Here is a 57,671-nt window from a genome sequence, read left to right on the forward strand (position 1 = left end):
ATGCAGGCGCCCGCAGAGTTGGCGCATGAGGCCGTTTCGATCGATGGCACCCGGTCCTTGGTCGCGTACCTCTATCAAGACGTTGCTGCCGTCACAGTCCCACGCGATCCGCAGTCGAGGGAGCGTCGGTTGTGCACCGAATGCAAGGACGACCGTCCGTACCATTGCTCGTGCTGCGTGCGCGATTTCACCTGGGAGCGGCCGCCCGTCCGCGGGGGCTCTACGTAGTCGACATCAACGTCGCGGTGGCGTAGGAGCGGGCGCAACTCCCCTTGAAGGCGAGCGAAGGCTGTTGTTACCGCTTCTTCGGACAGTGCACGGTTCGCCGCTCCGGCAGATTGCAGTGCGATCAACGCGGCTACGGCAGTTTCGCTCGCGGTGATGCGTGATCGCCTGTCATCAAGGTCGTTCGATCGTAGGGTTCCTAGGATCGACGACAGTGTCGCCTCATGAAGTTCCGTCAATTCTGCGATCGTGCGGGCACGCTCACTCGACGCCGCACGCGACTCCGCGAGATAATCGGGGCTGGCCTGCACGACCTGTTGCCGAATCGAGGTTGCGACAATCCCGAAGATCGCGGCGATCTCGGCAAGAGTCACCCCGTCTGGTGGGGAAAGTTTCGGGACGAGAACCAGTAACGTGTCGACCTGGTCACGCACCGCCAGGATTCGACGACTGGTGCCGGCGAGTTCGGCAGTGCCGTCGAAGACACCACCGAACGCCAACGTCTGCTTGATGACGTCCAGTTCGTCGATAGTCACCCGTCCGACAATCTCCGGCGTGCCAGCGACCTTGCGGGGACGACCAGCGCATTCGCGAGTAAAAATTATCAGTGCGTGATGCGGGCACAGCCGGGACAGGTAGCGGGAGAACCGGGTCGCGATATCCGGCAGGGACCCGGACATCACCTTCCGCATCTCCGTCCAGGCCTCAATCTGTGGCCCGGCTCCACCCTCAGCGATTATCACCCCGACATAATAATTCCAATGCCGGTGAAATAGATACTAGCCAAACGATCAACCCGAACTAGCCGAACGGGGAGGTGCCAGACGTCCATGGGGCGTGAAACGAAGTGCGGCGCACCAAGATCACCTCACACATGAAGGCTCTTCTCTGCCCGACCCAGCCTAGTGAGGCGCACGCACCCGCCTGAACGGCACGTCGCGATCACGATATCGGCGAGCCTCGCCCATGAACGGCACCCTCGACCGAAATGCCGCCGCGGCAGACTTGCCGGCCGAGGCGAGCCGAGCCGAGTCGAGTCCACCACAGTTCGGCTGTCGTTATGCACGAGCACTACCCCACACGGCTGCGAATGCGATTCACCTCAGAGCCCGATACGCCGCAACCCCAGCCACACGATCTCGTGATGCGGTCATTATCACAACTCACAACTTCATTACCGATGTATAATTTCCACTGATAGTGAAAATTTAGGAGGGTGATTGCGTGACGAAAACTCAAACGACTGCTCCATCTGTCGCAGCTGCAACCGGGACGGGCACCGCCCTCTTCGGCATCGTCCTCATCGCCGTCAATATGCGCACCTCCACCGCAGGAGTCGGCCCCACCCTTCCGAGCATCATCAACGAACTGAACTGGTCCGCTGCGTTGTCTTCGGGTCTCGTCGTCATCCCGCTGTTGTGCTACGCAGTACTCTCGCCGCTGGCACCTGCCATTTCCCGAGTCTTCGGGATCAACCGGACAGTGCTGATGAGCCTGGCGGTAGTAGCGGCCGGGATCGCGCTCCGCTCCCTTCCAGGACCTATCTGGATCTGGGTAGGAACGGGCTTGCTGGGCGCCGGCATCGGCGTGCTGAATGTGGTGGCGCCCGCCCTTATCAAGCGAGACTTCGCTAACCGCGTCGGCCCCGTTACTGCGACGTACTCCGCGGTCCAGGGCGGTGCGGCGGCACTCGCCACCGCAGCCGTAGCCGTAATCATCGGCATCAGCAGCGACCTCTGGCGGCTCGCGCTGGCGTCCTCCGTCCTTTTTGCGATCGGAGGGTGCATCTTCTGGGGCTCCGCGTCTTTGGCACCGAACACGTCCCACCGAGGAAACCACTAGCAGCGCAGCGCCGCACCGGAGCCCGACGCCGGCCGTGGCGTCGCCCACTGGCCTGGCACCTTGCAGTCTTCATGAGCATGCAAGCGACGGTGTTCTATGTGCTGATCACGTGGCTCCCCACGATCGAGCAGGAGCACGGCATCACCGCGCTTCATGCGAGCCTGCATCAGTCATACCTTCAGGGCGCAAGCCTGATCGCGACGGTGTTCGGTGCCAGCCTGCTTCTACGCGGTCCAGGCCAACGAGCGATTGTCGTCGTTGCCACCGCCGTCATGGCTATCGGCATCATCGGAATACTCACGCTGCCGACTCTCGCCGCGGTGTGGGCGGCTCTTGTCGGCGCAGGCGGGGGCTTGACCCTTGTCACCGCGCTGACGCTGTTCAGCCTGCGCACGACGCATCCCGCCGAAACAGCAGCTGTATCAGCGATGGCACAAGCCGTCGGATATCTCGTTGCTGCCGCGGGACCGGTCTTGCTCGGTCTATTACGGGACATGACCGACAGTTGGGGTCCGGTACTGATGATCTTGCTCGGCCTCTTGATAATTCAGGCGATATCCGGCCTCCGGGCTGCAAAACCCGGGCACGTCTGGGACTGACACCAGCAGACGTTGTCCCGGTACGGACACAGAGCAAATCCCCGGCGCCTCCTCACCGAGGTCACCTGTTCAGATCCGGATGAGCTCGGATCAGCCATTCTTGCGTGACCGCCGCAGGGAACCTTGGCCGCCGCGCGACTCTTCGTGCAGTACGGCAGTAAACTATCCACAAGGAGTCGGTCATCATGTCTACAAAGGTGTTTCCCGAACGTCAGACGTTCCGCAAGATCCGCGTCGCCGGTGTCCAGGCCGAGTCGGTGTTCCTCAATCTGGACGCGACGACGAAGAAGTCGATCGAGTTGATCGAGCAGGCCGGCGCCCGCGGCGCCGATCTGATCGGCTTCCCCGAGGCCTACATCCCGACCTTCCCGAACTGGTACGAGACGATCGGTGAGGGCCCGAAGGCACGCGGGTTCGACAAGGAACTGTTCAAGCACTCGGTCGAGGTCGACGGTGAGCACATGCACGCGATCGCCGAGGCGTGCGGGCGCGCGAACGTCAACGCCGTCGTCGGAATCAACGAACGCTACAACGGCACCACCGGAACGATGTGGAACACCCAGGTCCACATCACCCGGGACGGCAAGATCGCCGGCAAACACCAGAAGTACGTGCCCACCACCGGTGAACGGTTCGTGCACCGCCCCGGCACCACCGGGTTCGTCAACGCGTTCAAGACTGACTTCGGTGCCGTCTCCGGCCTGATCTGCGGGGAGAACTCCAACCCGCTCGGCCAGTACGCAGCCGCACTGTCCTACCCGGTCGTGCACGTCGCCTCGTGGCCGTACTACTTCCACCCCTACTTCCCGATGCACCACGCGATCACCACCGCCGGCGCGGGCTGCGCCTACACCCTCAAGTCGTTCGTGGTGGCCGCGGTCTCACGAATCCCCGAGGGCTACATCGAGGCCGTCGCCGAGACCGACGAGCAGCGTCAGTTCCTCACCGAGCAGCGGGCACTGAAGAAGGGCGCCCTGGTCTTCGACCCCTGCGGAAACGTGATCGCCGACGGCTCCGGATCCGACGACGAACTGCTCTTCGCCGACATCGACCTCGAAGACGTCATCGTCCCCAAACTCATCCTCGACTTCGCCGGCCACTACAACCGCCCCGAAATCTTCTCCCCCCTCTTCAAACAGCAGCCCGACTGAATTTCGGCCCTGCCACGTGCGATCCCTGCCCAATGAGCAACAACGCGGTCATAGACGGGAAATGTTCAGCCAGACCGCCTTCGCAGGACTGTCACCCGTGTTCTTCATAAGGTGCCGAACCTGCGTCGAATACTGAACGGCATCGCCAGGCGCCAACGGGAACTCTCGCCCATCGATTTCCACGGAGATACTCCCAGACAAGTTGATGCCGTACTCCACACCATGATGAGTGGTGGGGGCGCTGGCACTCGCGGTACCGGGTTCGAAGTCGTACACGTAGAACTCGAGCCGCATGTCTGGATCCGTGATCGCAAGGGTTCGACAGGCACCACCGCTGGTGAGATCACGACGTTGATCTTCGTGTTTCACTACTGGATCGCCGGGGCCCGCGGCCTGGAACAGCGCCGTAATACTCACATCGAGTGCCTGCGCGATCGAATGAATGGTCGCGACGCTCACTCCTGTTTGCCCGCGCTCGACAGTCGAGATCATCGAGGCACTCAGCCCCGTCGCCGCCGCGAGATCTTGAAGTGTCAGATTGTGGAGCCTGCGGTAGTGACGGACCCGCTGTCCTACGCTGAGGAGCACCTCATCGAGCGAATCGTCCGCTGCGCCCGGCTCCACAGCTGGATCATCCATGATCGGCTCCAAATCGGTGGCCATATGCCTCTCCGCTCCTCGTGACGCCCCGGATGGAGCAGGTGTCGACTGTCGCTATCAAGTATTGCACTGCAGGTGCAGGAATGACGGTGCGAGTGCAAAAGGGGACCTGTTGTGCCGATGATTACTCAAGCGTCAGGAGCCGGAACGAGATGGCCGAATGGCGAGCGATGGTGGATCCTGACGTGAATGCTCCGGTTGCACGCACTCGTCGAGCCCTACCCACTCGGAAATCCCATCGGCGAACCGCTGACGCTTCCAGATCGGCACCTCGCACTTGATGCGTTCGACCAGGTCCGCACACGCTTCGAAGGCCTCGGCCCGGTGCGGCGCGGCAACAGCAGCCACCAGAGCGAGCTCACCGACACCGAGCGCGCCCACTCGGTGCACCACTGCCACCGGAAATCCGTGCACTGCGGACACACGCTCGCAGCACCGCCGAAGGTACGTTTCCGCGTCGGGATGTGCTTGATACTCGAGCAAGTCGACGTCTCGGCCGCCGTCGTGGTTGCGCACGACACCGCTGAACAGTACGACGGCCCCGGCCTCGGGACCGGACACCGCGGCGGCCACGGCACCGGAGTCGAGCGGCTCGACAGAGATCCGTGCCAGCAATGTACCCATCAGTCTCTCCTTCACATGGCGACAGCAGTGGTGGAGAACTGGTTGCGCACCACTTGCCAGCCTTTCCGTGACACTCGGGTTGTGAACCGAGCATCTCAATCACGGGCGTCCAACAGATGATCCTCCTCTGCCCCCGGAGAGCGACATGCGCAGGATGCAGGCCACGTCATCGGGGCCACAGCAGTCTCATCTGATGCGCACCGACACCAACTGCCGCTCATTCCACCTTCTTTCGACATCAATCGCACTCGATCCACGCTCGCGGCCGGGTCGACTGCCTTAACCATGTCATGCAGCGTCAGCCCTGCGACTGCGACTGCGGTGAGAGCCTCCATCTCAACGCCCGTAGGGCCCTTAGTCTTTGCCGTCGCCTCGATCTCTACAGTGCGGTCGGTGAACGCGAACTCGATCTTCACCGTAGACAGGGCAAGTTGATGACATAGGGGGATCAGTTCCCAGGTGCGCTTGGCCGCGGTGATGCCTGCGATGCGCGCCGTGGAGAGCACGTCGGCTTTCGGCATCTTTTCAGCACGTACCAGAGCGACCACCTCGGCGGTGGTCCGCAGCTCGGCGGCGGCCCGTGCACTGCGATAGGTGTTTGCCTTGTCGGAGACGTCGACCATGCGTGCCCGGCCATTCGTGTCGACGTGACTCAGGGCGGGGAAGTCCGCTGCGAGCGGAACGTTGCGGAGTGGGTTCACAGCTGGAGGTGCTTTCACGAGTGATTTGAACGGAAATTGTGTCAGCGGCCGGTGCTCTCCGACGAGATCCTTTTGAAGGCTTCGACCGCGGAACGGTATCACTCGCGTGATCAGCAACGCGGACAATCACTCGTACGTCACGCACAGCGCCTACTCCTCAGACCTTCGCGATCCCACTGCCATATGATGGTTCGGGCACTGTGTTGCGAACACCCGTAGCGGCAGACGACTAACCGCTGTCCGCGAACGCCATCCGCCGCTGTCAGCGGTGCGGCTACCTGCCCGCTCCTTGCGGTGACGACGCATCCTGGGCACTGACGAACCAATGGAGGACATCGGCTATGACCGCGGTGAATGTCGGAATCCCAGGGGTACGATCCGAGGCTGCCACGGGTATCTCGGACCGCCCCGACACTCCGGACCTGCTGGACAGGTTCGGGCGTATCGCGCGTGACCTCCGTGTGTCGATCACCGAGAAATGCTCACTACGCTGCACCTATTGCATGCCAGAAGAGGGTCTGCCTCCGATCCCGCGCGAGCAACTTCTCACCGCCGCGGAGATAGTTCGCCTCGTCGCCATTGCGGTACACCGACTCGGGATCCGGGAGGTCCGATTCACCGGTGGCGAACCGCTAATGCGCCGCGACCTCGAGGACATCATTGCTGGTTGTTCTCACGCAGCGCCGGGAATACCGCTGGCAATGACAACCAACGCGGTAGGACTCGCCCATCGTGCCCAGGCACTCGCAGATGCTGGCTTGACTCGGATCAATATCTCGCTCGATTCAGTCAGTCGCGAGCAGTTCGCTCAGCTGACCAGGCGCGACCAACTCGCTTCGGTCCTAGACGGGATTCGTGCGGCCAAGGCGGCCGGGCTCACACCTGTGAAGGTCAACGCCGTACTGATGCCGCAGACCCTCGACGGAGCAGCGGATCTTTTGGCATGGTGCCTCGACGAAGGCGTCGAGCTGCGTTTCATCGAGCAAATGCCGCTCGATGCCGACCACGAATGGGCTCGATCTCGTATGGTCTCAGCAGAGCAATTGCTCACCGTGCTTTCGGCTCGGTTCAGGCTGACCGAGACCGATCGCGAGGACCAGTCCGCGCCTGCCGAACGGTGGGCGGTCAACGATGGACCGGCAACTGTCGGAATCATCGCGTCTGTGACGCGATCGTTCTGTTCGGACTGCGATCGCACGCGCTTGACCTCGGAAGGCACCGTGCGCGCGTGTCTGTTCAGTGATCAAGAAACAGATCTGCGTACGGCTATCCGCGGTGGCGCGAACGACGAGGAACTCGTGGCGTTATGGCGTGGAACGATGTGGAACAAGTGGGCGGGACACCGAATAACGAAGGCGGACTTCACCCCGCCGCAACGCAGCATGGGAGCCATCGGTGGATAACAGTTCGTCGGGGATCGAGGTTCGGTACTTCGCCGCAGCGATGGATGCGGCTGGAATAGCAATCGAGACCGTCGATCTCCCCCACTCTGCGACCCTGAGTGTACTCAAGGCCCTATTGGTCGATCGGCACGGCGCTGCGATGGCCCGTGTGCTGTCGGTGGCTGCCTTCATTGTCGACTCCGAACTCACCCGAGACCTAGACAGAGCAGTCGGCCCCAGAATCGACGTGTTGCCCCCATTCGCCGGCGGCTGACACCAGGGAGCGGAATACTCACAGCGACATCAGCTTCCAATTCTGTGCCCGGTGATGGCTATGGTGGCCCGTGGCCTTCGTTTGCGATCTATTCTCGTCGCCGCCTCACAGCGTGGGCAGCCCAGTCACAGGACGCTCGCGTAGTTGGGTGCGCTGTCACCGAAGGAGGTGGCCGCGCACAGTCTTGGCTGCAAATTTCCTCACTTTGCGCACTGGCCGATCGATTAGTGCGGACTGCCCGGCGGAGGAGGTGACCTTGTGCCCCCCGCCGGGCAGCCTTACTTAGGCGCTACCGCAATAATCGAGGAGGATCATGACCGTCACCGTCGAGGAGACCCGCACACGGTTCAATGATGGACGCCGCATTGTGCTCGACGAGAACGAGCGACTGCTCAATTCCGTTGACTCCGTGCAGTGGGACCGAACCGGAGAGTTGATCACGTCCGCACGTTCGGTGTTCGTCATCGGGAACGGCCGAAGTGGACTCGCCATTCAGATGGCTGCGATGCGTTTGATGCATCTTGGCCTGCGGGTTCATGTCGCCGGCGAGGTCACCGCCCCTGCCGTCGGATCCGGCGACGTCCTGATCGCCGTGTCGGGGTCCGGGACCACCGCGTCGGTGATCGGGGCCGCCGATACCGCCAGGAAGGTCGGCGCCTCCGTCGTCGCGGTTACCACCGCCGCCGAGTCGCCGCTCGCGCAGCGGGCCGACGAAATCCTCGTGCTCCCGGCGGCCGACAAGCAGGACCACAGCGCCGCCATCACCGCGCAGTACGCGGGCAGCCTGTTCGAGCAGTCCGTGATCCTCGCCTTCGACGCCCTCTTCCAGGCGCTGTGGAGCAGCGAAGACCAGACCGCCGAACGGCTGTGGGAGCGCCACGCCAACATCGGCTGAGCATCCCTGATCCCAAACCCCCCAAGAAGATAACCAGGAGAAACACATGACGAAGCTGCAGGTTGCAGTCGATCTGCTCACCACCGCCGACGCGCTGGCGCTGACCAACAAGGTGGCCCCGTACGTCGACATCATCGAGCTGGGCACGCCGCTGATCAAGAGCGCCGGCCTCAGTGCCATCAGCGCGATCAAGGCGGCGCACCCGGACAAAGAGGTCTTCGCCGACCTCAAGACCGCCGACGCCGGCTTCCTCGAGGCCGACCTCGCCTTCTCCGCCGGTGCCGACCTGGTCACCGTCCTCGGCGCCGCCGGTGACGCCACCATCAAGGGTGCCGTCGAGGCCGGTCAGAAGCACGGCAAGAAGGTCGTCGCCGACCTGATCGGTGTCGAGAACCGTGTCGAGCGGGCCCGTGAGATCGCCAAGCTCGGTGTCGCGTTCGTCGAGATCCACGCCGGACTCGACGAGCAGGCCCAGCCCGGCTACTCGATCCAGACCCTGCTCGACGACGGCAAGATCGCCGGTGTCCCGTTCTCGGTCGCCGGTGGCGTGAAGGTCGACACCATCAAGGCCGTGCGTGATGCAGGTGCGGACGTCGCCGTCGCCGGTGGCGCCATCTACAGCGCCGCCGACCCTGCCGCTGCAGCGAAGGCCCTCAAGGACGCACTCGCCAAGTAGGCGATTGGTAAAGGCCCTGGACAGTCTCCCCTGTCCAGGGCCTTCTTGCGCGATGGCACCATTCGTGAGCGGAGTCGAGGCCGGCCAGGGCCATGTCGTCGTCAAGACAAGGGGGTTCGGCCGTTGCCCTCCCGGCCGAACCCCCTTCGTGATGCGTGAACTACAGCGACCGCCACGTCCTTTGCGACTCGGTGAGGATCCGGTCCGCAGATGCCGGTCCTGCCGATCCTGCCGGGTATACATCCGGGCGACCGTTGTCGGCCCAGTACTGCAGCAACGGATCGATGACGCGCCAGGAGTATTCGACTTCCTCACGCCGGGGAAAGAGAGTGGCGTCCCCGCGAAATACATCACAGATCAGCCGCTCGTACGCTTCGGGGGCTTGGTCGAACACAGAGCGGAAGTCCATGCCTAGGCTGACCGGTTGGATGTCCATGCCCCCACCGGGGCGCTTGGCGCCGATGTGCAATTCGATCCCATCATCAGGTTGCACTCGAAAAACGAGAACGTTGGAGACCGCAGTGGTACGGACGGCAGCAGAACCATGCGACGGCGGCGCAAAGGTGACAGCAATCTCAGTGGCTTTCCGTGCCAAACGTTTTCCGGTGCGGATGTAGAACGGCACCCCCGCCCACCGGCGGGTGCCGATACCGACGGTCAAGGCAGCAAAGGTCTCAGTCGTCGACTCGAGCGGAAACCCTGCCTCCCCGGTCAGCCCGACGACAGGGTGACCGTTCGCCATCCCGGGGCCGTACTGTCCGCGAGCTGAGGTCTGCGCCAGTGGACCGAGGAGTTCGGCAGCGGAAAGAATTTTGATCTTCTCCGCGGCGATACTATCGGCGTCAAACGCCACCGGTTCTTCCATCGCGACCAACGCCAAGAGTTGCAGCAAGTGGTTTTGGATGACGTCTCTCGCGGCCCCAACTCCGTCGTAGTAGCCGGCGCGGCCGGCCACACCGACAGTCTCGGCCATGGTGATCTGCACGTGGTCGATGTGCCGGTTGTTCCACAGCGGTTCGAACATCCCGTTCGCGAATCGCAAAGCAAGGATGTTCTGAACCGTCTCTTTCCCCAGGTAATGGTCGATCCGGTAGATCGATGACGGTGGAAACACTTGTTCCAGGACCTGCCCAAGCTCGCGGGAACTGGACAGATCGTGGCCGAATGGCTTCTCCACCACTACCCGCCGCCATCCGCGTTGAGGTCGGTTCAGTCCGATCTCGGCGAGCTGATTGCAGACCGTGGCGAAGGCCGAGGGTGGAACCGAAAGATAGAACACGTAGTTACCGACTTTGCCGCGACGATGGTCGAGGTCAACGAGCACCGCGGCTAACCGTGCGAAGGCATCGAGGTCATCGAAACTTCCCTCCACCAACGACAAACGTGCAATCAACCCTTCCCAAATCACCGGGTCGAACGGGGTCCGGGCATGCTCGATTACCGATTCGCGCAATCGAATTTTGATGTTCGTGGCATCCCGCGCGAATCCGACAAGGTCGAAGTCCGGGGGTAGCTGGCCACAGTACGCAAGATCGTAGATCGCGGGGATCAACTTTTTGCGGGACAGATCACCGGTGATACCGAAAATGACAAGCGACGCGGGTTCTACAACCCTCCCCGCCTCACCCACCAGCACCGACCCGCCGGCCCGGCTGCTATTCGCGCCGACCAGTGGGGACATCTCCTGCACATCAGACACGGTCACTTTGCTGCACTCCGTTTTTCGCGTCGCTCCTGTCGCATTCAGACAATGCGTCAGATACCAGTGTCAAAGGGACTCGGCGGTAATGCACTTGGTCAGCCGGCTAGTAGCAGCTCTCCACCCGGTCAGGTGAAGTCGACGCCTTCCCGCAGTAGACATAGACCAGAAAAGAAGATCGGTGTCGAGAGTGGAACGGTGACGATGAAGCTGGGATTGGTCGGACTCGGTCGTATGGGATCGAATATGCGTGAGCGGCTACGGGACCGAGGGCACGATGCGGTGGGCTATGACCCGAATCCTGAGGTCAGCGACGTGGCCAGCCTGGAGGCACTGGTCGAGGTATTGCCCGCTCCCCGTGCGGTATGGGTGATGGTCCCCGCCGGTCAGCCGACCAGAGAGGTGATCGGGCAGCTCTCCCACCTTCTCTCGCCTGGAGATCTCGTCGTGGACGGCGGGAACTCTCGGTTCACCGACGACCACGTTCATGCAGCTCTGCTCGCCGAGCACGGCATCCACTACGTCGACTGCGGCGTCTCCGGTGGTGTCTGGGGACGACAGAACGGGTATGCCCTCATGGCCGGTGGCGACGAGACCGACATCACTCGCCTACTTCCAGTCTTCGATGCACTGCGGCCGGACGGTGAGCGGGCTGACTCATTCGTGCATGCCGGTGGGGTCGGTGCCGGGCACTACGCGAAGATGGTGCACAACGGCATCGAGTACGGACTTATGCAGGCGTACGCAGAAGGCTACGAACTGCTCGCCGCCGAGGAGTCGATCCAGGATGTGCCCGCCGTGCTGCGGGCTTGGTCGCAGGGGACGGTCGTCCGCTCCTGGTTGCTCGACCTGCTGGTCCAGGCGCTGTCCGAGGATCCTGCCTTGTCTTCAATTTCTGGTTACACCGAGGATTCCGGTGAGGGCCGATGGACCGTCGAGGAAGCGATTGCACACGCCGTGCCGGCCCCAGTGATCTCTGCCGCACTGTTCGCGCGATTCGCCTCCCGCCAGGACGACTCACCGGCGATGAAGGCGGTCTCCGCGCTGCGTCAGCAATTCGGCGGGCACGCCATTCGCCGCGCCGCACCGGCCGGGATCGCGTGAGTGATGACCACATCCGTCCACTCGGACATCACTACACGACTGGAGTGGCTGAATCTCCAAGCTCACTTCCCTGACGTTGCGACAGGGCACCTGCGGGGATACTTCGATGGCGATCCGGCGCGTGGCGGTGACCTGACCGTCACTGCCGGGGACCTGTTCATCGACTACAGTCTCAACCGCATCGATCGACGTACCCTGCGGTTGTTGACCGAGCTGGCCAGCGCGGTTGGCATCGAGGAGTACCGCGACCGCATGCTGGACGGGGCGCCCGTCAACACCACCGAGAACCGGGCGGTACTGCACACTGCCCTTCGTCTACCCCCCGAGATGGAACTTCTGGTGGACGGGCGCAGTGTCGTCCCCGACGTCCACCGGGTGCTTGGACGGATGGGCGATTTCACCGATCGGCTACGCAACGGCCAGTGGCGTGGCGCAACCGGGCAGCGGATCACGACGGTTGTCAATATAGGAATCGGTGGCTCAGACCTGGGACCGCGGATGGCATGTCAAGCACTGCGGAACTTCACCCACCCCGATATTCGCGTGAAGTTCGTATCCAATGTCGATCCAGCAGATCTACTAGGCACACTCGACGGCATCGACCCAGCGACGACTCTCTTCATCGTCGCGTCGAAAACCTTCACCACCATCGAGACACTTACCAACGCCACCGCAGCACGATCCTGGATCACGGCTCAACTCGGTGACCAGGCAGTTCCCCAGCACTTCGTCGCCGTGTCCACCAATGCGGTCGAAGTAGCCAAGTTCGGAATCGACCCGACCAACATGTTCGAATTCTGGGACTGGGTCGGTGGACGGTACTCCATCAGCTCGGCTATCGGGCTGCCGGTCATGGTCGCGATTGGGCGCGAGGCATTCGGTGAGTTCCTCTCGGGCATGCACACAATCGACCGGCACTTCGCCGAGGCGCCACTAGAAGCAAATGCCCCCGTTATACTCGGGCTACTCGGCTTCTGGTATTCAAACTTTTTCGGAGCCGAAACACGAGCGGTGTTGCCCTACGCGAATGATCTCGCTCGATTCCCTGCATACCTTCAGCAACTTGCCATGGAATCCAACGGCAAAGCCGTGCAGACCAATGGAGAACCGGTCGATACCAGCACCAGCGCTATCTGGTGGGGGGAACCCGGAACCAACGGCCAACATGCCTTCTACCAGTTGCTCCACCAGGGCACCCGGCTGGTACCGACCGACTTCATCGGATTCGCCGAACCCGCCGAGGACCTCCTGACTATCGACGGCGACGGCAGCATGCACGACATTCTTATCAGCAACTTACTTGCTCAACGCAGGGTTCTTGCCTTCGGACGCACATCCGACGAGATCACAGCTCACGGCGTCCCCACAGACTTGGTGCCACACAAGGTCATGCCAGGGAACCGGCCCTCGACCACCATCCTGGCGCCGAAACTCACGCCCAACACACTCGGGCAGATGATCGCCCTGTACGAGCACCAGGTATTTACCGAAGGAGCACTGACCAACATAAATTCGTTCGACCAATGGGGGGTCGAACTCGGCAAGGAGCAGGCCTTGCAACTGCACAGCGTCGTCAGCGGTCGCACAAGTGCGGCAGGGCTGGACAGCTCCACGGCTTCGATTGTCGAGTGGTACCAGTCAACCCGGCCGGACAAGAGTTAGAACCCTCACAGGTTGTTCACCCCTTTTTTATGGGTCGGCTCTCCTCTCCAAAGTTTCACTGTCATGAATCCATCCTGAAAGGTCACCACATGAAGTTCCTTGTCACCGGCACGTTCGTTCCGGAAGCAGATCACGAGACGCATATGGATGCCGAAAGAAGGCGCGTACGCGAACTGAAAGAGCAGGGCGTTCTGGAGCAGGCATTTCGCCGGGCCGATCGAACGGGCGCCTACTTGATCGTCGACGCTCCCAGCATTACCGACGTTGAAAAGGCGATCGCCACACTTCCATTCGTCGAGACAGGAATCATGGAGGCGGACATCGAAGAAATCGAGTCCTTGGACTTCATCTGGGCATCCTGAGCCAGGACAAAATAGACGAGCGATTGCCCGGCCTGGCTCCTGGGCCTCGCCGCACCGAGCACCCAGCTCGTGCGGCGGGGCCGAGGCTCAGCGCTGATTCGTTGTCGCCCCTGCACGCCACATTGTAGGCGATTCCACACAGCCGTCCTTTCGGTGGATCTCGATGGCGGACCATTATCATCCTCAGGTGTCAGAGGTTCGAATCTCTGCTCGCGTCGGATGAGCGTAACCTGCAATTCGTGTTCGAGATTGTGGATGGCCTCGGACAGCTCCGGCTGGGACACGTAGCGGGCGCTCGCGGCGCGGGCGAAGTGACGTTTCGCGAGCGAACACGACGAAGTATTTCGCACTGGCGGAACAGCATTCCCTATTCGATCATGCCCCGCACCGACGCGAGTCCCCGATGGTCGATCACGCAGCCGCCGCCGGCAGCCTGACCGTTTCCGTGCCCGTGTCCGTGTCCTGTGTGCGCACAGCACCACGTCCTACCGACGAGTGCAACGAATGTCCTCTGGCACATCACAAGCTACAACTCCCGCGGAGGTTGCGGCAGCTTCGTCGGCCGTCAACAGTCACAGGCCCCGGTGTCCTTGCGCGTGGATCCTTACCAGGTATGCACCGAGAACAGCCACCAGGGAGGTCATGACCGCCACGACGAAGGAGGAATCATTTTGTGCGACACCGATGACAACCCCGCATACGCAAGCGATCGCGATATAGAACGTGAATGCTCGCAGATGCGCTGTGAATCGGCCTTTATCCCTCGCTGACAAGACTCCACCATCTGCTACTGAGTTGACAGAAAATACTTTGCGTCCAACCCGGGTTTCGACCCGTAGCGCCGCGAGTAGACCATGCGTTCACACCAACGCATGGTATCTAATCCTTAGATTCGGCGTGATCATTCCAGCGTAAACACGGGCAACCGCGGCCTTAAAGAGGGCGAACCAATCTCCATCGGCGAAGCGAACGGTCCGGTGAGGATGGGCCCGCCACTACAGACGGTGCAGGCGATTCCGACGGCCATGGTCGGTTTCGCAAGGCCGAGCTTTCTCAGCCCCTTCCTGACCGGGATCGCCGCCGCATCACTCGTCATCGCTGCAGTGGCAATTCCATGATTAGTATCACCCCGCCGCGCGATCTTGAGCTCCAGCCCGAACTCACCTCACTATCCTGGGAACGCACATCCTTCGGACTCCTCGCCAACGCGGCGATCATCCTTCTCAGACCCCAAGAACCCTTGGCACTCAACAGCATCGCGCCGGCCTGCATCGCATCGCAGCAGCAGTGACCATCGCCACGCTCGGACGGCGCCCGCAGCCGCCACACAGGCGCCGCGCCAACGGAAATCACCATCACACTGTTTTGCTCACTGGGATCTCCGTGGCCGTCCTTATCACGGTCCGGGGCAGCGTATAGAGCGAGTTGGGCTCGAACCTGCTGTTTCCTCCGCCCGCAACTCGACGGACGGTGATCCGTCCGCTGTCCGGCCTGGTGTGCGGAGACCACCAGCGTTCGCATGGAACGGATGCATCTGCGAGTTGGACGTGTGCGACCTCGGACAGCGGCGGCCGGGTGACCGCCGCGCAGATATGGCTCGTCTTCAGCGCATCCCGACACCTCTAGGACGCCTTTTGCCCTCTGCGGGTGGATTACCGGGCTGGTGGGAGTTCGTCTCCGTGTCGGCGAGTTCGACCACCACGACGCGGGCCTACGGGGATTCGGCTCGACGATGAGCACGTCTGCCCAGTCGGAATATGCCAGCAGGAGGGCAGCGCGGGAGTGCGGCCACCGATGCGCGCGGGACACTAGTTACCTTCGGCGACCTCCACCACGGCGCCGAGGTCTTGCTGCCTCAGATGCCACGCTTGCCGGTAGCGGCGCGGACCAGACCGTCCAGCCATGCTTGATGGCCGTTGAGCATCGGGTTTGGGATCTGTTTCGCTAGCGCCGCGGCGGGCTGACCAATCTGCGTCTCCTGCGTCAGGATCCGCACTCGACCGCCGGGCAGGTCCTCGACGAGCCACGCGTGCAGCACATCGAGTTGCTGCTCAGGTGTGTCGTCCTGCTTGGCCGTCCAGGACAGTCGGCCGGGGACACCATCGCCGGGCGACTGGAACTCGACAACTCGGGCGTCCAGGGGTGGGAAACCGAAGGTGCCGAATCGGAAAGGGAGATCGTGCCGTAGGTCGGGGCCGCCGCCGTTCGGGAAGCATATGTCGGCGACGTTGTCGTAGTACGACTCCCAGGTGGAGGTGTCGGTCAGGTAGCGCCAGATTTGGGCGGCGGTCAGGCTCTGGACGATCACCTCGTTGGAGACGAAGTTGTCGCCGGTGCCCGGCATGTACTTCTCGGGCCAGTTGATCGCATTTTGTACGGTCATGGGATCCCTTCCTTCTTCAATGGATGCGTCTACCAGGGGAAGTCACTTGGTGACGTCCTGACTGTAGGCCGGTCTGCCATCGGGATACCAATAACTTGGCGGATTTCTGATATCAGAATTCCGATATGAATGCTCGCCTATGCTGGACGCCATGGACAGCCACCCCCTCGACACCGTTGTGATGTCGGCGAGCGGCGGCAAACAGCTCCCGCCGCGCACGGACCTGAACTTGCTGCGCACCTTCCTCGCCGTCTACCGCTCCGGCTCGTTCACGGCGGCGGCGCCGCGGCTCGGGTTGTCCCAGCCGACCGTGACTGCGCAGATCCGCACCCTCGAGCAGCAGACTGGCCGCGAGTTGTTCACCCGGCTGCCGCGCGGTGTCGATCCCACACCGCGCGGGCACGAGTTGGCCGCGCAGGTTGCGGGCCCGCTCGACGCGCTGGCTGTCCTGGACGAGACCGGGACGCCGACCGCACCCGTGCACCTGGCTGGCCCGTCGGAGCTGCTGTGCGTCCGCGTCCTGCCCGCCCTCGCGCCGCTCATCTCCGACGGACTGCAACTGCGCGTCGCGCAGGGGCTGTCCGAGCCGCTCCTCGAGGAACTGCGCGCCGGCCACCACGACCTGATCATTACCACCCGGCGTCCACGCGGTCGCGCACTGGACTCCGTCCCCCTCGCCGACGAGGAGTACGTACTGGTCGCCGCGGCCACCTGGGCCCAACATATCTCGGAGCGGGGCGAGGCGGCCGACCCGTGTGCCGCCCTGCGCGACATCCCGCTGGTCGCCTACGCCGAAGATCTGCCCATCGCCCGCCGCTACTGGCGCACCATTTTCGGCAAACAGCTCACCGCACGCGCCGCCCTCACCGTGCCCAACCTCTACGCAGTCCTCTCGGCGGTCAACGCGGGCGCCGGATACAGCGTGCTGCCTCGCTCGCTATGCCAGGAATATCTGGACACAGGTCGCTTGGTACTGCTCCAATCACCAGAGGAGCCGCCGCTCAACACCCTGTTCCTCGTCCAGCGCCCCGGCGCCGACACCAACCCCGATGTCCTCCGCGTTCGCGACCACCTTCGGCACGTGGCCCGCTCCTGGTAGCCGCGACCGCATCCGTCAAAGAGAGCGTTGCTTTCGATCATGGCGAGGGTGCGAGGCCTGACGAAGGGGGCACGTCATCATGGCCTTGCTGATCTCCTCGGACGCCTCAATCCGGTGCTCCAATGGTGTGCGTATTTCCGTCACGGCGTGTCGAAAGCGACCCTCGGCTTACCTCGATGCCTTCGCCTAGCATCGGGTCACCCATGGCTGCTCAAACTGCACAAACGGATCACACGTGGACGGAACTCTACCGACGATTCCTGACCGGCACGTCCGGTGCGGAGGACGGGCCTTACAAACGGACCGGGAGCAAACCCCGGCACCGCGCCCCGGTTCGACCACTAAACTAAATGATCGGGACCGGCCGGGCCGCAATCGGCACGCTCGTCGAGCGCAGCAGCCGATCCACGATCCTCGTGCACCTGCCTCGGCTGGAGAGCTGGGGCCCGTGAAGAACGGTCCTCCGCTCTGCGGCTACGGCGCCGCCGCGATGAACACCTCACTGACGACATCGATGACCACCCTCCGCGAACAGCTCCGCAAGTCTCTCACCTGGGACCGCGCGGGAAGGAATACTCCGGTCACGCCCAGTTCGCCCTCGATACCGGCACGAGAGTGTTCTTCGCCGACCCGCACTCGCCCTGGCAACGACCGACAAGCGAGAACACGAACGGACCGTTGCGCCAGTACTTCCCGAAGGGCACCGATCTGTCCAGGTGGTCCGCCGAGGACCTCGAAGCCGTCGCCCTGGCGATCAACAACCGGCCCCGCAAGCTCCGCAACTGGCGAACCCCGGCCGAGATCTTCGCCGAACAGCTACGCTCACTGCAACAGCCAGCGGTTGCATCTGACCGGTTGAAGCCGCCCAATACACGGCACAGCGGTTCACCCAGTGGCTCGTGGACGCTGGCATCGCCCCGTCCCCCGGCAGAGTCGGGGACCGCTTCGACAACGCGCTCGCCGAGAATCTGCGGTCGACCCGGAAGATCGAGTTGACCTATTGGCCCGCAATAATATTCGGATCCTGTTCGACTGCCCAGGACGCGACCTGCGTGCGGGAAGTGAATCCGAGTTTCGACAGGATGTGCTCGACATGCCCTTGGGCGGTGCGAGGTGAGATCACCAGGCGTTCTGCGATTTCCCGATTCGTCAGACCCTCGGCGATCAGTGTGGTGACTTGGCGTTCCCTCTTGGTCAAGGGTATCGACATGCCGGTGGCGGGTGCGGAGGCGCCGGGCGGTTGCTCGTGCAAGGCATAAGCGATCGCCGCATCGAAGCCCAGAACTTGACCATGGCGGTATGCCGCTGCAAACGCCCTGCTGCCGAGTTCCCGCTGCGCATTCTGTTCACATTCCTGATGGTAGACAGACAGATTGGAATGTATAACCGCAGTACTTCCGATCGACCGAGCCACCCCTTCTGCCGCCCCCATCAGCACCGTCGCCCGCGACAGGCTGCCCAGGTCACCCGTGATCCAGGCCAGCGCCTCAAGACACGAGGTGGCCACGCGTGGGCTGTGCACTTGCCTGGCCAGGTTCAGCGATTCTTCGATGAGCTGAGCCGCGCGATCAGAATCGTGCTGTCGCCATACGGCAATGGCCAAGGCCCATAGAGAGAGTGACCGAAACATCTTTTCGCCGTACTCTTCGGTCATTGCCAGCACACGTTCGTGGCAGTCGACAGCCTGCCGTGTCAGGCCGGACAGCCCGAAGGCCAATCCCAACGGGTACAGGGTGCCTACTTCGAGGGTGCGTTCACCGCGTCCACCGAACTCCGTCAGAGCGGCCTGAAGGTGAGAACAGGCGTTCGGCAGATCACCGCTATGGAGGGCCAGCGTGCCGTCGGCAGCGTCGATAAGTGCGCGCAACAGGGCTTCGTTAGTCTGGGCAGCGAGTGTGCGCCCAACCTCCACTAGCCCGGCTGCTGTCCGGAGGTCACCTTGCACGCTGGCCATCACGATGGCGCCGTAAAGCGTCTTGACCCCCTCAAGGGTGGGTGTGCCGCTCTGACGGGCAAGCAGTTGGTTGCACCAGCGACGTCCCTCGCTGAAGAGGCTCTGCGAAGCCCAAAACACGTAGAGCGCGCCGGCAATGCGCAGCCCGGCGGTTGGATCGTCGTCGACGCAGAATTCAAGGGCAGCCCGCAGATTAGGCAGTTCCCGATTCAGACGGGTGATCCAGTCGAGTTGGTGCGCGCTGATCCACTCGGCCTCCGCGTCGAGCGCCAATCTTTCGCACCAGTCCCGGTGATGGCGACGCAACGGCAGATCCTCGCCGGTCTGCTCAAGTTTCTCGTAACCGTATTCTCGAAGGGTCTCGAGCAGCCGGAACCGCACCACCGGCCCGGATTCCTCTCGGATCAGGATCGATTTCTCCAACAGGGAGGTCACCGAATCGAGGATCTCGTCTGAGCTCAGGTCGGCGCCGCACACCTGCTCCGCCGCAGCTAGATCGAACGTGCCCGCAAACACCGCCAGTCGCCGCCACATCAGTTGTTCGTCGGCGGTGCACAACTCGAAGCTCCAGTCGATACACCACCGCAGGGTTTGTTGCCGCGTCGGCACGTCACGGCTGCCGCGGGTGAGCAAGGTGTAGCGATCGGTCAGCCGGTCCAAAATCTGCTCAGGCGACATCACTCGCAGCCGGGCGGCGGCCAATTCGATCGGCAGCGGCAACCCGTCGAGGCGGTGGCAGATCCGTGCCACCGTGACCGTGTTGTCCTCGGTGAGCGCGAATTCGGGAACAACGGCCGCGCCGCGTTCGGCGAACAGTGCCACGGCATCGTATCTAACCAGTGCCCGTAGTGAGGGCCATCGCTCGGCCTCGGGAGCTGGGACAGGCAGCGGCGGCACCCGCAGCACGACCTCCCCACCGAGGCCGAGCGGTTCGCGGCTGGTGGCCAGAATCCGCAGACGAGGACAGGTGCGCAAGAGTGCGCTGGCGAGTTCAGCGACCGCGGAAACCATGTGCTCACAGTTGTCGAGAACCAAGAGCAGCTCCAGCGCCGCCAGGTGCTTCACAAGTACCTCCCGTAACGGCCTCGCCGAATGGTCCCGCACTTCCACCGCGCCAGCTACCGCGTCGACCAGCCATGACTCGTCGCGCAGGTCACCCAACTCGACCAGCCGAACACCGTTGGTGTACTCATGTTGCACTCGTGTGGCGACCTGTATCGCCAGCCGTGTCTTGCCGACACCGCCGATCCCAGTCAAGGTAACCAGCCGGGAACGGGTCAGCAGGTTCTTCGCTTCGATGAGTTCGCGGCGACGGCCTACGAAACTGGTCAGGTCCAGGGGAAGACAGCCAGTTGCGTCCCGCGTGGGGGGTGACGTGGATCGTCGTCGGCCGTGCGACGTCCGTCCTGGGCCACTGACCTCGTCATCCATCCCGGTATCGGCTTCCACGGGTAGGGCCATCTCGTCGACCGGGAACCCGTGGCGGCGTTGAAGCCTCTGCAGTTCCTCGCCGAAATCAGCGGCAGTGACCGGGCGCTGGTCGAGCGCCCGTGACATCGCCCGGGCGATCGTCGCAGCCACGTCGTCAGGGATTCCGTGTTCGGCCAGATCGGGGACCGGTTGGGTGGTGATCCGCAGGAACTGGGCGACGACTTGCTCGCCGCTACGGCGTTCGAATGCCGCGTGACCGGTGAAGGCACTGAACAGGGTCGCGCCGAGGGCATAGATGTCGGCGGCTGGACCCGGTGGATCACCCGCCAGTACCTCCGGCGCTGTGTACGCCGGTGACCCTGTCACGGCGCCGGTGGCGGTCTCGAAGCCACCGGAAATGTGTGCGATGCCAAAGTCGGCCAGTTCGGGCTCGCCGTACTCGTTGAATAGGATGTTTGCCGGTTTGAGGTCGCGGTGCAGGATCCCGAGCCGGTGCACAGTCTCGATCGCACCAGCCAACTTCACCCCGAGCCCCAGAGCCTCGTCCATCGGCAGCGGACCCTGGCGACGGATCCGGGCGTCGAGCGAATCGTGCGAATGATAAGGCATCACGATGTAGGGGCGGCCGCTGGTGGTAGCGCCCACCTGCAGAATGTGGACGATGTTCGGATGCCCGGTCAGCCGGCCCATCGCCCGCTGTTCTCTCAGGAACCGTGCGCGGCTCTCCTCGTCGAGTTCGACGGTGAGTACCTTCACTGCCACGGTGCGATCCAGGTCCGCCTGGGTGCAGCGGTAGACGACGCCGAAACCGCCGCGCCCGATCTCCTGGGCATCGTCGAAACCGACGCCGGCCAACTCCCCAGCCGGGGAGGGCGGCGGGTACCGCTGCGTGTCGAGCGAATCACCTTCACCCATCGGACGGTCACTCACTCCGTCGGCTCGTACTTCCTGCGCACCGGCCCGACGGCACGACCTGCGCACATTGACACCGTGACACACTTGACTACGGCATGCTCTCCAGGATATCGCTGTGTTGATCAACGCGGTCGCTCCTTGTGCACACCACACGCGCCGAACCGGAACTTGACCACTGCACATCACACGCCTACCGCCGTGGCGAGGGCTTAGCCTCAATACCGTTCAGTTAGTGAACAAGGATGGTGCATTTCGGCGGCTGGGTGGGTTGTGGATGGTGTTGGTGGTGCGCGCGTTTGGCTGCCCATTTGAGGACCTTGCGTTTGACGACCCGGGGGTTGGCGCGGTGGCGGCGTACCGGGTTGATACGGCGCAGTAGTTTGGCGATGCCCTGATTCCACAACCGGGTGGCTGCGTTGCGGCTATGAGGGGGAAAAAGAGCTGTGGGACAGCGATCGTCGGGTGATCCGCAAGGCGGTGACGAAGGACATCCGGTCCGGGTCGTGACTGCCGGCGGTCGCGGCGTCGAGCATCAGGGTGCGGATGGCGTAATGGCAGCACAAGTGCCCCCAGATTTCCTGCCGAACCAACGGTGGGGATTTCGACCGCAGCACGGCGCGGGGGCCGCGCTGGTGGGTCTTGAGTTCGTCGAAGGTGTTCTCGATTTCCCAGCGCTGGGCGTACGCGAGGGCCAACTCTTCTGCAGGTGCATCGGAGGGGTCGAGGATCGTGGTCAGCAGCCGGTACTGCTCGGGGTTCTCCCGCCCGTCGTCGAGGGTGTAGTCGATCACCCGCACCGTGAGCGGTGTTCGCTGCTGCCGATTCTTTCCGGAGGTGGGGATGATCTGTGCCAGCCAGGATCCGTCGTCGAGGGTCTTGAGGTGTCGAGGTGAGAGGGTCGATGTGACCCTCCACAGCAGGTCGGCGCCGGTGGCGGCGGCTCGGGTCCACATGTCGAATCCGTAGAGGCCGCGGTCGGCGAGCAGCAGCATCCCGGGTTCGAGGGTGTCCATCAGATCGTGCGCCAGCTCCCGCTCGGAGGTGCGGCACGGTCCGATCGCGGCGTCGAATACCGCGTGGGTGCCGCATTCGGCGATCGCCACCAACCGTGCCTGCGGGAACGCGGACTTCTCGCCGCGGCTCGATGCCGGCCGCCCGAAATGCTCGGCGTTGGCCGGTGTGTCGGGCAGGTCGAGACAGGTCCCGTCGAGGGCCACCAACCGGCGCCCCGCGAGCCAGGATCCGGGTGTATCCGTGTCGGCGAGAGGTCGGGCGACACGGCGGAACAGTTCCCGCACCGGTTCGTATCCCAGACGTGAACGGGCCTGGAAGATAGCCGATTTCGTCGGCGGCGACCAGGACTGCGACCATCCCGACGACCACGACAAACCGTCGGTGAGCTGCTCGAAGACCTCCTCGTAGGAGGCTTCCGAATTCAATGCCATGCCGATCGAGAAATACGCAGTCACGCGAGCGGTCAACGTGCGACTTCGCTGCTCCCTGCGACCGCATGCCGCGATCACCTCATCGACCAACGACGCGGGAAACACCCTGGTCAGCAACCCCACCGACACCACATCCGACAACCGCCGATCCGAGACCGGCTTCACCCATCCACTCCGAGGCACACCTCATCGTAACGCAACCCGCACTAACTGAACGGTATTGAGGCTAGAGCGGCCATTGCGGGCTCGGGGGGAGGATCCCGCAACGCCTACAGAACACGACGCTGCCACCGATTTCAACACAAGTTGTTACCCGTGAGACTGGATCACGTTGAAGTAATTGCCAATACCCGTGACCGTGCCTCCATGTAGCGGGTGAGGAGGGTGAGCATCTCGGCATCGGGGTGGGCCAGTTCGGGCAGGTCTTTCGCGCTGACGATCTGGGTATCGAGAGCTGCGATCTGCCGGCGGCATTCCTCGATCGACTTCGGGGTAACTCGGTCCGCGTCCAGGCGGTCGGTGAGGTACCGGATCGAACTGCCGAGGCTGAGACCAGGATTCTGTGTGGTGTTGTCGTTTCGGCGGGCCGCGACCATTTGCCACCATTCGTCCAGCTCAGCCACAAGTGTCGGCTCGTCACCGACGGCACGCAGGGCGCGATCGACGGCCGCGGCGTCGGTGATCTCCCCGTCCAAACATTCTGCTCGGGTCAGGATTTGCCCGAGTTGGTGGTTGGCGAGTTCGTCGCCGCGACTCCACCAGAACGACACCATGACAAGTACCTGCCCCGACCGGTTGGACTCCCCCATCGCCTCTCCCCTGTTCGCTGTCGATTGGTCTACCGCACCACAGTTCCGCTTGCGGCCCGGCCGCAGGTTCATCCTGGTCGGGCCGCCGCCGACTGCGTTGCCGCACACATTGGGCAACGTGTGGTGCCGTCGATGATCCATCCGTTGGTCTGCGCGAAGCTGCACGCGTCGGATTGGCTGGCCACTGCAGCGGTGAACCGGTGCTCGCGCAGATCGCAGCGGATCGTCCAGCCATGTCTTCCGCCGGATCGCGTCAGTGTTTGAACAGCCATGTCTCCCCCACGCTTTCACGAACTGTGCTCTCAGCATGGCACACATCCACTTCGCGGGGGGAAGTCGGGATCGACCCTCCGCGGGCGTCCTCTGCACGTCGAGAGAGCCTCCCCCACACACCACCGCCCCTGCCTGCGTGGAGGCTATGCCAGTGGGGCGGTGAAGGCGAGGCGTCTGTGTGCGCGGCGGCGGCCTAGGGTCATCGGGTGCACTCACGGCGCGCTGCGTCGACGTCTCCGGCGGTGACGGCCAGGTGGTATTTGGCGGCGACTGCCAGGTAGTTCTGTGCGTACTCGCACCTGAATGCGGTGTTCGAGGGTAGCCAGGTGTCCGGTCCCTGGTCTGATTTCGCCTGGTTCGCTTTGCCCTCGGATGCGAGCAAGTTCGAGGCGGTGTCGTTAGCGAAGGAGACGCGTTGTTCCGGGGTCCAGGTGGCGGCTCCGGCTCGCCATCCTCTCGCGAGGGGATAGACGTGATCGACCTGCACGGCCGATGGTTTCTCGGTCGAGAATGCGATCGTGGTACCAGTGTAGGGGTCATGCAGTGTGCCCGAGATGACCTTGCAGTCATGGGTGTTCGGCTTGTATCGCACGTCGGTCAACTGGTTTCTGAGGATGTCGTTGCGGGTGTCGCAGCCGTTGTGTGAGTCCGGGCCGGTGTAGTTGTCGGTCCAGGACGGGCCGAAGACGCAGCCGTTCCTTTTGCCGCAGTCTCGGTCGTATCCGGGCACTGTGGGAAGTTCGTCGACAACGGTCAGCGCGGCAATCAGCTGGTCGAGGCCTGGTGGGGCATCTGTTGGGGCCGGTGCAGGTTCTTCGGTGTCGGCCACCGTGAAGACGTCAGCGAGGGTGATGTTCATGTCTGTGACGACGGCAAGCACGCTCTGCTGGCCGACGAGCGCGAGCGCCGCAGCGGCCAGAATAGAGCCGCCGGCCAGCGCCCGGAACTTGTTCGCCATCAGTTCTCCTCAGTTGGTCGCGGTCGCGCCGTCGGTGAACAGGCGCAGCTGGTTCCGGCGCAGCTGCGTGCGCGTGAGCGTGCCGTTGCCGAGCGCGGCTGGGCGGAGGCCGACATGAAACTGGCCAGGGTTGTGCGGACAGGCGAACACCGCGAGTCCTTTGGCGCCGTGGTGGCGCTGCTTACGGACCTTCTTGGCGTCGCCGCGAGCGAGGTAGCTGCGTTGTCGGCACTGTGCGCACCAAATCCACCGTGCGGCGGGATTGTGCGATCGGTGGGTAGTCATGACAGTTCGCCTCTCTACGTGCAAATTTCGGTTGTAGGTTCTCCAAGCTGGTGGCATGTCTCGGCCGTACTGACCAGGTGCGATCGATTTCTGTCTCACGACGTGACCACTTCGCGTGTCTCCGATCTGCGACACTTCCTACAGCGGCGCGAGTATGGGTACTTCAAGGTCTCGGGCTACGGCGAGTACTTCCGCTCCCAGTGGGGTGAGGCTCATCGGGTGGTGTCCATGAGCACGAACCAGGAGCTCGCCACCGAGTTCTCGTTCGAGCCTCCTTATCTGGATTGTCAACGTGGACGGTCTGATTCCGATGGTGCGCGCTGCGGCATCGATAGTCCGGTGTTCGGTTGCCGTGATGAAGCGTTGAAGTCGTTGACGGCCGTAGGGGCGGACCAGTGCCGGCCGGAGCAGGGTAGGAGTCGGCACTACTCCGGCGGCGGAACGGCAGCCGCGGTCGGTGGTAGTTCGGCAGGGGAGGTTGTGGACGGTGAGCCAGCGTTTGATGGTGCCGCGGTTGACACCGGTCTCGTGGGCGATTTGGGTGAGCGTGTGTCCGCGGGTGACGTATTGGTCGTGGAGCCAGTCTCTGTCGATGACGATGCATGGTCGTGGTTGTGGTCGCCGTAGTTCGATTCTGTAGTCGCGGGCGAGGGCCGCGATGGTCGCTTTGCTGACGTCGAGGCTGCGTGCGATCTCGCGTAGGCTGCGGTTCTGGCGGTGGTAGAGCTCGATGAATGTGTTTTCGGGAAGTGCGGCGCGTGCTCGCGCGGATGCGTGGCCCCGGATGCGGAGCTGGGCAGCCGATTCTGGGGCGGGGTGGGTTCCGAGGAGGTGGCGAACGGTGTCGATACTTGTGCCGAGTTGGTCGGCGGCCGCGGAGTAGGAACGTCGCTCGTATCGGATCAGTCGGTGCAGGGTGGTGATGTCGATGGCCTCCGGATCGGTTGCGGGCAAGTCTAATCCAGAGATCAGGTCGAGGGGTGGGTGCCAGGTGATCGGTTCCTCTCCGAGGCCGTGGTGGGTGAGGAATTGCCGGGCCGTGTGCTCGAGGTGTGCGGCGAGGCCGGGTGTCAGGTGGCGCGGCAGCGCGGCGAGCTTCGTGGGGATTGCGTAGTTACTGTTGGCACTGGGTGCGCGGTGGGCGGGCAGGCCGCTGAGGCGTTGGAACAGCCAGCGTCGGATGACATCGGTCTTGGTCGCGTCCCCGGGCGGGGTCAGGGTGCGCCGGCAGATGTCGGTCCACTGCTCGTCGGGGAGTAGGTTCTCGTAGTTCAGGGTGCGTCGGCGGGCGTAGTCGATCGGCACCTCGGTGATGTCGAGGTAATCGGCGAGGCGGAGGAGGGCGGCACTGGCGTCGGGCCAGTGCGGGTGCGCGACGAGGTGGCTGAGGATCCGTGAGACCGTGTGCGGTGTTGCCGCCGCGCCGAGCATGTCGGCGGCGGTGGTTCGGGTGAGTCGGGATCCGACGAGCAGGGTCGCGATGGCGAGTGCCGCGCTGGTCTCGGTGTGACCGCACCCGGGCAGCGCGAATCGGAGGGACCATTGTGGCCAGAGCAGGGTGGGTAGGCGGCGGAGGATGCGGTCGGCGCGACGCTCGTCCGGTTCGGGATGGCGTGGATAGTCGGCGGTGGTGCGGTACCGCAGTTGGTGGACCGGTTGCAGCAGCGGGGTCAGTGCGCTCAGCTGCACCGCTTCTAGTGTTGCGCTGGTGTCGCGGCCCCACGAGCGGACGGTCTTGGGAGTGATGACCAGGCCGCTGTGGTGGCCGCCGCGCATCAGCCACCGCAGCCGATCACCGGCGGAGGCGATGTCGGGTGCATCGAGCACCTGCAGAGCGACGGTGACGCCGGCCGCGGCCAGCGCAGCGTGTGTCGGCGCCCAGGATCCGGGTTTGTCCGGCGGGTTGGGCCAGTCACGGGATCCGTTGGTCGCCTTCGCTTGTCGGTAGGCCGTGGCGAGTTCGGCGGGTAGTCGGGCGGCGAGGTCCTCATGACGTGCGTGCCACAGCGCGCGTGCGGCGAGGGTGCGCACGTCGGCGAGGGTCTCTCGCGCCGACAGCGGCCGTTCGGCGTACACGCCGAACGATCCGGTGCCCGCGGCGATGGTGTCGCACACGATCTGTTGTGCGACCAGGACCGGGTGGCCGGCCGGGAAGCGGACTACGTCGGTGCGGGTGAGATCGGCGCCGCAGCGCGGAGGCGCCGAGGCGCCGCCGTGCCGACGGGCCGGGCGCCCGCAGCGCCCGGGATCCGGGATGGTGTCGCCGGGGGTCGGCTGCCCGCGCTGGCGCCGGAAGCAGCGGGGACAGCCGTCGGCGAGCAGGCATCGGTGAATGGTGCAGGCGAACGCCCAACCCAGTCGCCACTGCAGCTGCCATCGCCCTCCGGTCTCGGCGAGGCAGTCGGGACAGTACCGCGCTCCGTGCGGCCGGCTCCAGGGGAACGTGCAGACCACGCGGCGCCGGGCGCGGTCGATGTCCACCGCGGTTCCGTCGAAGCGGGCCAAGGTCATCGCCTCGATCGTCGTGGGATCGACGCCGGTGGCGGCCGCGATCCCCGCCGCTTCGTCGCCGCTCAAGAACGCGGCCCAATCGCTGTGCCGAAATCCCCCGGGCGTCGGCGGGGTGAGTGCGACCGCGGCGGTCAGGTCCGCCCATGCGGTGCGGGTGCGGTGCGCGATCGCCTCGAGCCACGAGTCGAGCGCCTCGCCCGGCAGGGGCGGGAACCGGATGGGCAGTGTGCGGTTCGCGTTCACACCGCTTCCCGCATCGGGGTTGTGGTGATGCGCCGGGCCGCGACGGCCGCCTGCAGTTCCTGGCGCGCTTTCTCGGCGGCCGCGTCGCCCCGGACCCGATTGAGCAGCTCGACGTCGAGTCGCTCCGCGCCGGTGCGGACAGCGCGTTGGCAGCCACGGTTGATCAGTGTCATCAGCGAACCGATGTGCCCGGTCGATCGGGTAAACAGGTAGTCCGACAGGTGGTCCGCGAGCATGCCGGGGTGTTTGTCGGCCAGCACGAGACGCTGTTCGAGGGCAAGCAGGATTTGTCGCCATTCGCGGCGCCCGACCTCGGTGTCCACGACGAACGGGCGCATGCCCAGCGGGGTCGTCCGACGCCCGCTCTGCCCGAGCACCGCCTCGGCGTAGGAGGAGCCTTCGGAGAATAGGCCACGCGCGGCAAGCCCCACGCCGATGAAGATCAAGGTGACCGGGAACTCGTTGGCGATGTACTTGAAGTGGTTGCTGATCTCGACTCCACTCTGGGCCCGCATCCGCAGGAAATGCAGGTCATCTACCACCAATAACGTTGTTTCACAGGACAGTACACAGTCGAGTGCGCGGTCTGCGAGCTGCGCGGCGGTGCCGCGCTCGGTGCCCGGGTGGGCGTAGAACTTCAGCATCGCCCGGTTGAATTCTTTCATCCCGGTGTTCCCGGTCAGTCCCACCCGGCACACTGGCCAGCGCTCGTGACCGGCTGCGGTCCGGGTACCGAAGTCGCCGATCTCGCGGCAGTGGAACTCCCTCGCGAACGCCAACACCGAGGTGGTCTTGCCGAGCCCCGGAAGGGCATCGATCCCGACCGCCCCCTTGGCCTTGTCCCCGTCCTGGCAGTTGCTGTCGACGATGTCCCATAGGTCCTCATGCAACTCGGCCAGCTGCGGCGTCTTGAGCGGGCCGAGGTTGGCGTGCCAGATCCGCCGTGCCCGGTCGTACTCTGCTCGCGCGGCCTCACCCAGCGCTGTGATCTGCTGTCGGGTCATCACCTCTGGCTGAGTCCGCGTCGGAGCGGTGGCGAACCGCTGCCATCCCTCCTTGCGGGCAAGGGTGAGGTTGTCCAACCGCCTTTCGGCGTCGGTGATTTCGTCGGCATCGCCGCTCACACGTCCTCCAGCGCTTCGGCGTAGAAGTCGTCCTCGTCGATCGGGCCGGCACCGGGATCGCCGCCGGGTAGGTCCAGCTCGTCGTCGCTGTCGTCGTCGCCCACCTCTGCGGAAGGCACCGCGGTCGTCATCTCCAGGTCTGTGTGCTCGCGGGAGAGCCGCAACGCCATCCGTCTCTCCTGCATGCTCGACCCGAGCCCGAGGCTCCAGCGCTCGAGCAGGTCGGCGACCGCGATCCGATCGTCGGGATAGGTGTACTTCTCCTTCGCCAACCGGCGCGCAAACACCAATGCATCCTCGCTGAACGGCATCTGCAGTGACGGAGTGTGTTCCCATTCCAGCGTGTGCCACCGCCGCGAGTCGGGATCACGGAAGTAGACGCGGGTGATGTCGTCGGAGTCGACCTGAATCGGCCACCGCCCGTGCGCCGCCCCGCCGTAACCGCTCGTGACGTTCCGGTACGGGTCGAGTCCGGGGCCGTTGTAGCGGCGCCCCGCGATCTCGACACCGTAGTGCTGGATGGTGCGCCAGTGCGTCCGGAGGAACTCATACGCCAGATCCGGATCGCGCGGCACCTCGATGTACCCGGCGCGCGCCATGCCGTGCTCGAACATCATCGCCGGCGACAACTCCAAGGTCGGCAGATGCGGATCCAGCAGACCTTCATGCGGGCGATGGTGATAGACCACCGCCACCCATTCCCGGATTATGTCCTCCAGCTCGTCGAGGTAGAAGAAGGCCTCCGACTCGGGCGCCAGACCCCGCGAATGGACATCCGGACCCTTGTACCCGGGCAGCGCCTGCAGCAGGTCCTCCCGGAGGGTGCGGAAGAACCGCTCCACCGGCCCCTTATCGCGACCGGTCCGCAGCCGCGCCGGTTGAATCGAGATGCCCATCCGCTGACACACGCTGGTCAAATGCTCCGACACGTAGATCTTGCCGTGATCGATCACGACCGTCTCGGGCACGATCGCCGGAGACGCCGCCCCGGCCATCGGCCCGTCGATCGCCTCGACATCGACCAGAAGCGACCGCGGAATGCCGTGTTCGGGCCAGACCGCATGCGCGGGCCAGTCCTTGCCCGCAGGTCGCGGCCGGAAGGCCTGATACAACGTCGCGGCCGCATCCACCGCCTTCGTCGACACCGGCGTGACCCGGATCCCGACGACACAGCGTGTGTACCAATCCATCCCAACCGTAAGTTCGGCCTGCACCCACCGCAATGTCACCGGATCGACCGCGAACACATCGAGCCGGGTCGTGTCCATCAGCAGGTACTCCCCCGGTCGGGTCGGCCGCAGCTTCCCGTACACCCCCGCCGGTCGAGCGGCGATATCACGGTTCCGTTTCGTACTCAGCCGGAACGTCGGTTGCCTCCGCTCCAGTTGCTCGAGAACCCGAAACGCCGTCGCCCGCGACGGCATCCGCACCACCCCCTCACCGAACCGCGCCGCCACCCGCGCATTGGTCCGCGCGATCACCATCGTCCGCGACGGACGCGACTGGTCCACATGCTCGACCATCACCTCCAGCGCGGTTTCAACCCACCGCTCGTCCGAGTTACCCACCACGCCCCTGCGCATCGACGGCTTGGGCGCGAGCCCAGCCTCGCCGTCGGACCGGAACAGCGAAACCCACTGCTTGATGGTGCGGACTCCAACACCGAGTTCGGCGGCCTTGGCCTCATACCGTCTGGTCAACGGCAGGCAAGGATCGAATGCGGTCCGGGGTTCACCGGCCGCGGCCAGTTCGACACTCCCAGCGCGGTATCCGGTCAACACCTCCCTGATATGCCCCGCACGCTCCAGCACCCTCGCCCGCTGAACTGCCGACAGCTCGGCAAGGATGATGCTCGCGGGTTCTCCGCGCTCATCCGCCGAGGTATCACCACAATCTGCGATGGGCCGGGCCCGGCCGGAGTCCAGCAGCTCACGTAAACCGAGTATCACCATTCGCCGGCCCGCACCGATCCGGAGACCAACACTGACGCCATGGTCGTTCGCGGCGACTTCGACAACCTCGGCAGCCTCACCGTCGAGGACGAACCGGGTGCCGACACCCACCCGAACGCCAGCCCGCTGCATCACCCCTCCCTTCTCGTCAGGATCCGAGACGGGCGCAGCGGACGAGTCAGGTCGACCAACAACTGACGCCTCCAAAGAAGATGGAAGATGGCCGAACGAACCAGCGGTGCAGGGTGATCGGGCAATGCTCGACATGCATCCGCGATCGTTCGGCCGTGTAGATCGTGTGCCTGAAGCTCACCTATCAGGGTTTGATCGAATAACCAGTCTCGTCGGAAGCCCGACAGGAATCGCACGTTATCGAGCTGTACGGTGGGTGGCTCGCTGCCGACGTCAAACCGCCATCCCCGCCCTTCGACCAACGCGCGGGTCCATCCGAATGTGAATCGAACCTTGGGTTTGGACAGCCGATCTCGTGGCTTGACATCCAAAATTTTTGGGCCCGTATCGGTGATCAGCAGGTAGTCCGGAACATGCTTGCGCACCTGACCGTCCACCGTCATCGTGATCAGGAACGGCTGCGCGACAATATGGTTGACCTCATCATCGAAATCCGCGAAAAGAAGATGCGCGAGCTCGAGCCGCGACTCGTAGATGACGTGGCCGCGCTCGGTTGCTGACCAATAGGCGCCGGAATAATGCTGCTGGTTGTCATGCCATCGGAAGGTTCTCCACGGCGCTGCCGACGACAATCGATCCGTGGTGACATCGTCCCAGGCCATCTCCTCGATCTGGCCGTCAAGCGCTCGACGAAACTTCACCACCGCGGACCCGGCCACCGTTGCATCAGCCATGGGCTGCCCTTCGCCGACTACCAACCCTTCGACATGCACGCTGCCACCGTCCCAACCATCGCCGTTGGAACCGAGTCGGCGTGTCTCACTCGAACTGCACAAGTGCATCAGAAGTGCGGTCCGTTTCGAGAATGGGCAGTCGATTTTGAGACCCTACATCGGTGTCGGAGGCGGGTCACGCGGCCCGGCCGATTTGTAGGTTGAGCCAGTCTGAGAGCCACTTGATGGCGCTGCGGCCGGCGTTGTCGACGACGAGATTTCCGTAGTCGGTGTGCGCACCGGAGGTGAAGAAGCTCGCGGCGTTCAGTCCTTCTCCGACCAGGGCGGCGAGGTCGTCTGCGCCCTGGGAGCTGGCCATCGTGGTCAACGATCCGGTCAGGCCGGGGAGGTCGACGTTCTGTGCCTGGGTGGTGATCGCGTGGGAGGCGGTGTTCGTCTGTTTGCCCAGGAGCGCCACGTCGGTCTTGGTGGCTTTCCCGCTGAGCATGTTCACCGCCACGGAGGCAAGATCGAGGCCGACCGGCAGCAGCCCGGTCATTGCCGCTCCGGCGCCGAGCGGGTCAGGTACCTGTCCAGGGGGTGGAAGCAGCTTTTCGACGGCTGCCCAGGCTATTTCCTGAATCTGACCGACCAGATTGGCGAGTCTGACGATGTCGACGTTCCCCAGGATCGAGGTCACCAGGGCGGCGATCTGCGTGTACCCGGTGGGATCCGGAATGACAGAGAGGATCTGGGAGACCCACCGCAGGTCGACGCCCGCGGCCAGCCGGACCAACGGCGAGACCTGGTTGTTCAGCTCCCCTGCGATCTGGTGTGCCCCGCGTGCGTCGAGGGCGGCGACCTTCTGCGGGAGCACGGTCAGGTTGCGGAGGATGCCCGGGAGGTCGAGGGCGGTCACGTTCGTCACCACGTTGAGCGCCTGGCCGACGACGACGCTCGGTTTGAGCACCGACAGCACACTCGAGGCGGACGAGAGCGCGTCGGCGGGCGTGGCGGCCAGCGGTGCGACCTGGGTGCTCAGCGTTCCTGCTGCGGTGGACAATGCGGTCGCGTCCGGTGAGGCGGACGGCAGGGTGGTGGTCCCCGATTGCATCAGCGACGACGCGGTGTCCGCCAGTTTCGCCGCGGTGGTCAGTGCGCTCGACAGATCCGTTCGCGAGGCGACGCCAAGGACCTGGCCGGCGGCGTGCTCTGCCGTGCCGGGCGCTGCGGTGGTCAGTTGGGTGGTGGCTGCAGAGTTCGCGGCGCCACTCGCAATCAGATCGGCTACGGGTGTGAGCGTGTTCATCAGCGAGGTGGCGGACTTCGCAACCTGGGCGACGTCGATCGTGTTCGCGCTGCTCTGCTGCGCCAGCGACGTGGTGTTCGCGCTGATCCCGGGCAGGTCGGCCTTGGAGAAATCCGAGGTCAATGCGGTAGCAAGGGTCGAATTCCCGCCTGCCGCAGTGTCGGCACCGGTGCTCGGTGACTTGCTCAGGATGGAGCCGAGCGATCCGAGCAGGGGGTTCGAGCCCTTCTGGATCGAGCAATACAGGTCCTTGCCGGAGTAGCAGATGGAGGCGACGCGCCCCGAGAGCTTGCCCATCCCCTGCGGGCGCGGGTCGGCAATGCCGGTCCCGGTCGAGCGCGGACCGACGACAGCGGCGCCTTTGGTGCCGGCACCGGGGTCGGCCAACAGCCCGACTGCGAGTACTCGCTCGGGTGGGATGGGGCCGTTGCCGTTGCCGATGGCGGAGGCCAGGTCGCCGGCCGCGTCCGCGCCCTGGGAATAGCCGGTAATCGTGAACTTCGTTCGCGCGCACCTGCTTGCCTCTTCGGACAGCACGTTGTCCGCCTTCGCGCGTGCGTCGGACTTGCTGTCGGCGTAGGTGTGGCCGTTGTCGAACGCGCGGGCCATGTACGGGAGGGTGTAGACCTCGGCCCGGTCGCCCTGGGCAGAGGTGATGGCGTCGGCGATCGGTTTGAGCATGCCGACCGGCACCGAAGGATCCGCGTTCTCGTTGGTTTCCCAGGTTCCGGGGATGAACAGGTTGTATGTGGCGGCGCACCCCGCCGGGTCGGCGTGTGCGACGGCGGGGGCGGTCAGCGCGGCCGTTCCGGTGGCGACCGTCGCGGTCACCAGTGCGGCGAGTACGCGGCGAGCGGTCGGACGTGTGGCAGGCATCGACACCTCATCTACCCGGCGGACAAGTGGTGGTTCACCTGTCGGTAGGCAGTACCGCCTGTCCCAGCCGGCCACGCCCACGTCGAGGTGAGGGGCACAGTGTCGTGAGTTGGCGCGGAAATCTCTAGCAGCCCTGTGGATAACTCAGTTTGCCCAGCCTGAGAGGCCGCGGCTGAAATTAGATCCAGTCGATGTGGACGGAATCGATGTGGTCGAAGTGGAATCCGAACTGGTCGCTGTAGGTGTTGAAGCCCTTGTTCTCCGGGTAGTCGAGGGTGGCGTGCCGCTCGAGCAGGGCCACCACCCGAGCGTGATCGTCGTTCGCGAGGGCGGCGGCGAGTTCCCGGGACTCGTCACTGCTGAACGGGGTGTCGGAGTTCGCGAAGTCCAGGGTCCGGACCCGGTAGTCGTAACCCTCATCGGCACCGTTACGCACCATCACCCCGCCCCTGACCCGGATCACCGCCCGCTTCGGGGTTCCGTCCGGCCGCAACACCCCGGCCCGTTTCATGATGTCCTGCGCCTTCACGGTTTTCAGTTTCTTGCTCGCGTCCGCCCGCAGTTCGTTCGTGTCCCCGGACCGGTACCGGGACACCGCCGAGCGAGACCGGCCGATCTTCGCGGCAACGGCGTCGATGCCGCCGAGGCGTTCGATCGCCGCCCGCCGCTGGGCACGCTCGAGCACATCCGCATGCGGGATGCGGCCCTGCTGCGCCCACCGCCGCAACGTCCTATCGGACGGGGGTGTGCGGCCGGCATCGATCGCCGCCTGCCGCAAACCCTCGTTGCCCAGCTCCTTACGTAACTGTGCGACGGAGACCTTGCTGGTCAGCCCGGCCAGTCCCCCGCTTTTGACCTGCTTCGACTTCTCCACCCCGGTGGTCGCCGCGGCCGCGACCGTCACCTTGAGGCCGTCGAGACCGACCGCCTGCTGCGGCGGTTTCGTGGTGCGCGGCTTCGGAAGGTGCAGGGCCATCAGTACGCGTCCTCGTCCTCGTCGCCGTCGGCGAACGCCGACCTGATCACCAGTTTCACCTCGTGCACATCCTGCGCCGACGTCAGGTCGGCCAGCAGGGTGTCGGACAGGAGTGTGTCCTTCTCCACCGACATCTTCCCCAACGCCTCGCTCGGGTCGGCGAGGTCCTCACCATCGGCCAGCAGATACGCCCAGGAGTCGGTGATCGTGCGGACCGGCCACCGACCGCTCTCGCGGGCGATCCGCATCGCCACCCGCCGGCCCCGCCACCGGCAGTGCGCGATGATCGCCGCCCGCCACACCGGCTGGTGATGATGCGCCATTCGGGTGGCGGTCCACATGTCCGGGTTCACCATCCGCCCGATGTAGCCCTTGTAGCAGGACCCGACGAACCGTCTCATCGGGGCGTCGTCGGTGTCCACCGCGACCTTCCGGGCCTCGCGCAGGATCTTCGCCCACTTGTCCAACACGCGGCCCTGCCGCGGGAACACCCACGCCTCGGTGATGTCCAGGTCGCCCCGGTCGGCGCCGATACCGCCGTCCGCGACCGGTGCGCACAGGCCGTCGAGGCTGACCGAGGTCACCCAGGTCTGCACCGGCTGATCGGGCAGCATGTGCGGGTGCGGCAACGGCAACTTCTCCGGCGGCGAGAGGGTCTGCCCCGCGGGCAGGGTGATCCGCCACAGCCCGAACGGGGCACCCCTGTCCCCGACCGCCGCGGCGGCCGCCGCCCCGCCGGTGAGGTGGGTGGGTTGCCCGTAGCCGAATTCGAGCATCCCGGCCGACGCCAGGTACGCGGCCCGTTGGTCGATGGACACCAACCGACTCGTGCCGTCGAGGTCCTGCTCGTCGGGGATCCGGGTCCAGCCGACCGCGGGTTCGAGATCCCCGCGTGGGGCGCCGTCCAGGGGTGGCACCGGGCCCGCGGTCGCCACCAGAAGGCCCTTCCCCGTACGGGTGCGTTCCCGTTTGATCTTGTCGACGATCGCGGCCCCCGTCCTGGCCGGTGTCGGCCCGGGCAGCACCCCGAGGTGTTTCGCGGACCACGCAATCCGGCGGCCGAGTTCCCGTGCCGCGGGGAGGTCGTCGTCCGAGAGATACGTTCCGGCCGTGGGTGAGCCGAGGATGCCCATCTCGCCGACCCGGTTGTTCCAGCCGAAGTCCTTGTTCCAGTACGTCCACACATACGGTTCGATCACCACATCGACCATCGTCGTGAACTTCCCGACGGTGCGGGACAGGTGCACCACATGTCCCGGATCCCCGCGCAGCTCCCACCCCGCATTCAGCATCGGCGTCAGCGTGGCCTGCAGGACCGCGGTCAACTCCGCGGCGGCGCGCACGCGCAGCGCCTCCATGTCGTCGAAGTCCTCCTCGGAGCCGGGGTCGATCACCCACCCCAACGCCTCGCACGCACCCTGCCCGACGATCCACACCTGCGGCGGGGCCCCCAACGGGGCCAGGGCGGCCCACCGGATCAGCTTGTCCAGCTTCTCCACCGAATCGACCGGCCCGGTCAACTCCCGCCCGGACGGGGTGTACGTTCCCGCCGCGGTCACGATCAACGCATGCCCGTCGGCCTCCTCCCCCACCGGCAACGCCTCCCACACTGGCATCGGCGTTGCGACCGACTCGGCTGCATCGTCGGCAACACCGGCGTCCGTTGCGTCCGCCTCCGATGCTGCTTCGTCGCCGACCTCTTGGAGCGCAACGTCGGCTCGTGTTGCGTCCGCAACGGGTGAATGTTGCACCGCAACGTCGGTTTCGGTGCTCGTTGTTGCTGCACCGACGTCCGTCGGCATCTCCTCCTCGCCCGCCTCGCCGACGGTCAGGTCAAACAGCGTGAACTGATCGTCGCCGCCTTTGCCCGGGTGGGACATCAGCGTGCGCCCACCAACGTGTACTGCTGCTCGGGCGTTGCCGCATTGCGGGTATCGGTCGCGTCGTCGACCTCGGGCAGCGGCGGGGTTCGGAATCCGGCGTCCACAGCGCGTTGCTCGACCTTGACGAAGCGGCGCATTGCGGTGGATGCCGCCTTGGCCCGGGTAATCGTCGCGATCTCCGCGTAGCTGAGGTTCTCGGTGATCCTGAGACGCGCTGTCTCCTTGACGACGGGCTCGAAGTCATCGCACGAGTTGATGAAGTTGAGGAGGTTCTCGATGGTCTGCTCCTCGTCCGGCAACACGAAGATTTCCTGGGAGCCCCCGTCCAGCGCATTGCCTGCAACGCCCCACTCCCCCAGGTCCGCAACGTCCGCAACGTCCGCAACGATCGGTTCGGAGACCTGCGCAACAGGCTGCGTGTCGGCCGCAATGGTGGTCTGGTCCTCGACCGACAGTTCGGCATCGGCCGATGTTGCTAGCGCCGCCGGGTCGGCGGCCTCAGCAATCGGCGAGTACGCAACGGCCGATGCCTGCGCAACGTCGTGGTCGCGCGCAATGGATTCTGCTCGGTAGCGCACCGAGGCAGGATTGTGGACGGTCTCCACGTTGCACTCCGGGGTGTTGTCGGCGATTGTGGGCACTAGCCGGGCTGCGTTGACGACCTCTGCGTATTCGCTGTGGGCGGTGCCGATTGCCTTGATGAGGATGCCCACACCGTGGGTGAAGGCCAGAACCAACAGGGGCGGGATGATCGCAATGAGAGCGGCCCCGGTGGGTGCGAGCGGTAAGTAGCCCAGGTTGATGCCGGCCGCAACGTTGCGTGCGGAGATCTCGGCCGCCTTGTACGCATGGACGGCGTTGCCGATCACACTGATCAGGACGACGGCGATCGCAAGTCCCAGAAAGAACCTTTTGCCTGCCGAGCTGCCGCTGATCTTGCTGAGTGCAACGACGGCAATCGTTGCGCCGAAGATTGCGCCGTCGACGATCGCGGGGAAGATCCAGGTGAGCCAGTATGGCAAGGTGGCCTGCAACGCGAGGTCGCGAAGCACGGCGAAGGACAGTACGAAGGCACCTGCCGTGATGCCCACCGCAATAAGGATCGCAACGACCAGGGCCGCGATCAGGGCGCGGAGCTGGATTCGTGCGGCCTTGAGATTAAGGTCATTCATAGATCGGGGTTTCCTTCCACGGGGTCCCGGTCGATGAGGCCCCGCCGGCTAGGCCCCGGCGGGGTCTCTCTCGTTGCGGCCGTTGCGGCCGTTGCTACGCAATGCTGTTTGTGCTGGCAGATGCCATATTCGCTTCGGCGCAACGTTGCGCCATATAGCCCATATGGCCGCTGCCTGCCCATAGGGGTTATATGGCGATCTCGTCGGCGGGCGCAGGGAAGGGCTCGCCGTTGTTGTACTGGGTTTCAAGCTTGGTGCACAGCTGATCGATCGCGGTGCGGATGAACACCTGCTGGCTCTTGATCCCGGTGCGGGGACGGGTGTGTTCGAGTGCGGCGACCATGCGGTCCTTCAGTTCTTCTTCCAACGACAGCAGAATGTCGGTGGTCTGGGCCTTGCGCTTCTTCTCTGTTGCCGGTTTCGCTGGCGCCGATGCGGCCTTGCGTTGCCGTGGCGTTGCAGGCGATGTTGCAGAGCGAGTGACTGTTGCGGGCGAGTCAGACGACGTTGCGGTCGACTCTGACGCAACGGCCTCTGGCGTTGCGGTCGTCGTTGCCGCGGCCTGAGCGAACGTGTTGCGCGTACTGCGAGGGACGGGTCGGGCAGGTTGGGGGATCTTGCTCATCAGAGTGCCACCTTCTCCAGGATCTCGATGAAGTTGTTGTGGAGGTTGCGGGACCAGACCGGATTAGCTGGGTGTTCGTCGAAACCCATACCGACGTTGGTCAGCTTGGAGATATCTCCCCTGTGCATGATCGGGTCGCCAAGCAGTGCGATGCCGTCCGCTTCTCCGTATTCCTTGAGGTAGTCGATGACCTCCGCGTGATCTTTGCGACGGCCGTCGAGCTTGTTGATGACAATCCCCGCGACCGGGAGAACCTTGTCCATGTATTCGGCCAGGTCTTCGAGAGCTGCCTGGATCGAATTGAGGCCGTCGACTGCATCGTCTTCCGGATTGACGACGATCAGGAGATTGTCGGCGGCGTACAGGGCGCTCCGGGAAACGAGGTCAATCGCCGGGCGGCAGTCGATCAGGATGTGCTCGTAGTCGCCGGACACTGGCTTAAGAGCCCGTGCAAAGGACATCTCCCCGCCGGGCTTGGTGCCGAGCTGGTCCGAGACTGCTTGAAGTTCAGCAAAGCCTGACGGGACGACGTGAATTCCATCCCGTCGCGCGGCGACGATCGCATCCCGCATCGCCAGATCCGTCTGGCGGTCGAGGACATCCGCGAGCGAATGAGGCGACGGCTCAGATGTTGTGTAGCCGGTGAGGTGCTTCGTGGAGTTGCCCTGCATGTCCGCATCAACCAGCAGCACCGTCCGGCCGGTGGCGGCAGCGGCATGAGCGAGACCGCCAGCGACCACGGTTTTTCCGACTCCGCCCTTGAGGTTTGCGATCGCAGTGATCGTCATATTCCTCCCCTCTCCTATTCCCATATGGGTACTTATATAAGCTTATATTAGCTTATAACTAGTGCCCATATCTTTGCTTCCCTTGACTAGTCAGATCATATGTAGCGCAAGGGCATATAACCTGCAGTGACATGCGGTTACCTAAGGAAATCTCAGCTCTGCTCAGCTCTGCTCTGCTCAGCTCTGCTCAGCTACCGGAATCTCACAAAACAGCAGCTACTCTTTGCTCACCTGCAGTGACATGCGGTTACGTAAGGAAATCTCAGCTCTGCTCAGCTCAGCTCAGCTCTGCTCTGCTCAGCTACCGGAATCTCACAAAACAGCAGCTACTCTTTGCTCACCTGCAGTGACATGCGGTTACGTAAGGAAATCTCAGCTCTGCTCTGCTCAGCTCTGCTCAGCTACCGGAATCTCACAAAACAGCAGCTGACTACGGCTGCTCTTTGCTCATCGGAGATCTTCAGACGATGCGGAGCACCAGGTCAGATACCGCTTCAGAAGCCGCCGTCTTGTAGGGGCATCCTTCGCGCAGAAATCTCCCCACGCCTTGGCTGTTCCAGGCGCAGGCTTCGCAAGCGGAGCGCACCCTCAGCAGGTGTTGGCCGTCGCTGAGGATGCAGACGACTGGCGTCACGGAATTTGCCGACGCAGGTGTCGCCGTTCCTCGGCAGGCTGACGGGCTCGTCGGCACGGTGACTGCTGTGCGTCATTGTGAACGCCGACGATCGGCACGATGACGGACGCACCCGGGCACGGCACGGCAAGACCGGACGGGACGGTTCTGTCAGCCGCTGCGGGGTGGGGACAGCAGACATCCCTGTGTGTAGATCCCAATCAGATCCCACGGCGGATCGGGGAACCCGAAGACGAACAGCGCGTCCCCGAGCGGATTCCCGACGAATCGGATGGTTTCGAACGCTTCGCGGGCGACGAGGGCCAGTCGCTCGGTTGCCCCGGCGAGCAACCGCTACAGATGCTCACCAGTCGTGCGGCGTAGCCGCCGGCGCACGGTCGATTCCGGGCGTTCCATCCGTTCGGCGATGCTCCGGAATCCCATGCCGTTCGCCTTGTAAGCCAATGCATTCCCGATCATCTCGGTTGTGTCGGCCCGGCGTACCTGCAGGGCGGTAGGCAACAGGATGTGCGTGGCGGCGTCGCAGTCGCGGCAGCGCACCCGTTGTGGGCGCACGGTCAGGGTCGTCTCGCCCACCGAGCGGACGGTGCGGGCACGCCCGTGTCCCCACCTGGCCGCCGCGCCCCGGCAGTCCCACCATGAGCGGAGTCATTGGCTGTGATCGTCATACGCCGGCACCATGCGATGCCCGCGGTCCGTCACGGCGCTCGGGTTTCCGCCCGATCCGGCAGTGCTCATCACGGCTGTTCTCGTTCCTCGGCACGTCTGACGATGCAGACGATCGGCCCTCTGCCCGGAGCCCATCTGCATCACGGATGACGGTTGGTGGCGCCGTGGTCGTCATACGCAGAGACGCTCAACAGCAGGGGAGCAGCGCGCTAATACGTGTATGTCGGTGTTCGCGACCTTCACGACTTCGCGGTATCCAGAAACCCAGCATGTCCATTCGATTGCTTCCCATGGAGACAGATCGGCCTACATGGACTCTCAGCGTCGGACGCAGACATTCTTGCGGGAAGGTCCATGAACCGTGACACCGCGCTCAGTGGTCGCCCGCGCGCCGTCCCTGAGAACGAGATGCGCGTTGCCACTTGCATGGACCACCGCATCGCCCTCTGCGTAGACCACCGCGCTGTCATAGGCATTGACGAAGGTGCTGTCCGTGGCGTTGACCTGGGCACTGTCGCATGCGTTGATGGCGGCATGGTTGCGCGCAATCACGATGCACTCGTCAAAGGCGTCGACAACGGTGTTGGTGTAGGCGTAGAGCCGCACCCGGCCTGTGACCTGGAGGCGGGCGGCGTCCGTGGCGACGATGTGCGCGGTCTCCGGGAGCGGAGTGTCGAGGTGGATGCGGACTAGAGAGGTACCGATGATGCGGATGGTCCACTCGTTCGTCTTAGCTTTGGCGAACGTGCGGTCGTCGAATTCGATCTCGCTGCCGGTGGTGTCGACGACCACGGTGGTGGCCCCGGTGCGTAGCCGTTCGCGGACCGAGTCGGAGTTTCTGCTGACCTGCTCCGTTCGTTGCTGTCGAGCGGGGGAGCGGTGCCGTTTGGCTGGCGTCTTCGTCTGGCTTGTCGACACGTGGGGCTCCGTCCTCGAAGTAGGCGGGGTGAACGCTGCCGTTTCCAGCACCTTATGCGAATTTTCCGTGTTAGCAGGAACCCGCGCGGTAACGCTCCTCGTGCCGTTTCCGAGCGACGCTGTCAAAGCTAAGTCGGCCAGGCGGCGATCAAGTCTGGCCTTCACCGAGGAACCTTTCTGTGCCAGTGCACTGAACGCGCAGGATTGCTCGGTGGTGGCGGTGATCATTCCTGAACCCCTCCGGGGCGTGTGCTGCTCGCGCGAGTGGCGAGGGTGCGCCAATTCGCGCGCATAGCCGAGCGGTGTTCAGCACTTGCTGCCCGGGACCGGGCCTCCGCAGCCTCGGTAGCGCGTGCTGCCTGCTCAGCTCGTCGCTGGGCATCGATTCTGGCTCGTTGCTCACTCGGGGAAGGGCCAGTGAAATCGATGCGTGAGAGCCGCATGTGGGCGTATCGGACGGGGTTTTGGACCGAATAGCCGCCGGTGTTCCAGATCTTCGCGTCCGGCCACGTCCAACCACGGTTCTGAGTGTCGCGTGTGAGGGCGTCTGCGATGTCCCGGCCAGTCCAGCGTGTGGTGTCGACGCCGGTGCGTACGAGCACGTCGACAAGCTGGCCGATGTGTCCATCCGGTGTCAGTGCAGGTGCGAGCTGGGCGAGCTGGGCGGCCGCGCGTTGGGTATGCAGGGGCCGGTTCGTGTTGGTGGTAGTTGCTCCTGCGCGCGTTTGCGCGCGCTTGGTGAGTTCTCTCTTACGAGAGAACTTCTCAAGGACTTTAGAACCAAAAGATAGGGTGTCATGCCCGCTGAGCTGTGGATTACTCGCCGCGGCTTTGGCGGCTGCTGCCTGCTGGCGTTGGCGGCGCTGCTGATGCGTCTGTGCCCGGTGTACTGAGCGTGCGGGGGTGCGCCGTTGAGGGGCTGCTGGTTGAGGAGTGGCCTCGATGACCCATCGTGGGCTGGATAAGGCCCAGACACTCGCGGCCCGCCGCTGATGGCCACCGTGATGCAGCTCGGCGGCCATGAACTCGTTGCCCCGGAGGTGGCGGCCGCGGGCTACTTCGTGGCCCATACCCACGTCACGGAGAACCCGCCGCGCACGTTGGACCGCCGATTCGGATACCCCTGCCGCCCGTCCGATCGTGGCCACCGCAGCAGTGACGTCTCGTCCGGTTGTGGAGTCGGCGAATCGTGCGTGGGTAGCCGCGACCGCGATCATCGTTTCAACGCCGATGCGGTGCTGTTTGACCGCAGTCCTGCCGATGTCGGTGTCGGTTATCACATGGCGAACCTGTCGTAGCCACGCGCCTTTACCTGACCACACCGGGATATCCCGATATGCGCCGTCAGGGACGGGTAGTGCCCACGAGCTGCCACGTTGACCACTCGTGTGGTTGAAGTGTTCGAGTTCGTTGACGTTGCGGTGCGCGGCGTCAACGAGTGCGGCCCACTCCGGATCGGGAGCAGGATCGACTGCTTGCATCGGGGTGTCGGACGACACGCCGAGCGTCGATGATCGAGTTAGCGATGCTGATTCAGGGTATGGGTTACCCTGGACCGTACCTGTCACAGGTAGAAGCCCTTCGGGGTTTGCAGTACGAGTTCGAAAGTTCGCGCTTTCGAAACTCACCTCAGAGAACGTGACGGCCCTGCCAAGGCCTTCACCCTCCTGGTGAGGAGGACCTGCCAAGTCCTCCTCGACGAAATCCGCGGTTGCGGTTCCTGACTTGAAACCACCCCCACCAGGGGGTTTTTTCGTTTTCTGAGGGTCTGCGCTGATGAAATTAGGTATCGAGGACGTTCATTTCGTTACTCAGTCACAGCCATCACTTCCTTCTCTCTGGACACAGGTCATCGACCATCTCACCACGCCTGCTGGCGCCGATCGGTTAGGCACGCGTGATGCGTTTGTGACGAATCTGCTCACGCTGCGAGCTCCTGCGACTCAGGGCTCGAGAGGGTGTCCGATGCCGCGATTGCAGCCCGAACTGCCGTGACGCCAGAAGGCTGACCGCCAAACGCCCAGAACACCGTCGTGACGGTCTCGATGCCGCCGAACTCGACGCCGTGAGGTGTGTCGCGTGCGACTGAGGTGGTCACCACGGGCGGCCGAGACCATTGCGGCTCTGTGACGACTGACGCCGGGGAGCGGCTGAGAACGTCGGCGTCTGCTCTCGGTGTACCGGCTTCGGCGCAGGTCGGGCGGTGAGCATGCATTGAGCGATGGTCGCGACTTCGCGGACCTGGTCGACCGAGGCAGTTTCCGGGTCCGATACGACGAGATCAATCACATCGAGAAGCGCGTCGCGTGTTCCAACCCCGAATCCGGACTGACCTGCGGAGAGCAGGAGCGGACCGTGATTGTGGATGAGGTCCTCGGCGTTGAGCACGGTGTCGTCATCGGCGACCCGTCGCGCGCAGACCATCTCCTGCATCGGGAGGAGTTCCCACTCGTGTCCGTGGCGGTCGGTGGCGGTGACGTTGGTCATGCGGCTGCCCCTCTTGTTGAGCTGTGGAAACGGGTGGACCACGCCTCGATTGCCGTTGAGATCCGGTTCTCGGCGACCGCCGTCGGATGAACGGCGAGATGCGCCCAGAAGGCGCTGGTGACCGTCTCGACACCACTGAAGTCGCCGCCGGCCAAGTAGTCCCGGGCATCGATCGACGAGTTGGCTACCGCGGCCCATGCGTAATCGGACGGCGCACGATTGAGCTTGATCGCCGCCAGCTGCTCGAAGACGTTCCAGCGTGCGGAGATCGAGTTGACGGAGCCGATCGGAGTGGCGCGACAGAGGGAGGCGACAGTCTGCGCCTCGGCCTGCGAGAACCCGGGAACCGTGACGAGACCCCACTGCGGGTGGGCATAGAGGTCGGCGAACCAACCCCAGCGAACGGCTGAGGGGCCTTCTGTGGCGGGGGATTCCAGCTGACCAGTGGCCATGAAGTAGACGCGATCGACGAGTGATGTCATGCCGCCACCCCCCGGTTGGCGGCCTCACGCTGGCCTTCGCTCCGGTTGTAGTAGGCGCGCAGGTCACGTCGGGTCAGGATGGCTCCGCCGTCGTGGCGGTACGCAACTGCCGCCCAGATCATCGACTGCGGGGGAGTACCCGCGCTGGTCAACTCCGCGACCTCTCTCCGGCAGGCGGCAAGTCGCGGGCACCGCAGGCACTCGGCCTGGGCGTCGAGGCCGGCGCGGTAGGAACCTGCATCCAGGTCCCAGGATTCAGGGTCGATCGAGCAGGGCGTGGGGGCGCTCATGCTGCGACTCCAGCCCGGGTCGTGTCCCATCGACTTCGAGAGCCCGAGGCCACTGCTCCGTAACGCGCCAGGTGGCGGTGTTCGATCCGGTTTCCACGCAGGTCGTAGGCGTCGCCAGCTACGACCATTCCTCGCGGCGGCTCGCCCTGTGCGATTGCCTGTTCGATCTCGGTGCGGCATTGGGTGAGGAGCGGGCACTGCCTGCATGCATCAATTGAGCGCCGCAACTGGGCTGCGCTCTGCCCCTCGATCTCCCATGCCTGCGCGCGACCTGAGCAGAGCGCTGCGTCCTGGGCCTCCGGTCGAACCGGTGTGACGCCGCGGCTCTCAAGCTCCCGGCGAATGGCACGGAGAGCTGGGCAGTCCTCGCACCCGGCGGCGTAGGTGAATCCGCAGCGCAGGCACCGACCGGTAGAGGTTGGGCGGTGCTGCAGCGCTGCGGCCAGCAGATCGCTGGTCGAGGAGTGCGAAAACTGAGCTCCGCGGGGACCCGGTTTCGTATCACGCTGTGTCAGCTCGCGTAGTGCCGCCGCAGCCTCTGGGCACAGCGGTTTGATGATGGTCGGTTCATAGCCGCATCTGGTGCAGCGTCCATCCATTGTCGAGTGCAGGGACGTGATGCGTACCAGGTCAGCCACACTTGTGGTTGCCAACGATCGGGTTGCGGATAGGTGCTTCTTGGGACGCTCCATTAAAGCGCCAGCTAACGTGTTCATTGCAGAGGTTCCAATCTGCTATGACCGGCTAGGGGTTGCAGCCCCGCTCCGGTCGAGGCCCCCTGATCGTTGGTAGCGATCGGGGGGTTTCTTGTTGTGTAGGGGAAGTCAGGTACTCATCCCCCTAAGGACTCTAATATAGTCTTCCACTTCACCGCTCTTGTTTATCGTACTTTTTTGTGACAACAGTCCTGGAGGTCGGGCAGCATGACTCGTTATGCGAGGTTGCCCAGGATGAGCCGGCGAACACTGGATGGGTTCGTGCCTGCCCGGCTCTCCAAGGCGCGTATCGACAAGCGCTTGGCGCAGGGCGAACTCGCCCTGCGTGCCGATGTGAGCACGGCCACGATCTCGGCATGGGAAGTGGGTCGATCGACCCCTCAGGTCGATCGATTGATGAGGGTTGTGGAAATTCTCGGACTGCGAATGGACGAGGTGATAGATGTCCCCGTCGAGGAACGCAAACTTGGCACGCTGCGCGAGCTGACTGGCCGAACCCAAGCGCAGCTCGCCGGGATCATCGGCGTGTCGACATCCCTCCTTGCCGCTCTCGAACGCGGACACGCCAAGCTCGGCGATGCTGTCGCTGACCGGCTTGCAGGCGAACTCGGAGTGTCCGTTACCGAGATTCGAGCGGCGTACGAGCGTGGGCGCGCCCGGCCGCCACTCGACTGAGGATTGTGCAGTCGGGCGCAGGGCTACCGGGGAAGTGCTGCTGAGGCGTAACGATCGGCCGGCAAAGGGCGATTTCTGCGTCGACACCCCAAGGTCCCACTTATTCGCAACGCTGAGCGCTGAGAAAAGTAGCTCGGTTGCTCGAATCGACATGATCCCACCCCCCGGGAACGGTGTGGCGCAAGAAGATACACGTGTGCCACACGTTGTTTTGCCTCTTCTGAAGCCGACTACGACAAGCCTCAGGAAACTCCCGGGTGGGGAGCGCGGACATCAGATTAGCAGCCCTCAGGAACTCTGCAACCGAACGATCCGAGCGGTGTGTCGATCTCGCCCATCACGCTGGGCGGACGAGATCGATTGCCGCTGTTATTGAATGGTGTACTACCAGCACAGCGGGCCGGTGCCGGGGCGTACCAGCACCATCGCCTGCACCACCGTTACACCGTGCTCGGCGCTGGCTGTAGCCACTCCGGTGATGGTCAGCTCGGCGGGTGTCCACTCCTCCGACTCGGAGAACCGGACGAACAGCACCACGTCGAGGCTGAGGGCGTCGCCGTTCCGAAGTGATTCCCGGGCATGCAGAAAGGCATCTCGGCTCTTCTCGTGGATCTCAGCGACCTCGGTGCGCCAGCGAGCGAGCGGTCCGGTAGGTGTGACATCCCATTCCAGGAACAGGCCCGTGATCAGCTCCAGGTATCCGATGCCCATCGGCTCGGCAAGCGACTTCTCGATCGTCATGGCCTGGGTCTTGCTGTACTCGCGGTGGAAATCCCGCTTGGGGTGTGTCTCGTCGGAGAGGTCGTGAATGAGGCCGGCGATAGTCTTCCGGCCGCCGATCTCGCGGCCCCGGGTTGTCATGTGCACGCACCGTAGAACCTTGTCGTCGCCCTCCAGGCTGATCTCGGCCGCAAAAGGCTGGCTTGGTTCTATTTGCCCGTGGCCGATCTGACCGACATACACGGTGTAGGCGTCGCGTTTGTCGAAGGCGGTGAAGAAGCGCCAGATCTCGGGAAGGCTGCGGTTGGGCTGGGTGGTGTCGATACCGAGGATCTTCTCCTCAACGATAAGGGTGTGCTCGGACCGCATCGTGGCGAAATCCCACTCGAAGGTCCCGACAGTACGTGGAGGGGGCGGCGCCTCTCCGGCCGCTGCGATATATACCTGCACGCCAAAGATTTCCCCACTCGAAGATAGGATGGGGGCCGCATAAGATACCGCGGTTCGGTTCTGCGACAACCAAACCCGATCATGAAGTGGTTTACGGGCTTTGAGGACGGCGCTGATGGCCTTCTGTGCTGCCTCGCGGAGTTTGGCGGCGTCGCCACGGTTCGTCGCGACGCTCCAGCTCCTTTTTATCCGGCTCGCGAAGTCGCGCGCGAGACCGCCTTCGGAGACGACACAAGGCTCCTGACCTGCATCGACACCGAGAGTTTCGAAAATTACCCAGCCCTGATCGCCGGTTTTTGGGGCACCATTCTGTTGGTGGCCTTCGAGTACGTCAGTCACGCAAAACTCCCCTCCATCAACCTCAACCCTATGTAAGCGTTGGGTCAAGGGAAAATCGGGCTCTGTTCTGCGCGAAGCCGATCGAACAGAGCCGCATCGTGCGCACAGAAGACGGCAACTCGTTGTGAGGGGTCGTGCGCAAGTTTGCGGAGTTGCTGGTGATTTGCACGGACTTTCGCGGGAATTGAGGCCAGAGTCAGCTCGATCGCACAAAGCATCGCAGCTCGACTTATTGGTGCAGATCGACTGGAGGAGAGTGCTGCTCGATGGTAGAAGGAATCCCCGGCGTGAAACAGCCAACCGTTGCTGGTTCGGACCGCGACACCGGCATGACCGATGGAATGTCCGGGCATCGGGACGAGCCACACGTCTTCGACTCCGAGGATCGGGTGTGCGGCGGGAAGGCCGAGTAGCTCTTCTCCGGTGCCGTCGTACGTCTGGAACGAGGTGATCGCCTCGACGTGCGGGCGGCGATACCGGAGACGCTCGGGAAGGCGGCGCCGCGCTCGCGCGGTGCGGAGTTCGGCGGCCGTCGTGTGCACCGTTGCGTGGGGAAAGTCGAGTGCGCCACCGATGTGGTCGTAGTCCAGGTGCGTCGCCACGATGTGACGTACGTCCGAGAGTTGGTAGCCGAGGGCTTCGATTTGATGTGCGGCCGTCTCCTCCACACGCAACGCCGGCCCGAGGGCCAGGGCCACGCGGCCGAGTCGACTTCTCGGCGAGGCAATATCTGATCGGCCGATTCCGCTGTCGACTAGGACCAAGCCGTCCTTTGTCTCGCACAGCAGGACATGCGAGACCAGGGGACCGCTGGCGAGCGAATCGAAAGATCCGCAATTCAGATGATGGACACGTCGAACACCAGACATAGCTAGCACCACCGGGCAAATAGGCAGGTGTGACCAGGCACTGATCCATGCCGGCCGCCACATCCGGAACCGAAGTCGTCAAGAACCGGGAAACCTTCACACCTGAAGGCGCGACACTATCTTACGCATCAGTAAGGAGGGCGTCCGATCGGACGCTTGGTAAAGCTGCTGGTGGTGAAGTGCCCGGGTGCCGAGGTCGCGGTCTGGCGCCGCTCAGTTGTCGTTCTGAACTGCGCAGACGACACGTCCCCGCGGAAGGTGCGACGCGTCGGCTCCTACTTCAGGCCGCAGCTGATGTGCATGTACATGTCGAAGTCCTCGTACGGGGAGTTCACCATCCAGTGCGGTGGGGTGTCGGCGTCGACCTGGATCTCGACCTCTCCGACCGATGGCTTGTCCCAGGTAACGCCGAGTGGATACTGCTTCGTGCTGCCCTTCGGTCGTGTTCGGTTGACGGCCTCGATCGCCCCCGGGGATTCGGCGAAGTCGTGAGCTGGGTAGTTGAGGGTCTCGTTGTCGACCGTGATGGTCTGGGATCCGTGGGTGAGGGTGGCGTGCCACCCGTTCGGTGCGGTGATGTCGACGGTGAGATTGTCACCCTCGCCGTGGCACTGGACATCGACCTGGTCCGGGGCGGGAAGGGTCACGAGGTCGACGCCTTTGCGGTTGCCGACGCCGATGGCGATGTTGCCGTCCCAACCGTCGGATCCGCCTGACGATTCGGCGGGCGTGACGGTGCCGGGCCGACCGTCATCGCTCGACGAGCCGGAGCATGCGGTCAGGGTGGCGGCGATCATGCTGGTGAGAGCGAGGCCGACGAGCGTGCGGCTGCGGTTGGACATCTAGTTTCCCCTCCTGTTGCCGCAGGGCGGCGTTGTCGAACTCGGTGCGGTGACTACTGGTTTCAGTACCGGATGGTGTCGATGAGCCAGCTGTCCCCGGCCTTGGTGAGGGTGACCCAGACGGTGGTGTCGGGGGCGACGGGGACGGCGTTGTCACCGGTGATCGCGGTCTGATGGATGGTGGCGACTCGGTGAATGAGGGTATCGGTATCGGGCGGGCACCCGGAGCAGCCGATCAATACGTCGGCGACGACCTTCGAGTTCGCGGTGGCCCATTGTCCCCATTGCACGCCGGGTCCGCGTTCGGTCGTGACCGGGACGGCCACTTGCGATGCCAGGCTGTCGGTCAGCCACTGTCGAGCCCGGATGAAGCCGTCATTGGGGGACTGGTCGGTCGCCGGGTACCAGGTGAACGCGACAGCCAGGGCCTGGCGGGCTGCCTCCTCCGCCGCCGCGGCGCCTGGCGCCGGTGTCGCAGCGGTCGGCGGAGGTACTGGAGCAACGGTGATCGACGGCGCAGGGGCGGACTTCGTTGAAGTCTCTGCAGGCAAGGTTTGCGGATCTTCTCCGTTCGGCCGGCACGCATAGACGAGGACGGCGACCAGGGCGCCGAGGAGCACCACCACGGCCAGGAATCGACGCACGCTCATCTCGGTCCTCCTGCGGCAGTTGCGGGCAGTCCACTCATCACATCACCCTCCGTGCCTTCATCTCGCTCATTAATGACGCTTCCTTTACGACGTCTCCTGTGGTCGGGGCGTGGATCATGCGCCCACCTCCGAGCGCGATGCCGACGTGACCCGGTCCGGAAGCGGCCCAGGATCCGAAGACGAGGTCGCCCGGTTGGGCCTGATCGATCGGGATCTCGACGCCCACAGTCCACTGCTGCTCCGAGGTCCGTGGCAGTGTGACCTTGCCACCGCTGCCGGTGAAGATGGCGTAGCTGGTCAGTCCGGAGCAGTCGAAGCCCCCGCCGGACGGTCCGCCGGTGCCACCTCCACCCCAGACATAGGGGGTGCCGAGATACTGCCGCGCGGCCGCAACGACCTGGCCGCCGTCCTTCGACCCGTTCGGGACCAGGCGGCCGGTGGAACTCAGGGACGTGTACTTGGCCTGGCCGAGGATGATATTCGCGACGTAGTTCTGGGTCTCGGGATAGGGGGGAATGCCGCGGTGCGACTGCACCGCACCGAAACCGGCGTTGTACGCGGCCAGTGACAGCTCGACCGGGTCTCCCGTGACGGTGCCGGCCGTGAGTGCGGCGTTGACCTGGTTGTTGAGGGCGCACATGAAATGCCCCTGAGCCATGACGGCGTCGCCGATCGAATTGGGGTCGACCTTGCCGTCGCCGTCGTAGTCCTTGCCCCAGGTCGCCCAGGTTCCGGGCATGAACTGTGCAGGTCCGAGAGCACCGGAGGGGGAGGTGGGGGCGTTGGCGCCGTGCCTGAACTGATTCTCGGCGTGGAGCTGCGAGGACAGGACCGGGGGCCGAATGCCGGGGCAGATGCTGCCGGCCTTGCGGATCCACGGATCGAATTCGGCCGGCACCGAGCCGGCGGCCAGCTCACCGCCGCCGACGGTCCCGAAGCCCGCGCAGTTGATCGGCGACGACAAGGAGGCCAGCCGCACGTCCGCGCCGTCCGGCGCGCCAGGAGGTGAGGCCGTGCTGCCCAGTTTGATCATCGGGTCCACGGCGGTGCCGCCTTGGAAACGGCCGCCTTCCCAGTACTCGAAATGCAGGTGGGCGCCGGTGCTTTGGCCGTCGTCGCCGATGGTGGCGATGTGGTCACCGGCCCTGACCTGTTGGCCTTCGCGGGCGATTAGCCCGTCGGTGAACATGTGTCCGTAGACGGTGGAGACCGGTGTGTCGCCGACGAGGGAGTCGATGACGATCCAGTGTCCGAATCCGGTGGCGGTGCCGGAACGGACGACGAGGCCGTCGAGGGCTGCATAGATCGGGGTGCCGATGGGACCGGCGAAGTCGACGCCCTGGTGTTCGGTACCCCACCGTGGCCCGAAGCCGGAGGTGAACGTGGTGGTCCCGGCCCTCGTCGGTGCAGTGATCGGTCCGGAGGCGCGCAGCTGACCACCGGCGGGCGTGCCCGGATCGCTATCGGTGGAGGTTGCCTCGCATCCATCGTGGGGGATGACCGGCTGGGGGGCGCAGGCCGTCGTGCTGACGACTGTGGTGGCTGCGGCCGCGAGTAGCAGCGCTGTCCCGCGCTGGCGAAGTGTCACAGGGCTCCCGGGATCGGGGTGTCGAGTTCGGGGATCGGGATAGGCCCGGGCTCTGGAACGGGCACCGGCACGGGTGTCGGTTCGGGCTCGGACATCGCTGGCGGTGCGGTGACAGATTCGGGGGCCGAGGTCGTCGTCGACGGTTTCGGCTGGCTGGTGATCGGCTGCGTTGCAGTCTGGGGCGTGGTCGAGTGCGAGGAGGTTGAGGGGACACTCACTAGGGTCGGCGCGGCGCCGAGTTTGCTGACCTCGTCGCGGTCGAGAGTGGGAAACGGGTTCTGGACCTGCCATTTCGCCCCGCTCGGGGACTCGGCCACCTGCACGGACACGCGCAGGTCGCCGGCCTGAGTGGGGATGGTGACCTCTGCCCGCCGCGCGCCACCGGCGCCAGTGACGATCTCACTAGTCGTGGGCCCGGTGATCGCGACGGGCACCTGTGGACGTGCGGCGACGATCGTGTCACCGGGGGTGTCGATGGTGTAGCGGCCGAGTTTGGTTCGCCACTCGGTATTCGACTGTGTGATGTCCACGTAGCTGTGCGCATAAGCCATCGCTGTGGCGGGCGCGCTCTTCCCGGCCGCGGCCGTCGTTAGGCCTGCGATGGCCGACTCGGTCACCTCGACGAGGTCGTAGGTGATCTCGTCTGACGGCGCCGCGGTGGTGGTGGTCGTTGAGCCGGTCGTTGCCGCTGTGGTTGACGTATTTGTGGGCGTGAGGGGTTCCCCGAATACGGTGCCGGCGAGGAACAGGACTGCGAGGACGGCGGCCACGCTGATCGTGAGGTTGGTGCGCGAGTACAGCACCCACCGACGGATCGGGGCGAGGACCGGGTTCCCGGCGGGGCGGGCCATCAGCTGTACCTCTCGCTCGGGTGCTTGCGCACTTCGGGAGCCAGGGACGGCTCATACAGGCGGGCGTTCGACCGAGGCGGAGTCGAATTGCCGGAGGCTGCCGACATGGCGGGCACCCTCTCGGGTGAGACGTCCTTGTGGGCCGGGGTGAAGACTTTCGTCGGGGCGATGGCAGAACCCGCTCCGCCGTCCCAGGTCTCACTGACTCGCGGCGCGCTACCGTGGCTCGCTCCGCCCCCTGAACGGTTGGCGCCACCGTCACCGCCACCGTCGCCGAGTGCACTCAGGACTGCGCTGCGGCCGCGGCGGCCGCGGGTGTGGCTGTGGCTGTTGTTCTGCTCGTGGTCGTCGCCCTTGCTGCCCGCCCCGGTGCGGCTCTGGGAATCCTTGCGTGCGTCCGTCAGCCGCTGCAGGAGATCCATCTTCTTGCGGGCTGCGATCCGAGTTTGGTCGGCCTCGTGCCGACGCCGTTGGTTGAGTTCGCGCCCCTCCGGACGGGACGGGGCAGCTGAGTTACTGCCCGAGTTGTCCTCGTCGGTGCCGCCGCCCGGGGTCCTTCTGCGTAATGCCGCGACGCCTTCCTCGACCATCGCCCCGGCCGGACCGCCGACGACCGCGCTGGCGCCTTTGAAGAACTTTTGCTTCATCGAGGTCTGCGCGTGACGGGCTTTGCGGTTGAGGGCGCCGGCGCGGTTCTGGGTGAAGGTCTGTGAGACCCGTTTGAACGGGCGCATGATGAACCAGCACACCAAGGTCAGGATGACCATGAACCACAGTCGCCACGATCCGTCGATCTGCCCGTTATCGGTGACATACAACTTCACCAGGGCCAGCAAATAGAGCGAGACGATGATCGCGCCGGCCACCCCCCAGATGTAGGCGCTGGCCAGCATGCGGCACACCCGCATCAACGTTCCCGCGTGCGCGGCGGCGAGCGGTACCCAGATCGGTGCGAACAAGATGGCCAGGCGAATCGCGAGCAGCGCAATCAGCTTCAGTACCGATGCACCGATCCACAGGATGGACGGCATACCGACTTTGACCATCGCCATGAAGCCGATTGCGAGGCGGCCGGAGTCCTTGCCCTGGAACGTGTAGTAGGACAGTCCGTAGTCGTCACTGAGTGGCTGGACGATGTCCTCGCGAAAAGCCTTCTCCTTCTTGGCCTTCAGGTCGTTCTCGACACTGGAGTCCGGTGCGTTCTGGATCTGCTGTTGTTCCTCGTAAGAGAACGCGAGCGTGTCGCGCAGCTTGGGACCGAGCTGGTTCTCCTCATCGTCATAGTTCGGGCCGAACCAGCCCTTGCGCCAGTCGTCGAGGAAGATGTCGTCGAGCAGCACGTCCCGGGGTCCTTTGCCGCCGCTGCCGGAGACCGAGAGCATCTCGTTCTGTGTATCGGTGATCACGGCCCCGAAGGTGTCGTCGGCGAGTCGGATGGCCTGCTGGGGTGCGCCGACGAGCAGCGCGCCGAGGGTGAGAGCTGCCCCGCCGACGGCGAGGGATTTCGTGACGCCGGCCGCGTTCGATGTGAGTGCGTGCCAGAGCACGATCACGGCGGCCGCGATCAATCCGATACCGAGCCAGTCACCGTAGATGCCGAGCATGCCGTTCGAGATCGAGGAGACGACCTGGTCGAACTGCTCCATTGCGGGTGCGATCCCGGCGTCTTCGGCGGCCTGACCGGTCTTGGTTTGATCGTCGAGCCAGAATGCGGCCGCGGCCAGGGATTTCCCGACCCCGAGGAAGATGTTGCCCCAATTGGTGTCGGTCACCGCTCCCGGGGCGCGCACCAGGTCCGCGCCGCAGCCGAGGTCGTAGGTGTACCACTGCAGGCCGGCCCAGCCGTAGTCCGTGTATCCGGTGCCCCCGTTGTCGGGGCGGTCCGTGCTGGTCGCGTCGAAAACAGCGGGGAACGCCCCTTTCGGGTACTCCGGGGCGGGCACCTCGTCGCATGCGAAACCGCTGGCCGCCGCGATGGGGGAGTTCGGGCCGATCAGCAACGGGGCCAGCACCAGCACCAAGACGGCCAGAAGCCGCCCCAGTCGCCCCGCCAGCCGCCGATTCGAGGTCATCTGAGGGATGGGGGAGCGCCGCGCGTTCATGCGGTACCTCCGAGGGCGTTCTTCGCGGTGCTCGAGTTCAACGCGGCGAAGACGTGGGACAGGTGCACGAAGTGGACCCAGCTCGACCGGACCAGTTCGACGTCGTCGGCCATCCGGACCATCCACCGGCGGGCCTGGTCCTGGTAGGAGGTGTCGGTGTCCTCGTCGAGGGTGTCCTCGCCGCCGCTGCCGAGTTCGGCGAGGAAAGCCTCGAAACCCTGCCCGGTAGGGAGTTTGAGGAGTTTGAGTGCCCCGTTGATGGCGTGCGGGTCGCCGCCGACGTCGCCGACGAACACCTCGTAGGTCAGGGCCGTTTTGTCGTCGGTGCCGTCGAGTCCGAGGAAGTCGTCGGGCAGCTGCGAGCAGACCAGGGCGCGGACCTTGAATTTGCGGGAGTCGCGGGCGATCCGCAGGTTCAGGGTGCGGCCGGCGCCGGTGGATTCGAGGTACTTGTTCTCGTCGAGGAACAAGACTTTGCGTACCTGTCTGGGCTTTTCGTAGACGAGCCGGTTCGCCAGCCACGCGGCCATGTGCATCAGTGGGGCGGTCATCCGCTGCTGCGGCGTCCACTGCGAGGAGGGAACACCCTCCGGGGGCAGCTGCAGACCGGGCATCGTGAGGATGGTCAGCCGGATATCGGCATCGAAGTCGTCGATACCGCTGCCGACCGTGCCGGCCTCGGGAAAGAGCACCCGGGCCTCGGCGAGCCGGGACATCAACTCCAGCTGCTGGTACACGCCATTGGCGCAGGTGCGCACGGCCTGATCGGGATCGCTCTCACCGATCGCCTTGATGGCGTCGAGGACCTCACCCAGATTGTGGTCGCGATCCCCGCCGACCCGGTTGGCGGCCAGGTGCAGCACCGATTCGGTGTGCTCGAGGTGCAGGTGCCGTTCGGTGAGCATCATCTTCAGCACCGACACCGCGACCTCGACCCGCTCGGCGGCCGCCGCGCGTGTGTCCGCGTCGTACTTCGCTTGTCCCGCGGCGAACGGGTCGGCCGCCCGCGCGAAGTCCGGGTGGCCGGTGTCGTACTCGGGGTCCTCGCGCCGCGGGTCGATGATCACCCGGTAGGGGTTGAGCGCCCCGGGACGCGAGTCGCGGCCGGTGAGCGCGTAGACCCGGGCGATGTCCCGGAACTCGGACAGATTCGCCAGTTCCTTCAGCGGTCCAGAGGGGTCGAGGACGACTCCGTAGGCGCCGGCGCGCACCGCCTGGTAGACGATCATCCCGGCCAGGAACGTCTTGCCCGAGCCCGGGACCGCGACGATGGGGGTCAGCCCCGATTTGTGTTTGATCTCGTGCGCTGCGAACAGGTCCCAGATCACCGGGCGCGGGGCGATCGACGAGGTCTCCCCGAGCACCACTCCGCGGCGGTCACCAATCCGGTCACCGGCGGTGGCCATGCCCGCGGCGACGGCTTCGACATCCATGTGCCGTGTGTGGGCGATGTTCGCGAGCGGCTCTCCGGGGATGAATTCGCGCAGCAGCTGGAACTGTCCGTGCTCCTGCTCGAGGGCGATGTGCGGCTTGTACATCTCCCGCAGGCCCGCCACCTTCTTGCGGGCTTCGTCCGGGGTGGCTCCGACGATGGCGACCCGGTACCAACCGGAGGTGCGGGTGGAGAGCCCGGAGTGGTCTTCCTCTACGTCGGAGATGACGTCCTGGACGCGGGCGTGCTGCTCGGCGAGCTCCTGAGGCGGTGACTGATCGTGTTCGACGGTGTAGTGGTCGAACTGGTTCTCGATCTTGCCCGTCAGGGAGCGCATGGTGCGGATGGTTTTCGCCTTGTCGTGCAGCTCGATCCGATCGGACCATTCCAGCGGTTCGCCGGAGGGGTCGCCGATGACCTGCCAGGGCAGCATCCGCTCCGGGATCGGCAGCGGTGCCATGCGTCCGACGGTCAGGACGATGACCGCCCCGGTGTAGCGGCGGCCCTCGACGACGCCGGAGACGGTGGTGTAACCATCGCCGGGGGTCAGGGACAGGTCGGTGAGGTCCTCGAGGGCGGCGACATCACCCTCTTCCCAGTCGCCGCCGCCGGCCGCCGCGCCGCCTGCCGCCAAGGGCAGACCGATCGTCGCCGACCGGCGTAGCAGGTAGTCGACCGCAGCGGGTGACGCTGGTGCGGCGTTGACGCCGCGGCCGGACATGATCCGTTCCAGTTCGGCGAGATGATCGGCAAGAGCTGTCTCCTCACGGGCGAAGGCGTCGTCGGCCCACCCGATGATCAGAGACGAGAGCGCACCCAGCAGAGGCCAGCTCGCGACGTAACCAAGGATGTGGGCGAGGTAGTCGAGCCCGATCCCGAGCACGGACCGCTCCGGCAGTTCGATGCCCCAGTAGCGGCCCTTGATCGTCGCGTTGGACCACAGCATCGCGTGCTGCTGGCCGCGCAGGTACTCCGCCCAGGACAGGGCACCGGGGACGTTGTCGATCGGAGTGGCCCACTGGTCGTGGTCCCTGGCCCACTGCTCGACCGGGAACGGCGTGCGCACCAACCGCCGGTGCAGCCGCTGAACACCGGCCTGTTGCAGGTTGGTCAACACCATCGCCTCGTCCCGGATGAAGCGCCGCTGCTTGCCGACGGTGCGGAAGTTCCACGGCCCCTGCTTCTGCACGAACCACGCCGTCGACGTGCGTGAAGTGCGGGTGATGTGGCCGGAGGTCCCGGTCA

48 protein-coding genes and 4 pseudogenes (1 of these 52 running past the window's edge) are annotated in these 57,671 nt (G+C 64.5%); 16 read left to right on the forward strand and 36 right to left on the reverse strand.

The window, feature by feature from the left end:
• Positions 1-917 (reverse strand): annotated as a pseudogene (locus BLV94_RS46075) (helix-turn-helix transcriptional regulator); the annotation flags it as partial.
• Positions 918-1,449: 532 nt separating this feature from the next.
• On the opposite strand from BLV94_RS46075, the gene BLV94_RS48160 reads away from it, so the two are divergent.
• From BLV94_RS48160 to BLV94_RS46085, 3 genes are all read left to right on the forward strand, one after another.
• Complete coding sequence (locus BLV94_RS48160) at positions 1,450-2,067, forward strand: MFS transporter (protein ID WP_083395980.1); 618 nt, start codon at positions 1,450-1,452, stop codon at positions 2,065-2,067.
• Entirely contained in the window at positions 2,007-2,666 is a 660-nt protein-coding gene (locus BLV94_RS48165) for an MFS transporter (RefSeq protein WP_167372256.1), read from the forward strand. The genes BLV94_RS48160 and BLV94_RS48165 overlap by 61 nt, the downstream gene beginning before the upstream one ends.
• 185 nt (positions 2,667-2,851) lie before the next feature.
• On the forward strand, positions 2,852-3,817 hold the full coding sequence (locus BLV94_RS46085) for a nitrilase-related carbon-nitrogen hydrolase (protein WP_072949717.1): 966 nt from the start codon (positions 2,852-2,854) through the stop codon (positions 3,815-3,817).
• A gap of 48 nt (positions 3,818-3,865) precedes the next feature.
• Here the strand turns inward: BLV94_RS46085 and BLV94_RS46090 are convergent, their stop codons facing one another.
• From BLV94_RS46090 to moaC, 3 genes and pseudogenes are all read right to left on the reverse strand, one after another.
• On the reverse strand, positions 3,866-4,480 hold the full coding sequence (locus BLV94_RS46090) for a helix-turn-helix domain-containing protein (RefSeq protein ID WP_072949720.1): 615 nt from the start codon (positions 4,478-4,480) through the stop codon (positions 3,866-3,868).
• A 132-nt stretch (positions 4,481-4,612) separates the two neighbouring features.
• A complete protein-coding gene (locus BLV94_RS46095) occupies positions 4,613-5,101 on the reverse strand; it encodes a molybdenum cofactor biosynthesis protein MoaE (protein WP_072949722.1) in 489 nt (162 codons plus the stop codon).
• A gap of 200 nt (positions 5,102-5,301) precedes the next feature.
• Positions 5,302-5,724, reverse strand: a pseudogene (moaC, locus tag BLV94_RS46100) (cyclic pyranopterin monophosphate synthase MoaC); the annotation flags it as partial.
• A 419-nt stretch (positions 5,725-6,143) separates the two neighbouring features.
• Between moaC and moaA the strand changes: the two are divergent.
• From moaA to hxlA, 4 genes are all read left to right on the forward strand, one after another.
• On the forward strand, positions 6,144-7,205 hold the full coding sequence (gene moaA / locus BLV94_RS46105; protein WP_072949724.1) for a GTP 3',8-cyclase MoaA: 1,062 nt from the start codon (positions 6,144-6,146) through the stop codon (positions 7,203-7,205).
• 40 nt (positions 7,206-7,245) lie between these two features.
• Positions 7,246-7,458: a MoaD/ThiS family protein gene (locus tag BLV94_RS46110; RefSeq protein ID WP_072949727.1), complete on the forward strand. Its 213-nt coding sequence runs from the start codon at positions 7,246-7,248 to the stop codon at positions 7,456-7,458.
• A gap of 313 nt (positions 7,459-7,771) precedes the next feature.
• The gene (hxlB, locus tag BLV94_RS46115; RefSeq protein ID WP_072949729.1) at positions 7,772-8,353 is read left to right on the forward strand and encodes a 6-phospho-3-hexuloisomerase; all 582 of its coding nucleotides are present in this window, start codon (positions 7,772-7,774) and stop codon (positions 8,351-8,353) included.
• Between the two features lie 46 nt (positions 8,354-8,399).
• A complete protein-coding gene (hxlA, locus tag BLV94_RS46120) occupies positions 8,400-9,029 on the forward strand; it encodes a 3-hexulose-6-phosphate synthase (RefSeq protein ID WP_072949731.1) in 630 nt (209 codons plus the stop codon).
• A gap of 160 nt (positions 9,030-9,189) precedes the next feature.
• Here hxlA and zwf read toward each other — a convergent pair whose 3' ends face one another.
• Complete coding sequence (gene zwf, locus BLV94_RS46125; protein ID WP_083395990.1) at positions 9,190-10,710, reverse strand: glucose-6-phosphate dehydrogenase; 1,521 nt, start codon at positions 10,708-10,710, stop codon at positions 9,190-9,192.
• A 222-nt stretch (positions 10,711-10,932) separates the two neighbouring features.
• On the opposite strand from zwf, the gene gnd reads away from it, so the two are divergent.
• The 3 genes from gnd to BLV94_RS51325 all read left to right on the forward strand — a co-directional run bounded on the left by gnd (position 10,933) and on the right by BLV94_RS51325 (position 13,856).
• Complete coding sequence (gene gnd / locus BLV94_RS46130; protein ID WP_072949733.1) at positions 10,933-11,832, forward strand: phosphogluconate dehydrogenase (NAD(+)-dependent, decarboxylating); 900 nt, start codon at positions 10,933-10,935, stop codon at positions 11,830-11,832.
• Between the two features lie 3 nt (positions 11,833-11,835).
• Complete coding sequence (gene pgi, locus BLV94_RS46135) at positions 11,836-13,494, forward strand: glucose-6-phosphate isomerase (RefSeq protein WP_072949753.1); 1,659 nt, start codon at positions 11,836-11,838, stop codon at positions 13,492-13,494.
• A gap of 89 nt (positions 13,495-13,583) precedes the next feature.
• A complete protein-coding gene (locus BLV94_RS51325; protein ID WP_072949735.1) occupies positions 13,584-13,856 on the forward strand; it encodes a YciI family protein in 273 nt (90 codons plus the stop codon).
• Positions 13,857-14,032: 176 nt separating this feature from the next.
• On the opposite strand, the pseudogene BLV94_RS51330 reads toward BLV94_RS51325, so the two are convergent.
• Positions 14,033-14,189: pseudogene (locus BLV94_RS51330) on the reverse strand (LysR family transcriptional regulator); the annotation flags it as partial.
• A 1,522-nt stretch (positions 14,190-15,711) separates the two neighbouring features.
• On the reverse strand, positions 15,712-16,239 hold the full coding sequence (locus tag BLV94_RS46150; RefSeq protein ID WP_072949739.1) for an SRPBCC family protein: 528 nt from the start codon (positions 16,237-16,239) through the stop codon (positions 15,712-15,714).
• Positions 16,240-16,390: 151 nt separating this feature from the next.
• Here BLV94_RS46150 and BLV94_RS46155 point away from each other — a divergent pair, with 151 nt between their 5' ends.
• From BLV94_RS46155 to BLV94_RS46165, 3 genes and pseudogenes are all read left to right on the forward strand, one after another.
• Positions 16,391-17,338 (forward strand): LysR family transcriptional regulator, encoded by a 948-nt coding sequence (locus BLV94_RS46155; RefSeq protein ID WP_083395991.1) that lies wholly within the window; start codon positions 16,391-16,393, stop codon positions 17,336-17,338.
• 39 nt (positions 17,339-17,377) lie between these two features.
• The gene (locus BLV94_RS46160) at positions 17,378-17,602 is read left to right on the forward strand and encodes a group II intron maturase-specific domain-containing protein (protein ID WP_174705579.1); all 225 of its coding nucleotides are present in this window, start codon (positions 17,378-17,380) and stop codon (positions 17,600-17,602) included.
• Between the two features lie 86 nt (positions 17,603-17,688).
• A pseudogene (locus tag BLV94_RS46165) lies at positions 17,689-18,187 on the forward strand (IS30 family transposase); the annotation flags it as partial.
• A 148-nt stretch (positions 18,188-18,335) separates the two neighbouring features.
• Here the strand turns inward: BLV94_RS46165 and BLV94_RS46170 are convergent.
• The 18 genes from BLV94_RS46170 to BLV94_RS46255 all read right to left on the reverse strand — a co-directional run bounded on the left by BLV94_RS46170 (position 18,336) and on the right by BLV94_RS46255 (position 42,161).
• Positions 18,336-21,638: a protein kinase domain-containing protein gene (locus tag BLV94_RS46170; RefSeq protein ID WP_074933982.1), complete on the reverse strand. Its 3,303-nt coding sequence runs from the start codon at positions 21,636-21,638 to the stop codon at positions 18,336-18,338.
• 422 nt (positions 21,639-22,060) lie between these two features.
• Positions 22,061-23,266 carry an IS4 family transposase gene (locus BLV94_RS46175; RefSeq protein WP_072951059.1) on the reverse strand — a complete coding sequence of 402 codons (1,206 nt, stop codon included), beginning with the start codon at positions 23,264-23,266 and terminating at the stop codon, positions 22,061-22,063.
• Between the two features lie 143 nt (positions 23,267-23,409).
• Positions 23,410-23,892 carry a hypothetical protein gene (locus BLV94_RS46180; protein WP_072951062.1) on the reverse strand — a complete coding sequence of 161 codons (483 nt, stop codon included), beginning with the start codon at positions 23,890-23,892 and terminating at the stop codon, positions 23,410-23,412.
• A gap of 472 nt (positions 23,893-24,364) precedes the next feature.
• Positions 24,365-25,123 carry an HNH endonuclease family protein gene (locus tag BLV94_RS46190; RefSeq protein ID WP_244163933.1) on the reverse strand — a complete coding sequence of 253 codons (759 nt, stop codon included), beginning with the start codon at positions 25,121-25,123 and terminating at the stop codon, positions 24,365-24,367.
• A 9-nt stretch (positions 25,124-25,132) separates the two neighbouring features.
• Entirely contained in the window at positions 25,133-25,408 is a 276-nt protein-coding gene (locus BLV94_RS46195; RefSeq protein WP_072951071.1) for a hypothetical protein, read from the reverse strand.
• A 138-nt stretch (positions 25,409-25,546) separates the two neighbouring features.
• Positions 25,547-28,162 carry a TniQ family protein gene (locus tag BLV94_RS46200; protein ID WP_072951072.1) on the reverse strand — a complete coding sequence of 872 codons (2,616 nt, stop codon included), beginning with the start codon at positions 28,160-28,162 and terminating at the stop codon, positions 25,547-25,549.
• Positions 28,159-29,286, reverse strand: coding sequence for an AAA family ATPase (locus BLV94_RS46205; RefSeq protein ID WP_072951073.1), 1,128 nt, complete (start codon positions 29,284-29,286; stop codon positions 28,159-28,161). Before BLV94_RS46205 ends, BLV94_RS46200 begins: the two co-directional genes overlap by 4 nt.
• A complete protein-coding gene (locus BLV94_RS46210) occupies positions 29,283-31,370 on the reverse strand; it encodes a helix-turn-helix domain-containing protein (RefSeq protein ID WP_072951074.1) in 2,088 nt (695 codons plus the stop codon). Before BLV94_RS46210 ends, BLV94_RS46205 begins: the two co-directional genes overlap by 4 nt.
• Positions 31,370-32,143 (reverse strand): TnsA-like heteromeric transposase endonuclease subunit, encoded by a 774-nt coding sequence (locus tag BLV94_RS46215; RefSeq protein ID WP_244163935.1) that lies wholly within the window; start codon positions 32,141-32,143, stop codon positions 31,370-31,372. The genes BLV94_RS46210 and BLV94_RS46215 overlap by 1 nt, the downstream gene beginning before the upstream one ends.
• Positions 32,144-32,279: 136 nt before the next feature.
• A complete protein-coding gene (locus BLV94_RS46220; protein ID WP_072951076.1) occupies positions 32,280-34,268 on the reverse strand; it encodes a cutinase family protein in 1,989 nt (662 codons plus the stop codon).
• Between the two features lie 178 nt (positions 34,269-34,446).
• Positions 34,447-35,244 (reverse strand): hypothetical protein, encoded by a 798-nt coding sequence (locus BLV94_RS46225; RefSeq protein ID WP_072951077.1) that lies wholly within the window; start codon positions 35,242-35,244, stop codon positions 34,447-34,449.
• Positions 35,244-37,124 (reverse strand): hypothetical protein, encoded by a 1,881-nt coding sequence (locus BLV94_RS46230; protein ID WP_371851621.1) that lies wholly within the window; start codon positions 37,122-37,124, stop codon positions 35,244-35,246. Before BLV94_RS46230 ends, BLV94_RS46225 begins: the two co-directional genes overlap by 1 nt.
• Positions 37,124-38,299, reverse strand: coding sequence for a DUF2637 domain-containing protein (locus tag BLV94_RS46235; protein WP_072951078.1), 1,176 nt, complete (start codon positions 38,297-38,299; stop codon positions 37,124-37,126). The genes BLV94_RS46230 and BLV94_RS46235 overlap by 1 nt, the downstream gene beginning before the upstream one ends.
• A gap of 187 nt (positions 38,300-38,486) precedes the next feature.
• The gene (locus BLV94_RS51335; protein ID WP_244163936.1) at positions 38,487-38,924 is read right to left on the reverse strand and encodes a hypothetical protein; all 438 of its coding nucleotides are present in this window, start codon (positions 38,922-38,924) and stop codon (positions 38,487-38,489) included.
• Positions 38,924-39,712, reverse strand: coding sequence for a ParA family protein (locus BLV94_RS46245; RefSeq protein WP_072951079.1), 789 nt, complete (start codon positions 39,710-39,712; stop codon positions 38,924-38,926). Before BLV94_RS46245 ends, BLV94_RS51335 begins: the two co-directional genes overlap by 1 nt.
• Before the next feature lie 784 nt (positions 39,713-40,496).
• A complete protein-coding gene (locus tag BLV94_RS50115) occupies positions 40,497-40,676 on the reverse strand; it encodes a hypothetical protein (RefSeq protein WP_174705584.1) in 180 nt (59 codons plus the stop codon).
• 3 nt (positions 40,677-40,679) lie between these two features.
• The gene (locus BLV94_RS50120; RefSeq protein ID WP_174705583.1) at positions 40,680-40,922 is read right to left on the reverse strand and encodes a hypothetical protein; all 243 of its coding nucleotides are present in this window, start codon (positions 40,920-40,922) and stop codon (positions 40,680-40,682) included.
• Positions 40,923-41,333: 411 nt separating this feature from the next.
• Positions 41,334-42,161, reverse strand: coding sequence for a hypothetical protein (locus BLV94_RS46255; protein WP_143051527.1), 828 nt, complete (start codon positions 42,159-42,161; stop codon positions 41,334-41,336).
• Between the two features lie 773 nt (positions 42,162-42,934).
• Here BLV94_RS46255 and BLV94_RS48175 point away from each other — a divergent pair.
• Positions 42,935-43,231: a hypothetical protein gene (locus BLV94_RS48175; protein ID WP_143051528.1), complete on the forward strand. Its 297-nt coding sequence runs from the start codon at positions 42,935-42,937 to the stop codon at positions 43,229-43,231.
• A gap of 796 nt (positions 43,232-44,027) precedes the next feature.
• Here BLV94_RS48175 and BLV94_RS46265 read toward each other — a convergent pair.
• The 3 genes from BLV94_RS46265 to BLV94_RS46275 are packed head-to-tail and all read right to left on the reverse strand — an operon-like array spanning position 44,028 to position 45,192.
• Positions 44,028-44,420: a hypothetical protein gene (locus tag BLV94_RS46265; protein ID WP_072950371.1), complete on the reverse strand. Its 393-nt coding sequence runs from the start codon at positions 44,418-44,420 to the stop codon at positions 44,028-44,030.
• Complete coding sequence (locus tag BLV94_RS46270) at positions 44,417-44,902, reverse strand: hypothetical protein (protein WP_072950368.1); 486 nt, start codon at positions 44,900-44,902, stop codon at positions 44,417-44,419. Before BLV94_RS46270 ends, BLV94_RS46265 begins: the two co-directional genes overlap by 4 nt.
• A complete protein-coding gene (locus BLV94_RS46275; protein ID WP_072950367.1) occupies positions 44,899-45,192 on the reverse strand; it encodes a hypothetical protein in 294 nt (97 codons plus the stop codon). The genes BLV94_RS46270 and BLV94_RS46275 overlap by 4 nt, the downstream gene beginning before the upstream one ends.
• Before the next feature lie 71 nt (positions 45,193-45,263).
• Between BLV94_RS46275 and BLV94_RS49815 the strand changes: the two genes are divergently transcribed.
• Positions 45,264-45,410 (forward strand): hypothetical protein, encoded by a 147-nt coding sequence (locus BLV94_RS49815; RefSeq protein WP_167372257.1) that lies wholly within the window; start codon positions 45,264-45,266, stop codon positions 45,408-45,410.
• Positions 45,411-46,142: 732 nt separating this feature from the next.
• On the forward strand, positions 46,143-46,583 hold the full coding sequence (locus BLV94_RS46280) for a helix-turn-helix domain-containing protein (protein WP_072950387.1): 441 nt from the start codon (positions 46,143-46,145) through the stop codon (positions 46,581-46,583).
• 384 nt (positions 46,584-46,967) lie between these two features.
• Here the strand turns inward: BLV94_RS46280 and BLV94_RS46285 are convergent, their stop codons facing one another.
• The 8 genes from BLV94_RS46285 to BLV94_RS46325 all read right to left on the reverse strand — a co-directional run.
• Entirely contained in the window at positions 46,968-48,092 is a 1,125-nt protein-coding gene (locus BLV94_RS46285) for a GAF domain-containing protein (RefSeq protein ID WP_143051529.1), read from the reverse strand.
• Positions 48,093-48,136: 44 nt separating this feature from the next.
• Positions 48,137-48,961 (reverse strand): MBL fold metallo-hydrolase, encoded by an 825-nt coding sequence (locus tag BLV94_RS46295; protein WP_072950359.1) that lies wholly within the window; start codon positions 48,959-48,961, stop codon positions 48,137-48,139.
• Positions 48,962-49,236: 275 nt separating this feature from the next.
• Positions 49,237-49,803 carry a hypothetical protein gene (locus BLV94_RS46300; RefSeq protein ID WP_072950357.1) on the reverse strand — a complete coding sequence of 189 codons (567 nt, stop codon included), beginning with the start codon at positions 49,801-49,803 and terminating at the stop codon, positions 49,237-49,239.
• Between the two features lie 62 nt (positions 49,804-49,865).
• On the reverse strand, positions 49,866-50,453 hold the full coding sequence (locus BLV94_RS46305; protein ID WP_072950354.1) for a hypothetical protein: 588 nt from the start codon (positions 50,451-50,453) through the stop codon (positions 49,866-49,868).
• A 37-nt stretch (positions 50,454-50,490) separates the two neighbouring features.
• A complete protein-coding gene (locus tag BLV94_RS46310; RefSeq protein WP_072950351.1) occupies positions 50,491-52,041 on the reverse strand; it encodes a peptidoglycan DD-metalloendopeptidase family protein in 1,551 nt (516 codons plus the stop codon).
• Positions 52,038-52,892, reverse strand: coding sequence for a hypothetical protein (locus BLV94_RS46315; RefSeq protein WP_072950348.1), 855 nt, complete (start codon positions 52,890-52,892; stop codon positions 52,038-52,040). The genes BLV94_RS46310 and BLV94_RS46315 overlap by 4 nt, the downstream gene beginning before the upstream one ends.
• A complete protein-coding gene (locus BLV94_RS46320; protein ID WP_072950345.1) occupies positions 52,892-54,994 on the reverse strand; it encodes a hypothetical protein in 2,103 nt (700 codons plus the stop codon). Before BLV94_RS46320 ends, BLV94_RS46315 begins: the two co-directional genes overlap by 1 nt.
• On the reverse strand, positions 54,991-57,671 hold the 3' portion of the coding sequence (locus tag BLV94_RS46325; protein ID WP_072950342.1) for an ATP-binding protein. It continues 355 nt past the right edge of the window; the window shows 2,681 of its 3,036 coding nt (coding positions 356-3,036); the start codon falls outside the window, past its right edge; it ends in the stop codon at positions 54,991-54,993. Before BLV94_RS46325 ends, BLV94_RS46320 begins: the two co-directional genes overlap by 4 nt.

The organism is Rhodococcus koreensis (genome assembly GCF_900105905.1).
In the GTDB taxonomy this organism is placed as follows: Bacteria; Actinomycetota; Actinomycetes; order Mycobacteriales; family Mycobacteriaceae; genus Rhodococcus_F; species Rhodococcus_F koreensis.

Excerpts from the sequence above, each read along its gene's own strand:
- BLV94_RS46085 (WP_072949717.1), top strand. The coding sequence starts at position 2,852 with ATGTCTACAAAGGTGTTTCCCGAACGTCAGACGTTCCGCAAGATCCGC.
- BLV94_RS46090 (WP_072949720.1), bottom strand. The coding sequence starts at position 4,480 with ATGGCCACCGATTTGGAGCCGATCATGGATGATCCAGCTGTGGAGCCG.
- BLV94_RS46095 (WP_072949722.1), bottom strand. The coding sequence starts at position 5,101 with ATGGGTACATTGCTGGCACGGATCTCTGTCGAGCCGCTCGACTCCGGT.
- moaA (WP_072949724.1), top strand. The coding sequence starts at position 6,144 with ATGACCGCGGTGAATGTCGGAATCCCAGGGGTACGATCCGAGGCTGCC.
- BLV94_RS46110 (WP_072949727.1), top strand. The coding sequence starts at position 7,246 with ATGGATGCGGCTGGAATAGCAATCGAGACCGTCGATCTCCCCCACTCT.
- hxlB (WP_072949729.1), top strand. The coding sequence starts at position 7,772 with ATGACCGTCACCGTCGAGGAGACCCGCACACGGTTCAATGATGGACGC.
- hxlA (WP_072949731.1), top strand. The coding sequence starts at position 8,400 with ATGACGAAGCTGCAGGTTGCAGTCGATCTGCTCACCACCGCCGACGCG.
- zwf (WP_083395990.1), bottom strand. The coding sequence starts at position 10,710 with ATGTCCCCACTGGTCGGCGCGAATAGCAGCCGGGCCGGCGGGTCGGTG.
- gnd (WP_072949733.1), top strand. The coding sequence starts at position 10,933 with ATGAAGCTGGGATTGGTCGGACTCGGTCGTATGGGATCGAATATGCGT.
- pgi (WP_072949753.1), top strand. The coding sequence starts at position 11,836 with ATGACCACATCCGTCCACTCGGACATCACTACACGACTGGAGTGGCTG.
- BLV94_RS51325 (WP_072949735.1), top strand. The coding sequence starts at position 13,584 with ATGAAGTTCCTTGTCACCGGCACGTTCGTTCCGGAAGCAGATCACGAG.
- BLV94_RS46150 (WP_072949739.1), bottom strand. The coding sequence starts at position 16,239 with ATGACCGTACAAAATGCGATCAACTGGCCCGAGAAGTACATGCCGGGC.
- BLV94_RS46155 (WP_083395991.1), top strand. The coding sequence starts at position 16,391 with ATGGACAGCCACCCCCTCGACACCGTTGTGATGTCGGCGAGCGGCGGC.
- BLV94_RS46160 (WP_174705579.1), top strand. The coding sequence starts at position 17,378 with ATGGCGAGGGTGCGAGGCCTGACGAAGGGGGCACGTCATCATGGCCTT.
- BLV94_RS46170 (WP_074933982.1), bottom strand. The coding sequence starts at position 21,638 with ATGGGTGAAGGTGATTCGCTCGACACGCAGCGGTACCCGCCGCCCTCC.
- BLV94_RS46180 (WP_072951062.1), bottom strand. The coding sequence starts at position 23,892 with ATGGGGGAGTCCAACCGGTCGGGGCAGGTACTTGTCATGGTGTCGTTC.
- BLV94_RS46190 (WP_244163933.1), bottom strand. The coding sequence starts at position 25,123 with ATGGCGAACAAGTTCCGGGCGCTGGCCGGCGGCTCTATTCTGGCCGCT.
- BLV94_RS46195 (WP_072951071.1), bottom strand. The coding sequence starts at position 25,408 with ATGACTACCCACCGATCGCACAATCCCGCCGCACGGTGGATTTGGTGC.
- BLV94_RS46210 (WP_072951074.1), bottom strand. The coding sequence starts at position 31,370 with ATGCAGCGGGCTGGCGTTCGGGTGGGTGTCGGCACCCGGTTCGTCCTC.
- BLV94_RS46220 (WP_072951076.1), bottom strand. The coding sequence starts at position 34,268 with ATGCCTGCCACACGTCCGACCGCTCGCCGCGTACTCGCCGCACTGGTG.
- BLV94_RS46225 (WP_072951077.1), bottom strand. The coding sequence starts at position 35,244 with ATGGCCCTGCACCTTCCGAAGCCGCGCACCACGAAACCGCCGCAGCAG.
- BLV94_RS46230 (WP_371851621.1), bottom strand. The coding sequence starts at position 37,124 with ATGTCCCACCCGGGCAAAGGCGGCGACGATCAGTTCACGCTGTTTGAC.
- BLV94_RS46235 (WP_072951078.1), bottom strand. The coding sequence starts at position 38,299 with ATGAATGACCTTAATCTCAAGGCCGCACGAATCCAGCTCCGCGCCCTG.
- BLV94_RS51335 (WP_244163936.1), bottom strand. The coding sequence starts at position 38,924 with ATGAGCAAGATCCCCCAACCTGCCCGACCCGTCCCTCGCAGTACGCGC.
- BLV94_RS46245 (WP_072951079.1), bottom strand. The coding sequence starts at position 39,712 with ATGACGATCACTGCGATCGCAAACCTCAAGGGCGGAGTCGGAAAAACC.
- BLV94_RS46255 (WP_143051527.1), bottom strand. The coding sequence starts at position 42,161 with ATGATCACCGCCACCACCGAGCAATCCTGCGCGTTCAGTGCACTGGCA.
- BLV94_RS46265 (WP_072950371.1), bottom strand. The coding sequence starts at position 44,420 with ATGACCAACGTCACCGCCACCGACCGCCACGGACACGAGTGGGAACTC.
- BLV94_RS46270 (WP_072950368.1), bottom strand. The coding sequence starts at position 44,902 with ATGACATCACTCGTCGATCGCGTCTACTTCATGGCCACTGGTCAGCTG.
- BLV94_RS46275 (WP_072950367.1), bottom strand. The coding sequence starts at position 45,192 with ATGAGCGCCCCCACGCCCTGCTCGATCGACCCTGAATCCTGGGACCTG.
- BLV94_RS46280 (WP_072950387.1), top strand. The coding sequence starts at position 46,143 with ATGAGCCGGCGAACACTGGATGGGTTCGTGCCTGCCCGGCTCTCCAAG.
- BLV94_RS46295 (WP_072950359.1), bottom strand. The coding sequence starts at position 48,961 with ATGTCTGGTGTTCGACGTGTCCATCATCTGAATTGCGGATCTTTCGAT.
- BLV94_RS46300 (WP_072950357.1), bottom strand. The coding sequence starts at position 49,803 with ATGTCCAACCGCAGCCGCACGCTCGTCGGCCTCGCTCTCACCAGCATG.
- BLV94_RS46305 (WP_072950354.1), bottom strand. The coding sequence starts at position 50,453 with ATGAGCGTGCGTCGATTCCTGGCCGTGGTGGTGCTCCTCGGCGCCCTG.
- BLV94_RS46315 (WP_072950348.1), bottom strand. The coding sequence starts at position 52,892 with ATGGCCCGCCCCGCCGGGAACCCGGTCCTCGCCCCGATCCGTCGGTGG.
- BLV94_RS46320 (WP_072950345.1), bottom strand. The coding sequence starts at position 54,994 with ATGAACGCGCGGCGCTCCCCCATCCCTCAGATGACCTCGAATCGGCGG.